Origin of the sequence: Flavobacterium sp. CSZ (genome assembly GCF_015350725.1) — a bacterium.
Classification (GTDB): Bacteria; Bacteroidota; Bacteroidia; order Flavobacteriales; family Flavobacteriaceae; genus Flavobacterium.
Genome location: NZ_JADKPQ010000007.1, coordinates 1 through 57,671 on the forward strand (window position 1 = coordinate 1; position 57,671 = coordinate 57,671).

A 57,671-nucleotide genomic window follows, 5' to 3' on the forward strand; every position below is an offset into this window, starting at 1 on the left:
ATTGATCCTTACGGAGTTACTGTTAGGGCCAATAAAGAGATTACAATTTTAAGCTATATACCATTACAAGGGAAAATTATTGCCTCAATAGAAAAACCAACTACGTTAGATACTATCAGCTTTTCATTTGAACCGTTAACAACTAGTTTTACAGCAAGAAAGATATCTTCTCAATTGGCTGTTTCTGAGAAAATTAATGTATCATCAGCATTGGTAAATAACCTAACCTATAAGTGGGTTTTCAACGAATTGGATAATGTTACATTAAAGGAAACTATCACAGATCCTATTGCATTGCAAAGATTTCCTATTGCGGGTAACTACCGTTTAATTCTTATAATTAAAGATCAAAATGGTTTTGAAACTACATTTTACAGAGATGTTATTGTAACTCAAACCTGCGATCCGATTATAGGTAAAATAAAAATTTTGAATTAGTCTAAAAGACGAATTATTACTGGCTGAAATTGTAGTAGTGGTAAAACTACTTATAACTTATCTTGCTCTATTGTGAAATAAAGTAAGCAAAAAATATAAAATTAACATATTAGAAAATATGACAAATTGTTTTAAAAAGCATTGGTTTCTTATTATCGGGATATTATTGTTATCTAATTATTCTATTGGGCAGACTTTTATTAGTTTTTCTCCTTTGGAGCCATCGCCAATTAAGGAAAATGGAAGACCTTTTAGAGTTCGAATAAACTCCACTAGTGAAGTTGCAGCCGCATGTACAGCTAAAATTATAACATTAGAAATAGGAGATTTAACCTATACTCCAGGTTCCAATTTTAATCTTCCACCTGGAATTGTTATAACTGAAGCAGTAAATAATGGTAAAACTGTTTTAACAATTTCTGGATTTGTAAATGATGGTAAACAAGGAGAAAGTTTAACAATGGATATTGCTATGCAATTTAAGCCGGGTATTTGTGATGATGTTACGCAGGAAATTGTAGCAACTACTACTAATATTGGATGTACTGTTGTTTCAGAGCAAAAAGGCAGTATTGAAGTTACTGCACGCACTGCAAATCCAGTTAGAGTAAGTCTTAGTCTATTAACAAGCGTAAGCCAACCAGTATGTCCTAGACAAGTACTTCGTTATCAAGTTCAAGTTTATAATGATGGAAATAAAGGGTTTAATATTAATAATGCAAAAGTAAATATAGAATTAGATAAATGTGCAACTGTCTTAGGAGTGTACAAAAATAATACTTATATACCAGTAGATAATGTAAGTATATCAACAGCGGGGAATATACAAAAAATACTTTTTGATACTCCTGATATTGTATTGTCTCCTGCAACATCTAATGTTGTTTATGATTTTTTTATAACTTATCCTTGTCTTGATGGAGAAAATGATTGTGTCAGTGGACAAAAAGTGATTACGGCTTATGTGACAGGAAAGAAGAAAGATTGTCAATTACAATATACAGAAACAGCAAAAAGCAGTTCATATTTACAAACTTCAGTAAATCCGGCAACTTGTTCAAATGTAAATTGTGCTACTGGTGAAACAGGGGGAGAAGGTCAATTAGAAGCTATTACTATCTCAAGTACTGGTAATCTTCCTTGCCCATCTTGTCCGCAAAATGATCCAATATTTCTGATCTATTTCAATATGCCTCCTTTTCATCCGGCTTATGATAATAGAGTATTTGTTATTGATATTCCAATTGGAGTAAAAGTTTCAAGTGCTAGTCGATATCAAACAGCTTGTGGAACTCTATATGAAGTTAATTATATTGATGCAGCAGGTAATAAACAGTCGACACCTTTTCCTGGTTCTCTAACACGAAAAGTAGAGTTTAAAACTTCATGTACGATTTCTGCACCACAGACATCATTTTGGTTAAATTTAAAATATGATGAATTAGCTATTCAGCCAGCACCATGGAACTTAACATTTAAGTTAAATTTCAGTTCATCTGGAAAGACAATTTTCGAAGGTAATACTAGTAGGACAGTCGATTCTTGTAATCCAAACCTATCAATTTATAACCAGGTTAGAAAAGCAACTCAAAATTATGAAAACAATTTCAATGCATCAGCTGTTCCGGGCGAGTTAATGATATATAGACAAAGAATCAATAATAATGGAACAGGAGATACTAATAACTCAGTTACTGTAAAGTTAGATAATAGATTAGTCTACGAAGGAGGATTTAGATACATTTACGATAATTATAATAATTATGAATCTGATCAATTTAAACGATTAGAAGGAAATCCTAGTTTTTACATACCAGAATTAGGAACGGTTAATGTATCAACTCCTGTATATGGAGAACCTGGAACAGTTACAATGTCAGGATTTAACTTTCCTTGTTCAAAAAAATATTTATTTATTGAATTTAATGTTAGAGTTAAAAATAATGTAATTGCAGATGCTCAAATACCAATTGTCACAAGGGTTTATGGATCAAGACCTTACGGCCAGCCTCAGGATAATATTATCACAATATCTTCATTCACTTATGTGAAGAGTAAAATGTTTGTAAAGTGTGGATTAGCAAATGAATGGAATGATACTGGCATTAATGTAAAAAATGGAGAGGTCGTGGATTTTAAAATGCAGTTTTCTAATGCTGGTTCCACACCTGTAGTTCTTTCTGAATTAATTAACTTAAGACCACAGATTGGTGATTTTTTTGAGTTTGGGTCTAATCCAAGAAATAGTACTCTTAATATAAATTATAATTGTGATCTTCCTAAAGCTTTTTTAAATTCAGCTACAGCACTTTCTGCAAATTTTACATATGCTAATAACGATGTGAGTATGGATAGGGATATGTTTTGTCCTCCTAAATCATCAGGTAATTTACCAAATTGGACTTCTTCTTGTGACAATTCTAATTGGTTTAGAGCCACATTTTTAAATAATCTAACCTTACTTCCAGGAGACTATGTAGATGTAATTTTTAAGGGAAGAGTTACCGGCACAGAAGGAAAAGCATTTAATAGTTTCTCTTTTAGAGTAGGTGGCTGTAATATACTTTCGGCAAATTCTAATAAGTTAACATTGGAAAATAACAATACAGGTGTGGGTTGTAATTCATGTACTTTGACCAATCCACACGCAGCAGAAATGAAAACGCTTTTTGAGAATCTAATGAAAAATATACTTACCAGAAAAATAAATGGTGAAAGTGATGCTCAAATTAATGGAAGCGCTCCAGCAGAATTGCTTGTTCTAAGACCATATATAAGTAGCGGAGGGGGTAATAAGATCTATAATTTTGTTTCAACCAAAAATGCTCAAAACAAGATAACTAGTGTGAAATTCTCTTTTACAGCTGATAGTCAAAATGATGTTTGGTTTGTTGAAGAAAATGGACTGATTTATAATCCAGAAGTAGGATTTATTGATCCTTCTTACCTAAAAATTGATACTACTTTATATATTTCTTCAGAACAATATTTGACAACTTGTAGAAAAACACTTGACAACAACGGGGGTATAACAGCAGATTGTAATAGTAAGACACAAGTTAGACATATAGATTTTTGTCCTTCAAGATTTTGTTCTCCAATTAATAGTGAAATTAAAATAGGAGATTGATATAGGGACTACCATAATATTATTTTGGTTGCGATATAAAAAAGAACAGGACAAACCTGTGAATGTAAAAAAAAATAACTACTCATAAAGAGAATTAATTATGCTACAAGCTTTTACAATAAGAAAATACTGGCTCCTTACTTTATGTCTGGTAGTATGTTCCATTACTTCAATGTATTCGCAAGATATTCCAGATAACTATCTAGGTATAGACGTTCCGACACTAACAGCGCAGTACAGAGCTAACGGAGTTGGTGATGATATTATTGAATTTTATATTAATCAATTAAGGGAAAAAGAAACTAAAAGATTTTTAGAAGTTCTTGAAAAAGAGAAAGCTTTACAAGAGCAGTTAAAGTTGAAAAATAGTGAAACATCAAAAAGCAGCTTAATCTCGGCAAATAATGGTTCGAATATATTAATTAATGCTAAAGTTTCTGCTAAAGCATTAAGTGCCGTTATGGAAGAAAATCAGATAGTTAATAGTGGTGTTAATACTAAATTTTCTATTGAGCCCGCTTCTCCTGGTGCAACCTATGAATGGGTTTTTTATGATCTGGACAATGTAACGGTAAAAGATTCTGCGACTACGGCAATTGCTTATCAAAAATACACCCTTCCAGGTATTTATAGAATTACTCTTGAAGTTAAAGATGCAAGTGGCTGTATATCATATTCTACAAAGAATATTGAAGTTAAAGATTCTGGACTTTGTGTTAGAAAACCAATAAATTTTGCTTTCGAAACCACATCAACTAATTTAAAATATACCTGGACAGCCACAAATACTGCAGGAGTTTTGGTCAATGAGGTAATAAATAAAACAGGCTTGTATACTTATACACCAACTCTTCCCGGAGATTTTGTTATAAAATTAGTGGCAACCGGAGAAGGCAAATGTGAGACCGTATTTCAGGAAAAGATAACTGTTGGTTTGTGTGAAGAAGAAGATGGTGGAGGAGAAAATTGTAAAAACCATATTGCGATTGTGGTTGATGAATCTGGATCTATAGATGAAACGGAGGCAAAGAGAATTAGAGCACAATTAAAATCTTTTATATATGAGCAGGCAGTAGTTAATGAAACTGGTAATAAAATGTGGATCTCTTTAATTGGTCTTTCTGATACTGACGGCAATTTACGTAATGATCATATTCTTGAACGTGCTGTTTCTAAGGGAGATCTTTTAAAGGATGGAGTTGTTTACAATTGGATTGAAAATTATGGCAGAAGATATGGAACACCTGGTAATGGGATAAGCGAAGGATCTGATTACTGGAAAAGTGGTCTTGACTTAGTAACCACATCAAATTTTAATCTAAAACCAAAATTAGTGTTTTTAATTACAGACGGATGTCAGACAACAAATCCGGAGGCATTAAAAACAACTATGCAAAAATTTGATAATTATCAAAATTCGCCTGATAAAAGTGAAGATAAGCCTCACTTATATGTTGTAGGTATCAATAATGGTTTTTATGTAGATAATGTTCTTGCAGATCCAGGTACGCCACGCAACCAAGATCCTAATTTTGTGCCATCACTTCGAAAAGGGAGTTACGATTCAACCAGCTCATTGTATTTAGGTAAGTCATTGCAGTATTTGTTTGATTATCAAGACAATGCTTTTCCATTAGAGAGAATTAATGGTTTTGATAGTGCCTCTTATTTTGCACACAATGACTTTACAATGCTAAACGATGAACCGTATTATTTTTCAGATAATATTATAAAAGCTGGAGTTGGCTGTGGAAAATTATCTGTAAAAGATTATTGTAGCAATTGTTTCTCATTTCAGCCAAAAGCTAATGGAGAATATTTATTAAGTGCATGGGTAAAGGAAGAAACAAATATTCAGGTTAAAAATTATGAAAATACCGAAATAAATATTGTGTTTTATGATGATGCAGAGGCAGTCGATCCCGATCCAAGCGATCCTGCAGCACCATCTCAAGTGATTAATACCGTTACCCTAAAGCCATCAGGGGCTATTATTGATGGCTGGCAGAGGATTTCAGGAAAGTTTACTGTACCTGAAAATACGATTACTGCGGGAGTAGTCTTAATTAATAATAACACAGGTATACCGGTTTATTTTGATGATTTAAGAATTCATCCCATGGAAGGAAGTCTTAAGACATTTGTCTATGATTCAGAAACTTTCAAATTAATGTCTGAGTTAGATGAGAATAACTACAGTACTTTCTATGAGTATGACAATGAAGGAGGATTGGTTCGTGTCAAAAAAGAAACAAGTCAAGGAATCAAAACTATTCAGGAAACGCGTTCTGGAAATTTTATCAACCCACAATAATTAAAAAATGTTCTTAAAAAAAATAATAAGTGTTTTGGGTCTGCTTTATTGCACTTTGGGATATTCACAAGATGCTAAAGAAATATTCAAAAAAGTAGGAGAACATTATGCAGCAGCAAAACCTCTTCAATATAAAATGAATTACGTTCTCTTTAAGGATTTTGATTCAAAAAAAGTAGAGGAAAGCTATAGTGGCGTGTTTTATAAAAACGCACAAAATGAAATGTACACCAAAATTGGTAACACCGAGATTTTGAATACTAAAAAAGTCAATTTAAAAATCAGTCATCCTGAAAAAATGATTGAAATCAATAAACCGATTCCCGATTATAAGGGAGGTTTTGACATAAAGCCATTGCTTGAGATATGCAAAATTGAAAAATGTATTGATCTTAAAACACATTGGGAAATTACATTAACTACAAAATCATTTACAGGTATACCGTATTCAAAGATTGTTGTTAGTGTATCCAAAACTTATTTTATACAAAAACAGGTTTTTTATTATAATACGCCATCTGATTTTTCTAAGGATTATCGCAAAGCAGATGTGCATTATCCCAGGCTGGAAATAACTAATAGCAGTTTTAACAGGAATCCGGTAAATGTTTCATTATTTAAAAGTGAAACCTATTTTAATTCCTCTGGAGGAAAAATTGTTTTATCTCAACAATTAAAAAAGTATGAGATAATAGACCAAAGAAATGTTGCCAATAATAATTAAGATAAATTATAGATATATGTATATCAACAAAAATTTTATAGTAGTAATATTTTTATTTTTTAGTTTGTTTTCTTTTGGACAGCAAGAGGAGGGAAAAACAGATTATAAGCAGGGCGATGAATTATTAAAAAATCCATTATTAAGTGTAGAAGATCCTAGATTTTCAGATTTAAATGACAAGAAATTATTTGTTTCGGTAAATGATGCCGTATCAATTCATTTTGGATTCAATGATGATATTTCCAATGCTAATGCTTATAAAGAAATATACGATTGTACTATTAAGCTTTCGATAATTCCTTATAATAATTTGGGACTAAAAGATTTAAGTTATATAGAGAATGGAAAATTAAAACAACATGATGATCCCTTTATAATTACATTAAAAATAACTCATGATAATGTAACCAAAGGAGCTAAACTAAATGACTATTTGGTCTATAAACTTCCAGGTATTCATAAAGCAACAGTACAAGTTACTTCAATAACATATTCGTCTCCTGGAATTCACAACGCTCCATATCTGGCATTAAAGTTTAATACAGACCGATATTATAATTTACAAAATACTATCGCTTTACCTAGCGCAGAATTTATTAAGTATACAGGAACGACTGCTTCAAAAGCATCGGCTGCCAGCAATGCAGATGAACTAATAATTAAGTGGGAGAAAAATCTAAACGCACCGGCTCTGGAATATGAATTAGAGTGGACCTGGATTGATAATTTTGGAGCTAACGGCATTGCCAAGAAGGATAGTAAAGACATTGCTTTGAGCGAGAAAGATTTTATGCTAAATAGCACAAGGATCCAGACAAAAGAAACTTCTTATAGAATTCCTATTGTCTACTCTAGTGGTTATGTAATTTACAGGGTTAGGGCAGTTGGAAGATTTTTGGATGATCTAACAAAAGTATATAATGGAAGATGGTCTGTTTCTGAAATTAATAAAAGATTAAATTTTGTTAGTGATTGGACGTATGTTGAAATAGACCAATCTCATGAATTAGGGGCAAAAAACTGGCAATATCAAGCTTCATTTGCTGAAGATGGAAAGAAAAAAGAAGTTGTCAGTTATTTTGACGGATCATTACGTAATCGTCAAACTGTAACTAAAATAAATTCAAATAATAAAGCAATAGTTGGTGAGGTAATTTATGATAATCAAGGTCGAGCAGCTATCGAAGTACTGCCAAGTCCTTTAGAATCTTCAGCAATTCATTTTTACAATGATCTAAATAAAAACACAAAAGGATCAATATTTTCTCATAAAGATTTTGATTGGGATTTAAAAGATAGTATTAAAAATTGTCAACCGATTCTAGTTCCTACAATTGCAAATGGAGATGGATCTGGTAAATATTATTCGACAAATAATACAATCAGTAATACTTTTCAGGATTTAGTTCCCGATGCTCAGGGATATCCTTTTTCTCAAATAGAATATACTGCAGATAATACTGGCCGAATTAAAAGTAAAGGAGGCGTAGGTCCAGATCATCAAATAGGAAAAGGGCATGAAATGCGCTACTTTTATTCTCAACCTTCACAAGAGGAATTAAATAGGCTTTTTGGATATAAAGTTGGTGATTATTCCCATTATAAAAAAAATACCATAATTGATCCCAACGGCCAAATAAGCGTTAGCTATTTAGACCCGCAGGGAAGAACTGTAGCAACAGCTATGGCAGGAGATAGACAAGGAAGTTTAGAAGCATTAGATGATGAAAAAGATACAAGTTTGCATCTTACCACTACATCCAATCTTTTGTCAAACAATGATCCTTATGCTTCTGGAGAAAATAGTGTATTAAAAGACGGAATAAAATTAAATTCTGTTATTTCAGTAATTAATAGTAAGGCCGTTACTTTTGAATATTCTTTTGATAAAACAAAAAATGCATTTACAGATGCTTGTCTAAACGGTAAATTTTATCCATTTGTTTATGATTGGTCTATTAGTCTTAAAAACGATTGTGCAGATGAATTATTGACAGGTGCAGATGCTTTATCAGCAAAAATTGGATTATATAGTTTAAGTGCAAATAGTTCATCTGCTTTGAGTTTTCCTGCAAGAACATTTAATGCATTAGATCAGGGTAAGTTTTTAAGTGTAGGAGCTTATTCTTTAAGTAAAGATCTTAGTATTGATAATACTATCTTAAATCTTTACGCAGATGATTATATAAAACAACTAAAAGATAATAAAATTTGTCTTCCGGATCTAACAGCTTTAGAAGCTGATGTTACAGCAGCAGATTGTACTATAACTTGTAGAAGTTGTGAAGAAGGTTTAGTACGCAGTCATCTTACAGATGCAGAGTATACATCATTTCAGGCAACACTTTCTAATGATAATAAGTTAGGAGACGTCTCTCGTAGAGAATCTTATATAGTTATTGCAGAAAATAACTATGTAAAAAAGAATATGTTGACCGTTCTGGAACTTAATGAGAACGATCGTGACAATTATGAAAAAAGCTTCAAGTTTGAATTTAGAGGTTTGCTAAAAGGTTGTAGAGAATTGTGTGAGCAGCCGGTAAATGTATGTAATCTTAATCTTGATATGCTGCTAAGAGATGTTAGCCCTCACGGACAATACGGTTCTGTCCAAGGACTTGAAGCAGAGTCTGATGTTAGTGATGAAGATGTTAAAAATAATCCATCCATTGATGCCCCTCTTGATCCGGTAAGTGTATTTAATATAAACAATGATTTATCATATGGTGGGTTTTCTACAGAAACGTATAAAGATGAAGATACAGGTCTTGATGTTACTGTAAAGATCAGTAATAATTCATGGAAAAATCCTGAGGGAGGATTTTATAAAGAAGAAGATGGATCTATTTCATATGTTAAAGTAAAATTAATAAGTAAAGTAGCAGGACATCCGGAAGCAGCCGTTTTTGAACCAGCTTTAGAAGGAGTTAGTCTGACTGCATTAAAGCACGATCCTCAAAGTGAAGATCCAAATGACTATTTAGCAGAACCAAAGTACCTAAAAGAGGTTGCTTATTTTGTAAGTAACTGGAGAAACAGTTGGGCAAATGCTCTTGTAAAGTTTCATCCCGAATACCAATATTATGCATATAATTTAGGAATTTGTGATAAACTAAATAGTGCGGGATTAAATTCAAATTCATTTGATGCAGAGCTTTTCCAGAAAGAATCTTATAATGCCCAAACAAAAAAGATAGACGAATCTGTTTATGCATCAAACGGAATTTTAGAAAAATTATTAAATATTGATACTACAGAGGATCCTTTTTACAATTCCCCTAACTCATACAATGGTGAGAATGGTGAGAATGGTGAAGATTTTGCAGTGCGTAAAGATATAATGCGTGAGGCCCTTACATCAAATTTTGATGGAATGAAAACTGGTACAAAAAAAATGAATATGCTTCAAACAGCGTATTACTTTGCTGTTTTTTCAAATGGTATTGCGCCTGAATCTGCCTACAATTCTTTTATGAATCTTTCACAAGCTGATTTATTAAATACAATCAGGGCTCTTGGAATTAATAATAATATTGCAGAATTGACTACAAAAGAAAGAATTTGGGCCAATTTTAAAGCTAACTATGTTGGACTAAAAGACAAAACACGAACTGTTTTAGCACACATTAGTGCCATAAAAAACAATAATTATAACGAGTGTATCGGGAATCCTGAAAGTTCTGATAATTTTGTGACCTTATTAAAGAAATATACTGGAGTTGCATCTGGTAAAACAAAAACAAATTATCAAAGAATTCTGGATTTAATTGCCCGTACACCAAATCCAGACGCTGTTCCGGTACCTATAACTAATCCATCAAGTACAAAAGTTGAATTAGCTTGTTCTGATGCCCTTTCTGCACTTTTTGCATTAAAAGAAAAACGTTTTATTGGTGCAGATTATGGTTATGATTCTAGTATGGACGACATGGATCTTCTAGGAGTTGCAACAGCAGAGGCAGATTCAAGAGTTTATTTAGAAACAGGAAAAAGCCCAAATTATCTTGCCTTAGAGAATTTCTTAAAAGGGATGGTAGACAGAACAATTCAAAGTCAGGGATTAGTTGTGCCTCAGGGAATTCCAACAACTAGTATGCCTTATTTGACACGTAGTCTTTTTGATGCACAGGTAAATAGCGGTTTTAATTTAAGTACTTCTCTTGAAACACCAAAAATTGTCAGTACAAAAGATACGTCAAATAAGTTGGCAATAGGTTTTACAAGTGGTGATTTGCCAATTTCTACTCCTATTATTTTAGAATTTATAAATACAAGTAATCATGTAAATCCATGTGGTATAACAACTGCACTGGATTGGAAAGATATTGTAGATTTTAAAAATCTATATTATCTGCCAAATTCTTATGACAGGAATTTTGGAACCTATAAATTTCAAATTATTGCTACAATAAAAAGAGAAGGAACTTCACCCGATTGTTATACGCCGGAAGAGGTTTTAGTAGAAGGAACAACAAAAATAAATATAGCCGACTATTCCCCTGCAAATGCATTATCTGCCAGTTGTGGAAAACAAGAACGATTTAGCAATGCTTTTAATGAGTTAATACTTGATTTACAAAATAGTAGAACTTTAATGGGGAGTAATGTAAATCTTGTAAATAATTCAAACTTTACTAATGGATATTTATATGAGTATTTGGGAATTCAGCCTGGCGATATGGTTACATGGAATAATCCAGGATATAGTGCAGGGTACAATGCTGATATTACGGTAAACTATCAAAAACGTATTACTTTACAATTGGGTAATACCCATTTGGGAACAAAAGCGATCTCAAGAGTATCAATTGGAAGTTTATTGGCAAGTAGTTCTTCTAATTTAGTAAAAATTAAACTCAAAGGACTTATAGGAATACGTCAAATTAATGCAAAAATTTCTACCGGTAATTTAAAAGCCCCATTATATTTTACCTGTTGTGCTCCTTGTGGAGAAGATGATCATGATGGAAATGGAATTGGAGATAATTGTGATAACGGTACATCTGTAAGCTATTGTACAAAACCAGAACCAGAACGTATTTTCGAGAACAATCTTCTTAATGTCTTGAATGATTGTATTGATCAATATGGTTCTCAGTTTCCTGCAACAGGAAGTTACAGTACACCAAATACTTTATCAGTTAATAATGCAGCTATGTCTAAGTTTATTGAGGCATCTAGATTAATTGAATTTTTTCAGTCTGGACGCAATGATCAAACAACAGACCCTACTTACAAATTACCTGTTACTCTTACAAATTATAATATATCTATTATGCCATCTTTCAGTAACATGGTATCAATAGGATGGTCAGACCTTAATGTGGGAGCTGATGTAGGAAGGAATTTTATTGATATTAGAGACCTTCCTCTTTTTAATGTTGCAACTATTAATTCTCTTGACATAATTAATGAAAATAGACTTAAAATTGTTTATACAGATAAAATAGGTAACACTGTTACAGTATATCCACAATTTGCATGTTTAACAAGTTTTACACCAAGATCGACTACATCAAAATCATTCGATTTTTGTAGATCCCTCCAAGATTATATACCTGTTGTAGTTCCATCAATGATTACTACATGCGAAAATTCTAAATCTGAAGAGTCTAATTATGAAGAAAATTTAAGAGATGTTATAAGTGAAGCTATAGAAAAAAATACATTTGGGATTTCACAAAATTCGGCTGCTAATTTAAAGATGAGTCATTTTATTGGTGAGTCAGGTTTGATTGAGAAATTTCAGGTAGCAAGAAATACTCGTTATGCGCAAAGACCAGTTGGATACAACACGCCCATTGAGCTTACATCATTTACGGTTTCTAAGAGCATTCCTGAGGGGGGTGATACACCTTTTTATCGAATAGTATTTAAGAATTCAACCAATAAAACCGATGCCAGTATCAGCTTACAGATTGAAGATGCCAATGCAATTAAAAAAATTGGTTATTTGGATATTACTGATGAAGTATCTGCAAAAGTTTATTATACAGATATTAATAATAAAGCAGTAAATGAAGAAGTGAATATTTATAATAATGTTCATTCAAGTGAATCTGCTGGTTATTCCTACCAGATATGTAATTTCTTTAGTTTTAAATTAGCATCGCTTAGAGCATCAAAGTCTGCATTAAGAGACTTTGCATTAAGTGACCAGCCTTATTATGAAACAATAGAAAATGAAGATGGTACAATTAGAATAACAGGTTATAATTTACCGTCTGTTACTTCGAGATCTGCCAGAAGTTTAAGTAAAGCAGTTGCTGCTTGTCCGGCAATCTGTGTTCCGGCAATTCCAGAACCAGTAATTTGCACAGAGAAATGGAGTGCATTTAAAGCAGAATTGAACACAATAATTCCTGGGTATGTCCTGGATGAAAATTTAAATATAAATGGAACTTATTTCTGTGAAGCTAATTTCGGATATATCAGTGATGACTACCTTTATTATTTAACCAAGCTAAAAGAATTTAAAAAAGGATCAATTAAAAGTTCTAACGCTTTGTTTTTAGATATCGATAAATTTGGGGCGACAAGATTACATTATGGCAACAAAGATACTCATGGTGTAATTAATGAATATTTTAACTATTTAGTTAGAATTGATGTGCCAAATCCTACAGAGGAAGCAATCACATGGAATCAGTTTGCAGATAAATATGTGGCAGATTACCAAAAATGTGTACCTGCGGTAATGATTCCAAGATTTAGTCTGGAAGATCAAAACGCAAGTATAAAAACTCCTTGCGAATTGTATGCCGCAACTGTAAAAGCATCTAATAAACAACAGCTAGAAGACACATTTTTTAGCGCTAAAAGAGAAGAATTCATTAGAAACTATACAAAGGAAGCATTAGAAGGAATTACTGAAAAGCTTACTAAAACAGCTTCGGACAAGGAATATCAATATACGCTGTACTATTACGATCAGGCAGGAAATTTAATTCAGACAGTACCGCCGGAAGGAGTTAAGAGATTAGCCCCTGCGTCAGATCTTACTATTGATAGCGTAAGAGCAAATGATACAGAAAAAGTTGACTTGGCAGATGTAAATGGAATAAAAGTAGTTCCTCTAAATGACATGCAAACGCAATATCGTTACAACTCATTAAATCAACTGGTGTGGCAACAAACTCCGGATGCAGGAGTAACTGTGTTTGCTTATGATCAATTGGGTCGAATTATAGCGTCACAAAATGAAAAACAAAAAACATTATCTCAGCTTAGCTACACGCGCTATGATAAGCTGGGACGTATAATGGAAGCAGGACAATTAACATTAAAAACTCCAGCAGTAATTAATGAATTAGGAAGATTAGCAGTAAGTCATGAACCAAAAGCAGATTTAATTAAAGTGGATGCTGTAGAAGATCATTATCCATATAATGTCACTTTAAAAACCGAACAAGTAACAAAAACTTTGTACGATCTTCCAATGCAGAATTCAGAAACCTGGTTCACAGACTATGGTGTAAATAACAGCCATAAAAGAGTTACTGCCATATTGTATTATGATCAATTAATGCAAGAGCTTACTTCTGTTGAGGCTTCAAGTGCTTACAATAATGCTATTTTGTACGATTATGATGTGCACGGAAATGTAAAAGAAATGCTGCATCATACCAATAATAATGGCGATTTAACTGCATTAAATCAGCAAGTTAAAAAGATTGTTTATGATTATGATCTAATAAGCGGAAATGTAAATAAAGTAACCTATCAGCCTGAAAAAGTGGATCAGTTTATTCATAAATATGATTATGATGCAGATAATAGAATACAGCAAGTTTATACCAGTAAAGACAATACAATCTGGGAGAAAGAAGCAAATTACCTCTATTATGATCATGGTCCGTTGGCACGTGTAGAAATAGGAGACAAAAAAGTGCAAGGTTTAGATTATATCTACACACTTCAAGGATGGCTAAAAGGAGTTAACTCCGAAGAGTTAAAGATTAACTCAGACGCAGGTAAAGATGGATTAAATGTAGCGAAAGATGCATTTGGATTTGCTTTGAATTACTATAAAGGTGATTATCTTTCGAGATCAAATACGACCGATGCAACCGTTTTTAGTTTGACTAAAACCGGAAATAACGAGAGTGCCGCTAATTTATATAATGGAAATATCAAGGATATGGTAACCACATTAGCGGATCTTAACGGAAATCCATTAGCATCTCAATTCAATCATTATACCTACGATCAGCTTAATCGTATTAAGAGCATGAGTAGCCAGTCAATACTTGCCGGGGTTTCAACGCCTTCATACAAATCAAATTACTGGTACGATCGAAACGGAAATTTACAAAAGTTAAATCGTTTTGCACCTAAGGAAGATGGCTCTATTGTCGAGATGGATCATTTAACATACAATTATTTAAATAAAACTCATCTGGATAGAGATCCATCAGCTTATAATTATAAAACAAGGACAAATCAATTACAAAATGTAAAAGATGCTGTTGGAGCTGGTATTTTTACAAATAGCAAAAACTTAAATGACACTTCATTAGACATAGACAATCAATCTGATGATAATTATACTTATGATGCAATTGGGCAATTAACTTCAGATAAACTGGAAGGAATTGATATTGACTGGAGAGTTGATGGTAAAGTAAATAAAGTAACTAAAAAGAATGGTACGGTAATAAGTTTTGAATATGATGGTTTAGGAAATAGAACTTCTAAAAAAGTTGTTACATCTACGTCAACAACAATTACATATTACGAGCGTGATGCCCAAGGAAATCCTATGAGTACCTATGAAATGGTTACAGCAGCAGGTGTGTCTAATTACTACCTTGTTGAACAATCTATATATGGAAGCAGTCGTTTAGGTATAGAACAATACGAGCATAATAAAGAAATATCCAAAGATGATTTTGCAGCATTTGCAGAAAAATCGAACTTAATGAGTGCCAGATCTGCCTTTGCGATGGTGAGTCAAGAAAGTGTACCGCCAACTTTTGGTCTGGGATTTGATACTACAGCAGGGTTTACAACATGGTCAGATTCAAATAGTAAACTTAATTTGTTTAACAATAAATCACTTAAAACAAAAGCGGTTACATTAAGCTCTCATTTTAAAATAGGTTCCACTAATAGTGCTAATGTAGATTTATCAGTAGCAGCCTTAAATGGTATTTCCAAAGAAGGTAGTTTTCCAAAATCGAATTCATTTTCTTATAGAAGTACTATATTATTAACAGTTAGAAAAGAAAGTGCGGGTTACGTACCAACAGTATCATTGATAAAATACCGTCGTGTACATCATGATTATAATAGAAAAGGAAAAAAGAAATATTCTTTTAGAAGTTATCTCGAGCAGGTTGATTATACAATCGATACCAAAACTAAAGCGATTCCTGAAGGAGAATGGGACTTTAATGCAGAAGTTAAATTAAATACAAAGACTGCTGCATATGAAGTTGTAATTACATTAAATGGAAACATTTATTCTACTGTTTCAAAAACAGAATTGCTTTTGACTGGAGAGAATGATGAAAACTTAAAAAGAAATGACAGACGTTTAGAAATTAATATGCCAGATAACACTTTGGGAGCTGCAAAAATTGAAGATCGTCCAAATGAATATAAAGTAAATAAACTTTCATTAAAAAATGAAATGTGTGATTTTACCTACAGCATTAGTAACGGAAAAGGAACAGATCCAATAAAGATAAATGCATTTAGTTTTGATGAAGGACCTGGTATTACAAATAATGTAAACAATCATCCAATATCATCTACTAATATTCCTATGGCATTAAATAGTATTGGTTATAGTACTACATTTTGTGGATTGGCAGATAAAGATCGCGATGGAGATGGTGTAATAGATAAAGATGACATTTGTCCGGATGTATTTAATCCTAAGCAGGAAGATACCACTGAGGTCGCTTTAGGTTTTGCTCCTGATAAAGTAGGAGATGTGTGCGACAACTGCGCTTATCCCAACCCATTTCAAACAGATACCGATGGAGATGGAAGAGGAGATGATGTAATCATAGAGGGAATAGTTAGACCGTGTGATAATTGTAAATTAATTCCAAATTATGATCAGGCAGATTACGATAAAGATGGAGTAGGAGATGTTTGTGATAATTGTAAAACAATAAACAACCCTCTTCAGGAAGATGCCAATAATAATGGTATTGGTGATGCTTGCGAAGGATTAGATCAAGGTGTTGGTAAAACAACTGTGGTCGCTATTCCTGAGACTACAATTCGTTTGGTAGGAGACAAGCGTTATGAACTTTCTAATCATTTAGGAAATGTACTAAGTGTAATTAGTGACAGAAAACTTATTAAAGTTGCTAATGAACCAAGTCAGGAAACACTTGATAATTTTAGTTTTACAGGTTGGACAAGTATCACAGATGGCGCTAATTGGAATCGTCTTGGAGCTTCAAATACAGTGAGTGTGACTACAAATACTAATAAATTAGTAGCGAGCGTAAGCGATGTTGGTTCTGGAATTTCATACTCTATGAGTACTATTGCCGGTAAAAAATATACAATAACATATGATTTAGATTTGATTTCATCGTCGGGTATCAATTTGAAAGTAATGAATTTTTCAAATACGATAGCTCAAAAAACAGATAATATTTCAGGCAGACAAAGTATAACATTTACTGCGCAGGGAGTTGTAAGTAATCTGCAGTGGTACAGAACTAAAATTAAAGATGGCGCTTTTGAGTTGTTTGCTATGGATAATGTAACAACAAGTGTAGAATCGACAGAAAATACAGTCGCTTTTACTACCTTTAGTCCTGATATATTTAGTTACTCAGATTACTATCCTTTTGGAATGCTCGTGCCGAACAGACATAAATCTGTCAACGATTACCGTTATGGGTTTAATGGAATGGAGAAAGATAATGAGTTAAAAGGTGGCGAAGGGAATAGTTATGATTTTGGAGCTAGAATGTTAGATCCGAGAATTGGTAGGTGGTTTGCAAGAGATCCTAAAGATAAAAAGAATCCTTTTTTAAGTCCGTATTCTTATGTAGAGAATAATCCTATGTTTTTTGTTGATCCAGATGGAAAAGATGCTATTGGCACAGTCAAAGGAAACACAATAACAATTTCTACTGTTATTTATGTTACAGGTAAAAATGGAGCTAAAAATTTTATTAAAAATGCTCAAGCAGCTGTTAATCAATACTATCAAGGAAAGAACGATTTTAAAGCAACCGTTGGAGGTAAAAAGTATAACGTTAAATTTGATATAGTTGTAAAAGAAGCTCCTAGCAATTATGCAAGTGGAACACCTTCTTGTAATAAAAAATCTGACGTATTAACTGGAACTAGTCATGTCCGGTTAATGCCTTCAGTTGATAGTGAAGGTAAAGAAACCAGATCACATGTAGCAAATTATGAAATGGGTGAAATTAATGTAAATGAAATAATATCTGGTATTGCCCATGAATTTGGGCACCTTTTAGGGCTTGCTGATCAATACGCCGATATATCAGTAAAAGAAGGAAACAAAAAAGATATTATATATATGAACGGGGGAAAAGATGATATAATTGCCGAAAATTATAAAAATACTGCCACAAGTGAACTAATGGGTAAGGCCGCAAATGATAATATAGATGGTAATGAAAAACTTTCTCAGAAAGATATTGATGCATTAGCAAGTTTTGTTTTATCAAATCAAAAAAATGGAAAAGCCATTATTGAAGCTGGAAGTATAGGCAAAGGTTTAGCTCCTCCACTTGAAACAGATAAAGCTCTTTTGGATAAGAAATATGAAGGTACAGATAAACAAGTTGACCACCATGATTAAAAATAATGTCAAGAATATTTTCGTTTTTTTTTCATTTTTATATGTTTTCTCTATTTTGACTTCTTGTAAAAATACTAATAAGGATATTGATTTTAGAGATATAGAGTCTAAGGCTTCTTACACTATTGATTACATTAAAAATGAAAAAAGCTTAATATTAAACATTCACGATGATATAGACACTGTTTATGGTTTAATTTTTTATAAAAATGTTTTTAATAAGGAGTTTAAAATTGCATTAGATCCAAAAACTAAATTTCAGATGAGAAATATTGTAAAAGATCAAATAGATTTAAAAGCTGTGTTAAGAAAGCCCAAAATCAAAAGTAAATTTTGCAATGAAAAGGTTAAATTTAAATTGAGTTATTCTCAATATCATCTTGAATCAGAATTTACTAATATCCACAAAATGGAGAACATATCTATTGATTTTAAAGAATTTATCGAGAATTTAGAGAAGAAAGACAAAGTAGTCAGAAAGTTTTTTAATTAATAACTAAAAATGATAAAACAATGAAGTGGTATTTAATTTTTGTTTTTTTAGGATTTGTTTCTTGCGTACAGCACTCATTGAGCAATGAGGAGCACAATATAAATTATTCTATAAAATATAAAAAATATCATTCTTCATTTAATATTTACTTAAAAAGTAACAATGATACACTTTATATTGAAAAGTATAAAAAAAGTAATTTTAAAAAAGTAAAAATATGTGTAGATCATAAAACGAATCTAGAAATAAAAAAATATATTGAGGATAATTTAAACACTAAATATTTGGCTTTTAATCAAATAAAGATAACTCATGGCAATTCTATATCATTTGATATCGATAATGGAACTAATTCTTTAAAAGCTACTTATTCAGATATTGGCAACTATTGGTCTATATCTAATGAATTCGGTAATCTAATCGAAAATTTAAAAAAAGATTACATTGAATTTAAAGATTTCTAAAATTTTGCTATTGTTGTATATAGTTCTTTGTAATATTTATATATTGACTAATTTAATTGAAAAATGATCAAAAAATAATATAACCCAACTCTGCGAAGAGTACTTCTAGAGGATTAGATTTGTTTGATATACTGTGCAAAGTCTCCTGACTTTGCACAGCAACAATAAGACATAAAATAATAAAAACTACAACTCTAAAAAAGTTATAATTTTTAATTTAAAACCACAGAAATGAAAAAAACGAGTCCTATTGTCCCTTTATTTAAACAATTCATTAGAGAAACGGAAACAGGAAAAAGACTCAAAAAAAATGGTGAAAAGATAAAACCAGATTCAATACAAAATTATAAGTATGTATTAAATAATTTGATTCAGTTTTCTAGTGACGCTAAATTCGAATTACGTATATGTGATGCTTCAAAACTAGATAAAAGGGAACAAGCTTCAGAAAAAAGTTATTGGAAAAAATTCTATCAAAAATTTACTGAGTTTTTATATAAAAAAGGCTGTCACGATAATTATGTGGGGGCTAATATCAAGGTGATTCGTGTTTTTTTTAATTACCTGAAAAATGATAAAGACATAAATACCGGTGATTTTCAACGTTTGTTTTACGTTCGTAAAGAAGAAATTGAAATCTTTGTACTTTCTCCTGATCAACTAAAATTTTTAATTCACGACAAAGAATTTGAACTAACCTTAATACCAAGTTATAAACGTATCAAAGATATCTTTGTTTTTGGTTGCTCTACAGGTTTACGCTACTCTGATATCTTTTTATTAACTAACAAAAATTTTGAAAAAATAGACGGTGAATGGTACTTAAAGCTTAAATCTAAAAAAACTAAAACCTTTAGTTTTATTAAGCTTTCTTCTTATGCTGTAATTATTTTTCAGCGATATACTACAGCAAACAATAGAGCTACTCTTTTTGGGAATACTAGCTTGTTTAATTTTAATAAAAGTCTAAAACACATAGGAGAACTTGCTGGATTTACCACTCCCATAGAAGTTTCTAGAGAAAAACAAGGTAAAACTCAAAAATTAACTAAGAAAACCGATACCTCAAAAAATCGTTTTTGTGATAAAATGAGTTCACATATGATGCGAAGAACCGCAATTACAACGCTACTCATTTTAGGAATGCCGGAACATTTAGTTCGAAAAATTAGTGGTCATAGTCATGCTAGTACTTCCTTTAATCGATATGTGCATTATGCTCAGGCATATATGGATAAAGAAATTGAGAAGGTACATAGTAAATTGGAAAACTATTAAAATAAAAACATACTAGATTTGATTATATTTTGAATACAAAAAACCTCGCACCAAATGCAAGGTTTCTCATCCTTATTTTTTTTTGTCCATTTACGTTTACAAGAACGTGTATCCCAGCTAAAACTTATAGATCATTTCAACTTATTCAGTCTTCGAATATATATTAATTATATGCTTAAGTAATTAAATTTCGCTTAATAAAGTTTTAAACCATGATAACTCTTCCGCTGAATATTTGTTTTTATATAAATGATATTCATTCACATATTTATCATCTTTGATCTTCTCTAAGCATATTAATTCAAATCCTTTGTTCATATGATTTATGCCAAATTTACTTTTGGATTTTTCAACATAATTTAATGCCTCACTAATTTTTTCTGTTCTTATGTAAAATAATGTAATCTGATTGTATGCATTAATTTCTTCATTGTTACTGATTATTTCTTTAAATAAAGCTTCGGAAGCTTCATATTTTTCCATATCATAAAGCAACCAAGCTTTTTCCATTAAAGCATCAATAAACTTACTGTTTATCGAAATAGACTTGTCATAATAAAGCATTGCTTTTTCATAGTCATTAAGATGATAATGGTTGATGTAGCCAATAAAATAATACGCTTCTTCAGTTATTGCCATCTCTAACGAACCGTTAAAAATTTTTAATGCATTTTCAATCTCGCCACAGTTTAAATATGTATTTCCTAAAAAGTTAAGTACATCTGAATTAACAAAAGTTTGCGGAAGTTGTAATATTTGATAAATAATATCAGAACAATTTGTAATTAAATCTAATCTGTAAGCTCTTAATAAAATTGCTTCATAGAAATTCTCATCGATCAATATTGCATCTTCAAGGTATCCCCAAGCTAAATAATCAATTTCCTTTTTTTCATAAAGTTTGAAAAGCTCCAGCCTTAACCATTTGTTTTTTTTTAGATTATCAATTGTTAAACATTCCTCTAATGAAGCAATCAATAAATCTATTTCATTCTCTTGATTTATTTGAACCAAACTTTCTACCATTAAAAAAAAAGAGTTTTTTTGAATCGCTTTTGATTGGTACAAAGCGATTAATTCTCCAATCTCTTCACTTGCAAATTCTATTTGATTGGTTTTATATAAAGCATAAACATAATAAGTCCTTAATTCTAAAATATTAACATGCTTATTTGAGAATTCTTTCAAGTAATCTACATCTAAGTCTATATTATCTGTTAAATATTTTTCTATTTCGTAAATTTCTTTTTCAATCATATACTTAATTTCCTTGGTTGATAACAGGCTGCTCTTTAACTTCTATTCTTATTACTTCTGAGTTCTTTAGTAAATAATGTTGATTTGATTGAATCAAGTCATGAGCCGGCAACGGCTCATATTTTAAAATACACTCTTAATGAAATTGTAAACTTGTATGATATTTTACCTCAATTGTCGTTTGACGTTGAAGATATTTTGAAAATCATTTCTGGTCTTGATAACTCCAACGTAAAAATGGCTGAACTTGTGGATTATTTCAATAGACAGAATACTCAACAAAAGTATAATGATTATGATGGAGTGCCGATAACAACAACCACAATTACAAAATTAAACGGTTTAATAAAACCTTAAATAGTAAAATATGCGTTAATCCTGCTCCGCAGGATCGACGCATATTATTATTAGATTTCATTTTAAAAGTATAATTAATACTTGCTGATGCCAGTAAATTAAACCATCGTATAAGTACTAAAACCATGCTTAAGGAGTGCTAAAAATACATGATAAGCAGAATCCAGATGCGTGTTGTTTATCTGAAAGCTTTATAAAGAGTGCATAAAAAAAAACTAATACCAGAATCATATCCAGTATTAGGTTTTCTTGTTTTTAATTGATGCAAATTTTAGCTAATCATTACGATTGCGAACTCAGAAGAGACTCCTACTGCGTGGATGAAAATTAATTGATTCACTAGAACTCTTCGAAGAGCTTATCTGTTTCGCTAAACCTTATAATTAAGCTGTCAAATGTGTATTTCGTCTCTGAAAGATATTTAACTTCAATTTTTTTTGAATTCTCAAAACTAATTTGGATTCCATTTTCCAATAACTCAACTGAACTAATTTTTATTTTTAGAAGTTGTCTCCAAAAACTATTATTTGAAACATCTTTTAAATCTTGATTATTATTTATATAGTTAATATCTCTTTTTTGTATATCAATAGAGAAATTTTCTGAAATTGGTTTAATCTCTATAACTGTATTGTCAGAAAACAGTAAACATAACGAACCATCAGTTTCTTGGTCTCTTAATTCTTCAGGCATCTCATCTAAAAAACTTTCATAAAAAAACCTATAACTTTTTATTATTTTTAAATCAGTAAGACCATCTATATTAATATTGTTATTTTTCATTTTTAGTATCAATTTGGTTTGTAATTAATAAAAGTATCGAATTCTCCTGATTCTTTAATTATCCTGACTCCTTGACTTGTAGTTGGGTTATAGTAATCTATTACCTCGATACCTTGCTGATTTCTTGTTGGAACTGTTATCCTACTTTCAGAAGCCATGACGTCATTAATAATTACATCTGCTGTACCTTGATTAGCTTTTAAACCTCGATATGCTTCATCTCCTCTACCTATTTTTTTTGCTAATGCCTGAACTCCTCTAGTAGTATTTTTCGAGATAACTCTTCGAGCACTTTCCACAATATTATCTATTGTGGAAACTTTAGGCACACTCATTTGAAGAGGTGCTTCTATCATTCTAATTCCATCATCAATAAACTCCGCTCCTTGATAAGCCGCATTTTCAGTTTTAGACGCAGCTTTTACTGCTTGCAAAGCCATTTTTGATTGTTTAGCAATTTTATAACCTTCGTATGCCTTAAGAGCTTTTGCAAAAGCCATTTCTGGAAGTATAACCCCTGGAGCTTGTTGAAAGCCATCAATTACTCCCCTTGAAACAGCTAAACCTGGATTTACACCTCTATACTTATTTACTTGGTCTTCTAAATTATCAGACCTTATTTCAGCTTGAGGTTTTGCTACTTTAGGCAGTCTCGCTGTAAATTCTAAATAACGATTATTTGCTGCTTGTTCACTGGTATAAGCCCCAACATACGGTCCTACCTTCTTAACAATCTTTGCTCCATCAGCAACCCAAACATCTTCAAGACCTTCAAATTCAATACTTGCTATAACTTTATTCCCACTAAACGAATATGGTGAGTAATGTGGATATTCTTTAGCTAACGGGTCAGTTGTAAAAAATCTACCGACTCTCGGGTCATGCATACGATAAGTATAATTCAACGAATTTCCTTCACCGCCTCTAATTTCATCGTCTTTTTCCTGTCCCTGGAACCCATAACGGTAATCATCCGCAGATTTATGTCTATTTGGTACCAGCATTCCAAAAGGATAGTAATCTAATTGCTTTTTAACCCTTTAAATATAAGAACTTTTTACTATTTTAATTATTGTAAAAATACGCTTTTAGGCATTTTTTTGCATTTTCAAAGTTAAGAAAATGATTGAATAAATAGTAATTGAAACGCGATAAATGCAGGGCATTTTTTTAAGAAAAACATTTCTTTTTTGAAGTTTTTTTTTTGTTAAAATATTTTATATTTGATATCAAATTAACAAAACAAATTGTATGAAAAAAATACTTTTATGTATGCTCTTAGCAACTTTCAATTTATCAGCCCAAACTGTTTTATTGGATGAAAAAATAGATAAAGAAAATTCGCCTGGATTTTTTCAATACCTGCCAATTTCAAAAAAAATAGTTTTTTGTATCACTTCTAAGTCCACTGGGAATTCGGCTTTTACTTTAGATAAGAATGGTAAAAAAACATTTTTGTATGAAAATAACACAAGAAGATATTGTAATTTTTCTAGAACTGAAAAATCTTATGTGACTAGTGATCCTAAAGATGAGAGTTGGACACCAGATTATAATCTTATAATAGATGGTCAGCAACAACTGATCACAAAAGAAAAATTTAAAGATATCAACTTTAAGTATTTTGGAAGCTATAATCGAAACAATGTTTATGATGCTTCAGCCAGCGTAAATGATTTTGAAGGTTCTTTCAATGATCTATATATTTTAGGATTCACAAATGCTGAAAATAGTTGGCGTATTAAAAGCTTGGAAAAAGAAGATATCTATTTAGAGGTTATCGAAATTAAAAGCAATTCTAAGACAAGAGTAAAATTAGAAAAACCGGATTTTACATTAGTAAAAGGAGATCAATTTGCTAAAACCGATTTCGAACCAACTTTTGTATGTAGATTAAATAATAATGAAAACTTTGATTTGATTACCAAATCACTATCGGCAGATTCGCAGACTGTTATTTTATACAAAACAGCCTATAATTTTGAAGGTAAAAAAATAAAAACGCAACCCTTTACCATTCACTTAAACAATAATTATTTTATTACCTCTTCAAATGGTGGAGGCTTAAAGACTGATACATCTACTCAAAGTATGCAGAGTGCCCGTTTTATAAACGACTCGTATGCTTTGGATGTTTTATCAATTAATAATTATTATGAAGATCAAGAAAACGGAGAGATGTATATTTATGGGCTTTTTAGTGATCAGGCTCCAAAACAAATAGGAGGTAAAGCTTTCCCGAAAGGATTTTACGTTTTTAAATTTGACAAAAACGGAAACAAATTGTGGGAATCTGTTAACCACATGGACAGCAAGGATTATTTTGAGAAGGTTCGCAATAGTTCTGCCTTTCAAGTAAATTTATCAAATTACAATAAAAATCTTATTTTTTCATGTTCAATTAATTCTTTTACAGAATTTACAAATGCAGCAATTATAGATAAAACCTCAGGTTCTGTGCTTAAAAACAGTTTTATTGAATACAACAACAACTTAAGCCATGGTAAATACAAGTACTTTCTTAGCCAAACTTATGACTGCAAAGAATTGAAAAATAAAACCTTTTCTCAAATAGGTTTTGCAGCTGTAAGTATAAATTCAAAAGTAATGGATTACCTAAAAAGTATCCCAGAAAAGGGAGATAGATTGTATTTTGAAACACTTTATTCTGACGAGGGAATCTGGATGGTAGAAACAGATAACAAGAAATATTATAAAGTACTATTATTTAAAGACTAAGATTTGCTTTCGTTATCGATGATAAATATCAGGATAAGTTTTATAGATTGTTAGCTAAAACAAAACAAAATATACATCGTTTATGATTCGATAAAATTTGGGTTCTGTCGCATCTGGGAATAACTTTTATCTTTAGAATTTTAAACCGATCAAAAGATGAATACTAAAGGTCATTGTTATCCAAAATGCATAATTCTTCAGGCAGTATATTTCAAACTAAGATTTACACTTAGTTATCGGGATGTTGAAGAGATCATGAAAATGCGCGGAGTTCATGTTGATCATGCTACTATTCAACGCTGGGTCTATAAGTTTACACCTTTCATCGAGTTAGAAATGAAGAAGAGAAAAGACAGAGTGGGGACGAGCTGGAGATTGGATGAGACCTATATCAAAGTAAAAGGTATATGGTGTTATTTATATCGAGCGGTAGATAAATTAGGTAATACGGTTGACTTTCTTTTGACCAGAAAAAGATAAAGAATGAGCGCTCAGTTGTTTCTAATTAAAGCAATTAATAATAATTGCCGGCCAAGAGTAATAAACATTGATAAAAGTAGTTCTAATACTGCAGCGATCAAAGTCTATAACAAACGTTCATTCTCAAAGATTAAAATCCGGCAGTGTAAATATGGCAACAATATTGTCGAACAGGACCATCGATTTATAAAATGGAGGATACAAAACGGGTTAGGCTTTAAAAGTTTTGAATCGGCAATACAAACATTGAGTGGAATTGAGTCCATATGCTGAGAAAGAATCAGATCATTGAACCAGGGATAACTATGTTTAGATCATTCTGTAAATTGGCGGGCTAACTTTTAAATTACTTAAAGTGTTATATTTGATTCTGACAGATGCGACAGAACCATTGTTTTTACTATCTCTTAGATTTTCATTTTGCCTTATCATTAATTCCTTTTTCTTATTTTCTAATAATCGATATGCCACGATTTTTCTACAAAACTTGAAATACTTATACGATGATATGTCTATGTTTATAATTTTAATTTGAGTCTTAACTTGTCGTCTTAAATATGTATAAACTCTGTTTGTTAACAAATATTACCGCTAAGGCAGTAATATCTTCTGATTGATGGATTAACCTTGGATTAATTTGAATATTTTCAACTATTTACTGTTAAAGCGGTAAAATATATCAAAAATTATAATTTTTAAATTTTTTAAGATAAAAAATAACTATATTTACTGCTTAGACAGTAATTATGAATGATTTTGATTTAGGGCAGTTAATTAAAGGACATCGCAAAGCTGCCGGACTGACGCAACTTCAATTAGCAGATCTGGCAGGTATCGGCAAAACAACTGTGTTTGATATTGAAAAGAATAAAACATCAGTAAGATGGGACAGTCTAATCGCAGTCTTGAATATTTTGAATATTGATATTCAATTTATAAGTCCATTAAAAAAATAAGAGATGAGAAAAGCAATAGTTTATGTTCACGGTACCAGGGCGGGTGAGCTTATGGAAGAAAAAAGCGGAAGATATTTATTTATCTATGATGATGATTATTCTTCAGAGCCCGTGTCATTAACTATGCCATCTTCCCACAAAAATTATTCATTTCTGGATTTTCCGCCGTTTTTTGAAGGGCTGTTACCAGAGGGTATAATGCTTGAAGGTCTTTTAAAAATAAATAAAATAGATAAGAAAGATTATTTTTCACAGCTTATGGCTGTAGGAAATGATCTGGTGGGGGCAGTAACGGTTAAAGCTGAAAGCGATGAATAGATGCCCAATTACTTATAAACCTTGCGGAGGAGATCTGTATAGCATAGAAGGCTTGAAATTATTATCTTCTAAATTACTCTCATTAGAAACGCTTCCTTTTTCTGCATCAGAACTACGTCAGGAAGCAGTAAATAGAGCAACTAAGTTATCAATTCAGGGCGTTCAGCCTAAATTAAGCGCCGTATTATCGATTAAAAAACAGCAATTTGAAATTGTAGATCAGTACGGTAATTTTATTATCAAACCGCAGAGCGATATATTTCCTGAATTACCCGAAAATGAAGATCTTACTATGCGAATGGCTAAGGTTTATGGAATTGAAGTACCGCTTCACGGACTGATATATTCTAAAGATAATTCGAAATCTTATTTCATAAAAAGGTTTGACCGGTATGGTAAAGGCAGGAAATATGCCACTGAAGATTTTGCACAGCTGACAGGGAGTTCCAGAGATACTAAATATAATTTTACGATGGAGAAAATTGTAAAAGTAATAGAGGACTTTTGTACATTTCCTTCAATTGAAAAAGCAGAGTTTTTTAAGAGAATCCTATTCTGTTTTATCACTGGTAATGAAGACATGCATCTCAAAAACTTTTCCTTGATAACAAAATCAGGAAAAACAACTCTAACGCCTGCTTATGATTTCCTGAATTCGTCTATTGCTATTAAAAATCCACAGGAAGAAATGGCTCTTAAATTAAAAGGAAAAAAAAGCAATTTTAAAGCGGGTGATTTTATTGATTATTTTGGAAAAGAAAGATTAGGGTTAAATGATAAAATTATCCATAGCGTTTTAAAATCAATGTTTGAGAAGACAACGAAATGGAATGAATTAATTGAGATTTCATTTTTGTCTGAAGTAATGAAAGAAAAGTATCTTAAATTGATGAAAGAACGATTGGCGAGGTTTTAGTTATTGATATTTTTGAATTTTGTATTGATTTAATTGTTAGTCCAATTTCTCATATTAGCTTAGTTATTAGTTTTGCAAAAAAAATAGTAAAATCAAACGTGTTTTAATTAGTATATCTGGTATTGTTAAAATTAGTAAACATAAATGGGACTTGTTATTATTTCCGAGCTGTCTTTTTTTTTAACTGCTTTGGGAAGGCAGTTTTTATAATTTAAAAGGAAGGTCAAATTATGATTATTATGGACTAAAATTGTAATAGAGGTTGTGAATTCATAATTTGTTCGTACAAAAAATGCTATAATAAAATGTCTATTCAATGGTCGCTTATTTAACTTTCTGATTCAATATTTTAAGTCTATTATTGTTGCTTTTTTATGCTATAATCGGAAAAAATCCGATTATCTGTGAAATTTTTAGCAACAAATAAACTAGTCTTAATCTAAAATTGAAAAAAAAGTGACACGCTCTATTGTGACCTGGTTCATTTTTATGCCCCAGATCATTAGCTTTTAGTGCTGTATGTTAATTAGCTTTTAATGTTGTTCGAATATCAGCTTTTAGTGTTGTAAGAAATAAATCAATTTTCAGCTTAAGTAAAACAACAAATAGTGACTACGGATACGCAATGTGTTTTCAAAAAAATAAAAGAATGAGCTTAGAAGAAATTTGAAGAGCATCTAAAGGTGATTTTTCATTTTGTGCAGTTTGCCAATGCACTTTCTTGATCATTGCTCCTTAGAAGCCTTTCAGATAAACTGCTGTATCTGTAGTTACATCTGGTGTGATGTCGAATTCTTTTTTTTGTTTTCGGCAATATGGAACTCTCTTTTTTATTTATTATCAATAGATAGCAGGAGCTTCTATTGTGTCCAGCTAAATTGTGTCCGTACTGCCGACACAATTGGAAATGTTCTGTAAAATTTTCGATACCAATTTAATTAGCAGTATGAAATCTGGTTCCGTATTGATGCTGCTCTTCTTTTGCAAGATATTTAATCAAGTAAACACCGCGTCATCGGCTTTATCTTTTCTCTGCCGTTCAATTGGGAAATAAAAACATGTTTAAATTAGTAAACTGGATAAGTTTTAAAAACTAAAAAGAATATGTGTCCATGCCAATTGCGTCCGCAGTGCGGACGCAATTGGAAATATACTGCAAAACTTTTGATATCTTTCAACTTGTTTTTTTGCTCTAAATGCATTGAAGTTCTTCAGGACTCTTCAAATTCAGAAGTCTTGTGGTAAGCAAATGTCACCTAAACTTAGATTTCAGTTTCTCCATATCTTCCTTTTTGTAGGTAGTGGCGATGAAATTCAAAAGGAAGACCTTTTGCTCTTTTGTACTTTTGCAGTGAAGCCGTTGCGCGCTCTCCAGTATTTACTCTTTTGGTGAAGAATTCATTGTATGTATTCATAATCTGAATTATGGAATGTCCTTCAGACTAGTCGATTTTGACTTTTCCTGTGAGTTCAGCTTTTAATAATTGAAGGTTGACCTCAGGATCAATTCTGAAGAGTTCAGTAAATTTTTTGGCAGCATTGAGTTGGAAAAGATCAAGTAGATTTTTGATTATTATTTCCTTTTCAATTTTAAGCTGGTTTCTAAGGTTATTAGTGCTGGCCCATCTTTCTTTTGAAATGGCTTGTCCGGTTGACATTGAAATCTGTTTGTCATTGTAGCTCAAACGGGCATAGATTGGAGATTCGCCGTTCTTGTTTACTCTGTCGGATTTCTGGCAAAAAATTACTTTTAACATATTATCTAGTTTTAAAATTAATAATCAAATTGAATTAAAAATTTTAAGAGAGCCCATTGGTAGCAGAGAATTTCCAGGGAATTCTATTGCTTTAGTTGCCGATTTTTGAGAAAAAAGATGGATCAATTTTGTGGCACAATTTTAAAATCTAACGCTGTGCCACGAATGTGCCACAAAGATTTTGTGCGATTTTATAAATATTGAAAAGTGGTATAAAAGAAAAAAACCTGCAAATCGTTAGATTTGCGGGGTTTACCGCTTTTTTTGGCCTTTTTTGAAAACTTTGAAAATCCTATTTTTCCTTTGTTTTCCGGCCTTCGCGGAGAAAGAGGGATTCGAACTGTAAATCCAACCCCTCCTTTATATACTGCAATTCTTAATATTTATACCAGGTTCAAAATCTACTGCGCCACGATTCTGTCATGAAACTTAAAACATCAATTTATAACTATTACAATTTTTTTTAAATGAGTACTATAGTTCTATTGTGAAGTCAAATTTATTTATTTGATAAAAATATAATATAAATTGCCTTAATTTTTTTGTGGTAAAAAAGGTGTTCACTCCATAAATTAATAGATTTTCTTAACATATTGGACACTGTTTTAAAAATAAAATAAATCAATTAAGTAGTTGTTTTACTATTTCACTAAATTTACTCACGAAGTTACTTTTAGCTAACATCAATCAAGTAGATAAAAATATGAAACCTGAGGTAACCAACTTAAGAAAGTTTAGAGATATGATTGCATATATGAACTTACCCGTCTTCTCTTACATTGATAACGATGATTTTGCTATTATAAAAATTCATGAGATGGGATTAAAAATGCCCTACATTACACCTACCTTCAGACCGGATTTTTATACTTTAATAATTGTAAGTGAAGGAAAAGGTATCTTTATGGCTGGTGACCATGTATTTGAACTTGGTGCTCGGCATGTCTTTATGAAATATCCGGATAGTTATATATCGAGTGGCTGGACAGAATCGCCAGTCGGATATAACATTTCTTTTAATGAAGAGTTTATAGCTAAACGCTTTCCTTATGGAATTGCTGAAATTCCTGTAAAAGACATTACAAACGCATTTAATTACAGACTCAGCGATGAAGATTATAAACCATTTGATGAGATTTGCGCGGAGATGTATAATGAAGCTATTTCTTCTTCAAATACTAGATATGAAATGATCGCAAATCTTCTTATTCATTTTTTATTACTAGTCCAACAACATCAAAATAAGATTAAATTAGAGATTCAGAGTGAAAAATACGCCCTTATCCTGGCATCCTTCTGCAAAAATGTTGATCAGAATTTCAACATGCTTTTATCTGGTGAGAGTGCAACAGTATTTCGTACTAAAGAACATGCTAAATTGTTAAATGTTAGTGAAACTTTTCTCTCTAAAGTAATTAGTAAAACCTCAGGCAGAACAATCAATCAATGGATAAACGACAGACTCATTGATGAAATCAGCTACTTACTAAAAAATACCAATACACCAATTCCCGAAATTGCACAAAGGTTTGCTTTTACCGATCTTGCCTATTTTTACACATTTTTTAAAAGGAATACAAAAACTACCCCAAGTTCATTAAGAAATGATTTTAACGCTTCTGATTCTGATCGTGCGCATATGTATCGTGGTGAGGTTGTAAAAATAAGGCCAAATTGGTAATCCAAAGGCATAGCAATTAATTGCCGTTTTCAAAGCGTTACTTTGATATCTTTTTGAAACAGCATTCTATAGAAATGTAATTATAACAATTATATTTATTTCCCTAAATTTGACTGAGTAACCAATGCAGTAATTAAGAATTTAAGTGTATCTGAAATGAAACCAGAGCTAACCTCGTTAAAAAAGTTTAGGGATATATTGGTCTTTATGAATTTACCGGTCTTTTCCTATATTGACAACGATGATTTTGCCATAATAAAATTACACGATATGGGATTAAAAATGCCCTATCTTACCCCAATCTATCGACCTGATTATTATACTTTAACGTTAATACAAGGTGGGAAAGGCACTTTTGTTGTTGGTGATCATATTTACGAACTTGGTCCTCAACATGTATTTATGAAACAGCCGGATGTCTATTTTTCAAGTGGGTGGACAGAATCGCCCGTTGGATATAGTATTTCATTAACCCAGGTTTTCTTTGAGAAATACTTTCCCGATGGTATTGGTGATCTTCCATTTAAAGACAATTCAAATGCACTTAATTATTTTTTAAATAAAAGTGATTTTAGCGAATTTGAAGAAATTTGCGCGGAAATCTATGACGCAGCCACTTCTGTCTCTAATTGTAAATACGAGATAATCTCTAACCTTCTTATATATCTATTGTTACTTATTCAACAACATCAGAATAAAATAAAATTAGAAATTCCGGACGAAAAAAATGCCGCGATTGTAACATCATTCCTCAAAAATATAGATCAGAATTTTAACATGTTAATTTCAGGTGAAACTACCACGTTGCTTCGTACCAGAGAACATGCAAAACTTTTAGGTCTCACAGAAACAAATTTTTCTAAAGTGATTAGTAAAACCTCAGGTAAAACAATTAATCAATGGATTAACGACAGGCTGATTGATGAAATTAACTATTTGCTTAAAAATACAGATAAACCAATTTCTGAAATTTCAGAAATGTTTGCTTTTAGTGATCTTAAATATTTTTATAAATTTTTTAAAAAGAACACTAAGAATACTCCAAGTTCGGTAAGAAAAGATTTTAATGCATCCGACAGTGATCGGGCTCATGTGTACCGCGGAGATGTTGTAAACATTAGAGCGACGTGGTAAATTCAGGCTGTTTGTTTTTAGGCTCTTTAATTCAGATATTTTTTACGGTAATTGCCTGGTGATTGGCCCGTATGTTTCTTAAAGAAAATATTAAAATAAGACAGATAGGAAAAACCTAATATGTAAGCAATTTCTTTTATAGAAAGCCGGGAATCTTTCATAAGGCTTTTTGCCACACTTAGTGTTTTCTCGGCGATCATCTGGCTGCCGGTTTTTCCTGTTTTTTCCTTGAGAACACTTGAAAGATAATTTTTATGAAGCTGTTGCATTTCGGCATAATCTTTTATAGTCATAACAATATTAATCTTTCCTTTTAGTAATTGATCATAATGAAATTCCAGATTTTGCATAAAATCCTGTATAATATCCGGATTTCGATTTAGTGGCGTTTGAAGTTTGTATCCTTCCCAATATTCTTTTTTAATCTTCAGTAAGAATCGGGTTAGTAAATTGGCACACATTTTCTTTTGCAAAGGGCAATCTCTTTGCAGCTCCTTCACAATATGGAAAATTGTTTTTTTTAATTCCTGTTGAAATTCTTCTGAAATATTTAGTGGAAGATGTCTTTCAAATAGTAAAAAAGGGAATGTTTCATAAATAGATATTCCTGCATATTTATTTATAAAGCTCTCTGTAAACCATATGCCGTATGATTCATTAACACTGTCCCAGGTCAATTGCTGAAGTTCATGGGGTTTATTAACAAATAACATTTTTGGCTTAATAGTACATGGTTCTTTATCAACAATAATTATTCCTTGCGCATCCACTACAAATCCAATTGAAAAAAATTCAGTGTAAAAAAGTGGAGTAGACCATGGAAGCGTATGCTCGGGATGCAATATTTTTGAGTCGACAAAACAGAATTCGGAATCTCCAATGAGTCCATGCGAGAGATCGCTGTCTATTAGATTTACAGATTTAAGAAAATCACTGAATTGAATGTTTTGAATGTCTTTCATTTTTAAATAATTGCTATAATTGAAGACTTTTTTTGCGATAGTTAATCGGTGAGAGGCCTGTATGTTTTTTAAAAAAGATACTAAAGTAAGACAAATATGAGAATCCCAGCATATAGGCAATTTCTTTGAGTGATAGTCGGGGATCTTCGATAAGAATTTTTGCAGCGCTCAGTGTCTTTTCCGCTATCAGTTGGCCGCCGGTTTTCCCTGTTTTTTCCTTTAAAATACTGGAGAGATAATTTTCATGTAATTGCTGCATTTCAGCGTAATCTTTTATATACAAAGTTCTATGTACTTTACCTTTTAGCAATTGGTCATAATGGAATTCAAGATTTTGGAAAAAGTCGGTCACAATATCCGGATGTTTCGTTTCTGGATTATGAATCGTATAACCTTCCCAGTATTCCTGCTTTATTTTTAGCAAAAACCGGGTCAATAGATTCGCGCAAATCTGGTTTTTCATAGGCGAATCATTTAAAAGTTCGTCAACAATCAGCAAAACAATTGTTTTAAGTTCCTGTTGAAATACTTCTGAGGTTTTTAATGGAATTTGTCTTTCAAAAAGCAAAAACGGAAACGTTTTATAGATAGATATTCCGGCGTACTTCGAGATAAAATTCTCAGTAAAAATTAATCCGTACGACTCATTTATTACATCCCATGTTAACTGCTGAAGCTCGCCGGGTTTATTAACAAATAACATTCCAGGTTTGATATTGAAGGGAAGCTTGTCAACTATAATTTTTCCGTAAGCATCCAGAACAAAACCTACTGAGAAAAATGTCGTAAAAAATGGAGGTGTTACAAATGGAAGCTGTTCATCAGGATGAAGTACTTTTGAGTTAACGAATGAGAATTCAGCATCTCCCAAATGTCCATGAGACATATCGACACGATCTAAATCAACATATGACAAATTCTGACCCATTATTTTGACGGTATCAAAAAAATCTGTGAATTTAATTTTTTTACTATTTTCCATTTTCCAAATATTTACAGGTGCGGTGTTCTTTATTCTTTTCTTAATGTCTGATGCATTGTAACTGAGGATTATAAATAACAGTCTTATTTTTTTTAGCTTTATCAAATTCTTTCCTCAATGCGTTAGGTGCATTTAAAGTCTGGGATTTAAAATAGCTGCAAAAATAATTTAGATCGCTAAAAGCCAATAATGCAGCAATCTCTTTCATTGATTTATCTGAATGTTTCAGCAGGTATTTAATTTCATCAATAAGTTTTTCATTAATCCATTCATTGATTGTTTTTCCTGTACAATTACTTATTACTTTTGAAAGATAATTTTCGTTGATATTCAGTAATCTGGAATGTTCTTTCGTTCGCATTAGTGAAGTGTCCTCGCCACGAATAAGCCTGCTAAAATTATTTTCCATATTTTGACGAAATGCGCTGACAATAGTGGTCTGTTTTTCACCTTCCAGTTTCAATTTTGAATCGCTGTTATGATGTAATTGCGTTAAAAATAAAAGATTAAGAATAAGGTTTGCAATAAGTTCATCTTTATATGCCATTGTTGAAACCGATATTTCGTGTATCTCCTGGCAAGTCTGCTCAAAATATTTCATATGTTTTTCAGTCAGGACGCAGGAAATTCCATTTTCTCCACCTAATTCCAGAACAGTATCAATACCTGCTGGAAAATACTGAAGGAGAAAATTTTTGCGAAAACTAATAGTGTATACTTTGTGAATTTTTGTCCAATAGCTAGATGCAAACGATTCAGGGCGGGAAATTACGATTTGATTTGAATGAAATTGATATTCTTTACTTCCAATAGTATAACTGCCACATGCATCTACTATTACGAACAAATTAAAAAAGTCAGGTCGGAATGTTGGTGACTGCAAAGGTAATTTTATACCAATTTCATGTAGTTTTATAAAACTAAAATCTTCACTATTGTAAGTGGAGATTGGTAGATTCATAAAAGCCAGACATTCAGTAATTTTACTTAAAGTGGTCAATACGGGTTTCATCTTAAGTTTCTTATTTATAGTGTGTTGGCTTGTGTGAATGTAGATTTGATTTTTCAAAATTGCATAAAATTGTAATGATACAAGTTTCAAATCCTGATTAAAAATTATAATATTTAAAGATTTTGATTTTTATGTCAGTTTATTCTTTTTTTATTGAAGAATTCCCGACTCTATTTTGTAGCTACTATTAATTGATTTGTAAGCAATCGAGGTTCATTATTATTTTTAGTTGACTTGTTTTATACTTGTTGCTTCTTTTTTATAAGTATTTGCATGAGAATAGAATTCTCGTTTTTTTTGCTATTAACTAATTATGTTTCTTATAGTTACTACATGTTTAGATCAGACACTAGTATAATAAATCTGTATTACATCTCTAAATCTTTAATATTTATAATTTTTGATAACTTTTCTATAGAAACTGCTTTTATGTTTAGAAGTAGTTTTGCTCTAACGAAAAAGAAATCTATTGAATATGATTTTCATATCGGTTTTCGATATATAGTCATTTGCAGAAAAATTGGAATTTAAAACGGTACATAACTATCTACCAGTCCATCTAACAGATTAAATAAAATAGAGCACTAATTAATAATAAGAATCTATCTGAAAATATAGATTTTATAAAACCGAAACAAAATGACAAATTACGATACACTTACAGAGGCAATAAATATAAAGCAAGCCGAAGGGTATACTTTTGATTTTAATCTTAGCGGCTCTACATTACAATGTAAAAAGTTGAATAAAACATTTGATTCGAGCGAATTCACTGTTGATTCATTTTATCGATTTGAAGGGGATTCTAACCCGGATGATTCATCAATACTCTATGCAATAAGTACAGAATATGGATTAAAAGGATTATTGGTAGATGCTTACGGAGCTTATAGTGATAGTTTGAATGCAGAAATGATCCAGAAATTGAAAATTAGATAAATAATTAGATGCATAATCAGAACTGAAATGAATTAGAAATAAAAAATTTATGAAATATGGATTTTAAAATAAAAATAATACAGTCAGAAAATAAAGTACGGAAACATTTTGGAAGTACCCGTACTGAACTAAAAGATAAAACGGAAATAGGATTTGTACCAAATCGGCTGGGGGCAGATAATTCCATTTTCAGAAAAGTCATTGTGAATTATGACTATAATTTACAAGTTTCGCCAGAAGGATACTATGTGGTAGTCCTTGACCGTGAAATAGAAACTTCATCTGGAGTGGAAAACGATTTTTTTTCTGGTGGCACATTTCTAATAGGGGAAACGCTTAGAGAAGTTAAGAAAACTAAAAAAATAAAAGCTCAGGTTAGTTCTTCGTTTTTGAGCTATAAAACTTTAAAATCATACGCCATGCCATTTTTAAACTGGAAGCGTTTTGTAGTTGACTCAAGATTATTAGATATATAATTTATTCATAACATTTTAAAAATAAAACAATGAACGATTTAAACGCCATAGGATTGAATGCTGCAAAAAGTAAAGAGTTAGCATATCAATTGAATGATTTACTATCTAATTATTCCATATTTTATCAAAATGTGAGAGGATATCATTGGAATATTAAAGGCGATGATTTCTTTGTATTACATCAAAAATTTGAAGACTTATATAACAATCTCTTTTTAAAAATCGATGAAGTTGCCGAAAGAATACTAACATTAGGATTCAAACCAAATCACAATTTTACCGAATATTTTAAAACAGCAGCAATTTTGGAAACAAATGAAGTGATCGATGGACAGCATTCTGTTGATAAAGTTTTAGAGTCACTGGGAATACTTTTAGCTAAACAAAGACTAATTCTTGAAATCTCTGAAGAAATAGAGGATACGGGAACCAACAGTTTAATGAGTGATTACATTCGGGAACAGGAAAAGATGGTCTGGATGTATTCAGCATATATAAAAAGTTAAAACATAAGTTTACAGCCATTCTTAATGTTTATCTGAAAGATATCCTGAGGGAGCAGTTTGAAATGGAGGGTCTGATAAAATATTAATTATATATATAAAACATTATGAAAAATAAATTATTTGAAACAAGCGAATCGTACGCGCCGCTAATTTTAAGAGTTATTCTGGGTTTTGTTGTGCTTATGCACGGTTTGCAAAAATTGCTGGGCTGTTTTGGTGGCCTTGGTTTTTCCAGAACTATGTTATTCTTTACTGACGCGGTAGGGCTACCCTGGATAATGGGCTTTTTGGTAATCATGTTGGAAACGGTGGGGGCGGTCGCACTAATTACCGGAACAGGAACCAGAGTTATTGCCTTTACCTATATAATTCTTCCATTGGGAATGATATTCACCACACATCTTAAGAATGGATTTTTTATGAATTGGTTTGGAACACTAAAGGGCGAAGGCTACGAATACTTTATTCTCTGGATAGGAATGGCTATTGCCCTGTTTATTTTAGGTGGAGGTAAATACGCAATGGACAAAATTTTTACTGAAAAGAATAATTAAAAAATAAAACAATAAATATGGGAAATATTGATGATAATAAGAGAAGATCATTTTTGAAAAAACTTGGTATGGCTTCCGTTGGTTTTGCAGGCTTACCATTGGTTTCTTCATCGCTAATTGGGTGTAAAGACGACAAAATAAAGCCAGACAATGGGAGTTATGAGAAGAAAGCATATTCAAATATCGTGGTAAGAAAGAATATTGCTGATATTCCTGTTGATCATCCAGAAATAAAGTTGTTTAAGGATGCTGTAGGAATCTTAAAAAAACGTTCACAAATATCACCTTTAGATCCAATGGGTTGGCAGGCAAATGCGTTGCTGCATACTACTTTTTGCGCTACAAGTATGTATTCTAATCAGGTGCACTACAATTGGTATGTATGGCCCTGGCATAGATTATATTTGTGGTCGTTAGAGCAAAAACTTCAAAAAGCAGTATCTGAACCCAAATTAGCATTGCATTACTGGGATTGGACGAAAACTAATTTTATACCAGAACATTATTGGGGAGATGCAAGTAATCCATTATTCAATGCTTCAAGGTTTGTGGGGCCGAATGACAAAATACCAAATGACTTCATCAATGTAGGCGCAGGCTTTAGAACAAAAGATTATAAAACATTCGGAGGATATCCTGCTATTAAAAAATATGGTGATGCACAGCTTGATGGTATGGCGGAACAGTCTTTTCATAACAATATACACAATTGGATTGGAGGACAGATGGCGACTTTTGTGGAATCTGGTTTTGAACCGATTTTTTATGGTCATCATGGAAATTGCGATCGTATTTGGGATTCCTGGCTTGCGTATAGTCCAGACAATAAATTACCTGATAGTGAAGAGTGGTTAGAAAAAAAATTATACGTAACAGATGGTAATGGACGTCCGGTAGATTTTAAAATAAAAGAACTATTAAACACAGAAGAGCTAGGTTATCGTTTTGCCGATTTAGACCTTAATCCTAATTTTTGTAATCCCTATATTGAAGGAGATAAACCAAAGAGAGATGAGTCGAAAAAGGATTGCATTGCAATCTTAAATTTAAAAACTTCAGATACAAATGCTATAATTAAGGACTTCGCTGACAAGGAAAGGTCTCACGTTATACTACACTTTGAAAGAGCCCAACTTCCATATCAGCCTTATTGTGCAAGAGTATTTTTTGAATATATGATGGACGGAAAGAAGCAAAGTAAATACACAGGTACTTTTACTATTCTACCAATTTTGGATATAGATTCAGTATTGCTACAAAACGGAGTTTTTCTTCAGATTGAAATTGAAAAGGAAATTGCTCAGGCCATAGATCAGAAGATAAAGATTGATGTGATTTTTCAACCTGTGCCATTACCCAATAGAAATATTCCGGATGAAATTTTAAAGTTAGAAAATATTTCAATTTATAAGGATTATGAAAATAGAACTAACATTTAGAGTTTTACTTTTTGCTTTGATTTTCGCTGGATGCACAAGGAATGATCAACTTCCCATTTTAGGCGAATTAGCCATTGACCCCTCAACCGGAAAAAACAAATATTATCAAACACCAGAATTTCTATTAAAAAATCAATTTAATCAAGAAGTAACCCACTTGGACTTTGAAAACAAAATACAGGTTGTTGATTTCTTTTTTACCAGTTGTCCTACAATTTGTCCTAAAATGACAAAGCATTTAAAATTAATAGAAAAGGCTTTTAAAGAAGTTGAAGAAGTATCTATAGTGTCATTTAGTATAGATTATAAGAATGATAGTCCTGAAACGTTAAAAAAATATTCAGAAAAATATAAAATAAATAACACTAAATGGACCTTCTTAACTAGTGAAAATAATGACGTTTTTGAACTTTCTAAAAATTATAAAGTACGAGCCTTTGACGATGGTAATGCTAATCAAAGAAACATAATTCATGATGGCACATTTGTATTAGTTGATTGTAAAAGGAGAATTAGAGGTTATTACGATGGTTTAAGCGTAAAAGATACAAAGAGGTTGATTTTTGATATTAATAAACTTATAGAAGAGGGGAATTAAAAATAATTTTTAAACAGATGAAAAAATATTACCTGATTTTTATAATTGTATTTAGTTCAACTGTTTATTCACAGCAAATAAATGAATTTAGTTTTTTAAGGTATAATGATGTTATTTCAATTGATAGTACAAATCAAAATTTTTATTATAAAATCAAACAAATCGCAATATCTAAAAAGTCTAAGACCTTTCTTTTTTTAGGAGCTGAAAACAGAACGCAATACCAATATTTCGAAAATGAAAATTGGGATGAAGCGATCAAGGACGATAATGGTTTTATACTTAACAGGGCGCTTTTTTATGTTGATTTAAAAATAGGAGATTCATTTCGTTTATTCAGTCAAGTACAAAGCAGTACCTCAATCAGTAGATTAGATCCGAATCCATTAGAGGAAAATCCTTTAGATCTTCATCAATTGTTTTTTGATGTAAGGGTAAGGAATTTTAATCTTAGAATGGGAAGACAAGAACTATATTATGGATCGCAAAGATTGATTTCAGTTCGGGAAGGACCAAACAGCAGACTAGCATTTGATGCTATGAAAATCATGTATCAAAGAAACAATTTATCGGCAGATGCTTTTTATGGTTATAATGTCAAAAATAGATTTGGAAATTTTAATGATAGGATTGATTCAAATACAAAACTTTTTGGATTGTATACCAGCATAAAAGGAATTAAACATTTCAATAATATAGAAGTATATTTTTTTAACATAAGAAAATCAGAAAGCACGTTCAATACTTTTTCGGGACTGGAAAACAGAAATACAGTGGGTTCAAGAATTTGGGGCTCACATTCTAATTGGAACTATGATATAGAAACTGCATATCAATTTGGAAAATTTGACAGGAAAACCATTCACGCATGGACATTTTCAATTAATAATTCTTTTAATTATATGATAAATAAAAGAATTCAGAAAATAGGTTTTAAAACGGAATATATTTCGGGGGATAAAATTAAAAATGATGGTTCTATAGAAACATTTAATCCTCTTTTTCCACGAGGGGCATACTTTGGTTTAGCTGCTTTGATAGGGCCTTCAAACCTGATTGACATACATCCTTTTCTGGAGTTTCAGTTAACACAAAAATTAAACTTTTGTGTCGATTATGATATGTTCTGGCGGGCTTCAGAGAACGATGCTATATATCAGCCAAATGGTGCAATATTATTCAATAGTTCCAATTCGACTTCAAAAAAAATAGGAAATCAATTAGGAGCGTCATTTGAATATGCTTTTAATAGATACCTGAGTTTTACTTTGGAAGGCACTTGGTTTAACAGTGGGGATTTTATTAAAGATGTTAGTAATGGCAAAGACATACTGTTTACAGCCAGTACATTGACTTTAATTTTATAAAATGATTTCAGTAAGTAGAGAATTGAAAACAAAATTGAGTAACACAATAAATATAACTATAAATTTTTTAAAGATGAAAAAATCAATTACAACAGCGGCGGTAATTTTAATGACCGCTTTCGGAACTCCAACTCAGGCTAAAACAGTTAGCACAAACACAATTGTTATAGTACATGGAGCATGGTCTTCAGCAGCTGATTTTAAGAATGTTGAAGCAGAACTTAAAAAGAGTGGTAATGAAGTAATAACAGTAAATTTGCCGGGACATGGAGCAGACAATACACCAGTTGCATCATTGACGCTGCAAGGCTACGTAGATGTTGTTAAAAAAGCAATTGGAACAAGGAAAAATATTACTCTTGTGGGGCATAGTTTTGGAGGAATGGTTATCAGCGCGACCGCTGAGCAAATTCCCGGACAAATCAAAAAACTGATTTACCTTTGCGCATATGTACCAAATAATGGGGAAAGCCTTTTTTCAATTTCGGCGTCAGATAAAGAAACTCATATCGGGCAATACATTCAGCCTGATGAAAAATCAGGTGTGGTAGGAATTGCTAAAGAAGGCATTTTAGATTTTTTTGCAGCAGACGCGCCTAAAAAAATAGCCGATGGTCTGGTTGCTAATTTTAAGCCAGAGCCAATGGGACCACTTGCGACTCCAGTTGCACTTACAGCTGCTAATTTTGGTAAAATAGATAAGGTATATATTTTTACTGAATATGATCATGCTATAGGACTGACCTTGCAAAAAAGTATGGCAAAAATTGCCAATATAACAAAAACATATTCTTTACCTACGAGCCATACACCATTTTTCTCACAACCGACCGTAGTCTCAGCTATTTTAAGTCAGGAAGCAAAATAAAATTGCCGTAATGTAGATTAATATTACAATAAAATCTAAACATATTATCGAAACTTCTGTTCGTCATATTTAATATGATTAACGGAAGTTTTTTTTGTATATGATTTTTAATCTTCTGTTTTTCAATGTGATTACACTATTCAATCTTAAATGTAGTTACAAAACAAAATATTCTTTATCGATGTAAAGTGGCAAAACTTTTCAAATCTTAGTTTATTATAATTTTTAGTGAATTATTCACAGAAAAGCACGCTTTCATTAGGTGTAATTTTGTTTCAACAAGTAAAGGAACTCGTTTTTAGTTTCATCAGACTTCAAATTTGATAAGAAATATTCTGCGTTTTAATCTCTAAAAAAATAATAAAAGCATGAAAAAAATTAAAAATATAGTGCTTATGCATGGTGCATTTGCAGATGGCTCAGGATGGAGAGGTATATATGACATACTTACTAATAAGGGTTATAATGTTACGGTGGTACACAACCCGCTAACATCACTGGAAGACGGTGTTCAGGCTGTAAAAATAGCTTTAGACAAACTAGATGAAAGCGCTGTTCTTGTAGGGCATTCATATGGTGGAGCTATAATTACTGAGGCTGGTAATCATCCTAATGTAGCAGCATTAGTTTATGTAGCAGCATTTCAGCCAGGAGATGGAGAAACAGCTTTACAATGGATACAGACTGCTCCACCAGCAACAGAAAATGGTGTTCTGCCTCCAGATGAAAATGGTATTATTTATTATGAAAAGGATAAATACCACATGGGAATATGTGCTGATCTAAGTGCAGAAGATGCCAATTTTATGTATGCTTCGCAAGGTGCATTTTATGCTAAAGGATTTGTAACACCAATTAAAAATGCGGCTTGGAAATCAAAACCTGCATACGGCGTAATTGCAACTGAAGACAAGAGTATTCCACCAGAAATTCAGGAAGCAATGTACAAACGTTCCAAAACCATTTTCACATATGTGAAAGGAAGTCATGCAGTTTATATATCACAGCCTCAGCTTGTTGCAGATGTCATTATTTCAGCTTCTAAAATGGATTAATTTCAAAGAAGCAATCTTCTAAATAAACCTTAAACGGTTAAGGTAATATTCCAATTAGTAATATATAAAAACAGTCACAATGAGAAATTCTATATACTTAGTATTAATAATTATATTCTTCCTTTCTTGTCAAAAAGATAAAAAGGAAATTGACACTGTAACAGCGGATTTAATTGTTACCAATGGTAAAATTGCCATTATGGATCAAAACAACACCATTAGTGAAGCGATAGCAATAAAAAAAGGAAAAGTTTTAGCATTTGGAACTAATGAAGAGATTCTAAAATTAAAAGGGGACCAAACTAAAGTTATTGATTCTAATGGGCGTACCATTATTCCTGGATTGAATGATTCTCATTTGCATTTAACCAGAGGAGGGCGTTTTTATAACGCTGAATTAAGATGGGATGGCGTAACTTCTTTAAAAACAGCGCTAAGAATGTTAAAAGAACAAGCTGCCAGAACTCCAAAAGGTCAGTGGGTGAGAGTGGTAGGAGGCTGGAGTCCTTTTCAGTTTGAAGAAAAAAGATTTCCAACAACCCAGGAAATTAATGAAGCAACAGGAGATGTTCCGGCATTCGTATTATTTCTATATAGTCGAGGATGGATGAATAAAAGTGGTTTAAAAGTGCTTAAAATTGATGAAAACACTAAACCACCTGAGGGAAGCTCATATGAAAAAGGTCCGGATGGTAAATTGACCGGAGTATTATTAGCAGAACCAAACCCGACAATCCTTTATGCGGCAATTGGAGCATTGCCACCTATGACTGAAGAGCAAATGTTGAATTCTACAAAACAGTTTTACAGAGAATTGAACCGATATGGTATAACAAGCGGTATCGATGCGGGAGGTGGCGGGCATGCGTTTCCTAAAGACTATGGCGCGACAAAATTACTCGCAAATCAGGGAGAAATGCCTATACGATTGTCTTATTATTTATTTCCTCAAAATAAAGGAAAAGAGTTTGCCGAATTTCAAAATTGGATTTCAACGAATAAAGTAGGTAATAACGGAGAAATTCATTTGGACCATGGATATGAATTAGAAGGAGGCGGAGAATTTTTGACATGGAGTGCCGGTGATTTTGAAAATTTTTTAGCACCTCAACCTATACTAGAAGATAGACCATCTTGGAGAAGTGATATCAAAAAAGTGATTCGTTTGCATGTTGATAGTCATTGGCCGTTTAGAATTCACGCGACCTATGGAGAAACTATTGCTAATTTGCTGGATGTTCTTGAAGAAGTTAATAAAGAAACGAACGGGAAGTTAGCAAAAGAAAGATGGTTGTTTGATCACGCAGAAACCGTTACGGAGCAACAATTAAAAAGAGTTAAAGCGCTGAACGGAGGTATTGCGATTCAAGCCAGAATGGCTTATGCAGGAGAATATTTTGTTGAAAGATATGGAGTAGCTAAAGCACAATATGCACCGCCTTTAAAATTAATGATCAAAATTGGAGTTCCTATTGGGGCAGGTACTGACGGAACAAGAGTTGCGAGTTATAATCCCTGGCCTGCATTATACTGGATGGTTTCTGGCAAAACAGTGGGAGGATTACAATTAAGTGCTCCCGACAATTTACTTACCCGTGAAGAAGCACTTTTATTATACACAAAAGGTAGTGCCTGGGTATCAAAAGAAGAAGCTGTAAAAGGTACTTTAGAGAAAGGAATGTTTGCCGATTTTACACTATTATCGGATGATTATTTCAGCATACCAGAAAATAAAATCAAAGATTTATCAGCTGTTTTAACAGTAGTAGGGGGCAATGTTGTCTTTGGTGACAAAGAGTTTGCAAAACTAAGCCCTGCAATAGAAAAAGCAATTCCAGAATGGTCACCGGTCAATTTTTATGGAGGATATCAAAAAAAATAATTTACGCTTAGCTGCTTTAAACATTCAATCTGATAATTTCTCGATCGGGGAAAACATTCTGTAGACCATTTATTAAAAAACTAAAACAAATAAAATGAAGACAAAACTTATTATGTCCATCTTAACGATTATGTTTTTAACATGCTTTAAATCGTATGCAAAACATTCTGTAGAGAAAAAGGTGGCTTTACAGAGTACCCTTTACAAAGCTGTCGAATACAAAACAATTCTCGTTGATAGTTTAAAAATTTTCTACCGTGAAGCGGGCGAAAGAACTAAACAGACCATTATTTTATTACATGGATTTCCGTCATCGTCACATATGTACCGAAATCTGATAAATGAACTTGCTTCTAATTATCATGTAATTGCTCCTGATTATCCTGGTTTTGGGCAAAGCAGTGCCCCAACTCCTGGGCAGTATCAATACACATTTGATAACTTGTCCATTACAATGGAACATTTTATTGATAAATTAAAAATCAAAAAAACGAGTCTTTATATTCAGGACTATGGAGGACCCGTGGGAATGAGAATAGCAACAAGAAGACCTGAACTGATTCAGTCACTTATAATCCAAAATGCAAATGCCTACGTTGAGGGATTAGGTGAAATTCTAAAACCTTTGACTGCATATATTGAAAATCAAAATACCGAAACTGAAAAGGCAGCACGTTTTTTTCTGACCGTTGATGCCACGAAATGGCAATATACAGCTGGCGCGGAATCCCCTGAAAAAATAGCACCCGACAGCTATAGCATCGATCAATATTATTTGAACAGAGAAGGAAATGATGTTATCCAACTTGCCCTGTTTCGAGACTATGGATCTAACATAGCGCTATATGAAAAATGGCATCAGTATTTTGCCAAATACAAGCCACCAATGCTAATTATTTGGGGTAAAAACGATCAGTTTTTTATCGCCGCAGGGGCTAATGCATATAAAAATGATAACCCAAATGCTGAAATTCATTTATTAAACGGAGGTCACTTTGCATTAGAAGAACACCATTTAGAAATTTCTAAACTCATTCTAAACTTTTTGAGTAAAAAAGTTAGATAGAAAAAATCAGTACTAGATCATCAATTTAAAAATTGATCTAAAGTTTAATTAAAAAGAAGTTATAAAAATCAAACAGTTAAAAAAATTAACCATTAAATCTGAATCATTATGAAAAATTTAATTTTAGCAGCAGCAGTTGCATTGTCTTCACTAAATGCATTTGCACAAAAACCAAGTCCACAATTGTTAAACCCAAAAAATCATACTTTGATTTTAGTAGATCATGAAAGCCAGATGGCATTTGCAGTGGGTAATATGCCGGTGGATCAGCTAAGGACTAATACTGCCCTGGTTGCAGGCGCATCTAAGATTTTTAAAGTGTCAACTGTTATTACAACGGTAGCTGAAGAGTCTTTTAGCGGGCCGGTTTTTCCTGAAGTTTTGGAGTTTTATCCTAAATCAAGTACTAAGTATTTTGACAGAACCACTATGAATTTCTGGGAAGATGTTAATGCTTACAAAGAGGTTGTAGGGAAAGGAAATAAAACAATAGTAATGGGCGGCTTATGGACTTCGGTTTGTATTGTAGGACCTGCATTATCAGCCATAAATGATGGATACACTGTTTACGTGATCACGGATGCAAGTGGAGATGTGACTGATGAAGCTCATAATCAGGCAGTGACTCGTATGGTTCAGGCCGGAGCAAGACCAATTACCTCTATGCAATATTTATTAGAGTTGCAACGTGATTGGTCAAGATCAGAAACCTATACAGCCGTAACAGATTTAGTTCAAAAATATGGTGGATCATATGGAATTGGTGTTCAGTATGGCAGAGCAATGCTTAAACACTAATTAGCATAAAATAGAAATAATGATAAATATATATTCTTTATTACGTTCAAATTTGGGTACCAAATTGAATAACATTGTTTTGCTCTTTTTTAGGATTACCATTTCATGCGAACTAATTTATGCTCATGGGTTAAAAAAAATAGGCATTGGGACAGCACTAGCGGAAGTTGTCCCTAATCCTTTAGGACTACCCGAGGCATTAAATCAAGCTTTTGCAACAACTGCAAATCTTGTCATGCCTATTTTTATCATACTTGGCTTAATGACTCGTATAGCCACTTTACCAATTTTAGCGGTTACCCTGACAGGTTATTTTGTATTACATTTTAATGATCCGGCTCTGGTAAAAGATGTTCCCTTAATTTATAGTCTTTGTTTTTTACTAATATGCTTTATTGGCCCAGGTAGATATTCGTTAGATTATTATATCAGCAAGGAAAAATAAATAAAAATTTAAAACCAACAGTGTTAATAAATTAATTCGCTTTTTAAGATGGCAGCATTCTATTGGATGCTGCTTTTTATTTTAGGCTATGTATAAGAGTTAAAATTCTAAATAAAGCTCAAATCCAGATGGTTTTTAGTAGGCAAGATACCTTCTTTTAAATCAGTTTTTCTGGATGATTCGACTCCTTAGTTCTTTTTTATTTCAAGAATAAGAAAGGGAACTCTAATATCTTTATTTATTATAATTTTTGGTAAGAATATAACAGAAATGCAATTGTGTATAATGGCTAAGTTTGTGGTATAGAAATACTTAAAAATATAAATCATGGTAAAGAGATATCCAATTCCGCCCTTTACATTGGAGACGGCAATTGAGAAAATTCAATTGGCAGAAGATTCCTGGAACAGTAAAGATCCCTATAGAGTTTCGCAGGCATATACAGCTGACAGTGAATGGAGAAACCGTCATCTATTTATAAACGGCACCGAAGAAATTGTAGCATTCTTAACGGGAAAATGGTCAAGAGAACTTAATTATAAGCTTAAAAAAGAATATTGGGCACATACAGATAATCGAATAGCTGTTCGATTTGAATATGAATATCATAATGAAGAAGGGCAGTGGTTTAGGGCGTATGGAAATGAAAATTGGGAATTTAATGAAAATGGATTAATGCAAAGAAGATTCGCTTGTATCAACGATCTGCCCATAAAAGAAAGTGACAGAAAATTTATTTAATCAATTTAAAAATAGAGTTTAAAAAGTAAAAGTTTAATTAAAAAAAACAGTATTATGAAAACAAGTTACCATACAAGAAAAATTAATGGAGTAGAAATTTTTTACAGAGAAGCCGGTGATAAAAACAAGCCAACGCTAGTTTTGCTTCATGGATATCCAACATCATCCCATATGTTTCGAAATTTAATAAACGATCTGTCAGATGATTTTCATTTAATAGCACCAGATTATCCAGGATATGGCAGAAGTGAGCAGCCTCCAATTGCAGAGTTTGATTATACATTTGAAAACATGTCGAATATTGTTAAAACTTTATTAGACGAATTGGATATAAAGAAATTCAGCCTTTATTTGATGGACTATGGTGCGCCGATAGGTTTTAGAATTGCCAGTAGAAATCCGGATCAAATAGACACATTAATCATTCAGAATGGTTGTGCTTATGAGGAAGGTCTTGAAACTTTCTGGGATCCAATCAAAGTATATTGGGGTGATATAAATAACAAAGAAGCAGAAAATACATTACGCGGTTTTCACTCTCCAGATGGATTAAAATGGCAGTATACTCACGCTGTGCCAGATGCTTCTGTAATTTCGCCAGACAATTGGGAGATTGATTTGAGACATTTAGAGCGTCCGGAAAATGGCGCCATTCAATTGGCCATGTTCTACGATTACCAGACCAATGTGGTATTGTATCCTGAATGGCAGGAATATTTTAGAAAGTACCAGCCTGATACCATTGTTGTTTACGGAAAAGATGATTATATTTTTCCAGGAGTAGGAGCTGAGGCTTTCAAAAAAGACCTGAAAAATCTAGAGTTTCATTTGTTCAGCACAGGACATTTTGCACTTGAAAGTTTTGGGAGTGAAATGGGGGCACTTATCAAAGATTTCCTTTTGAGAAAAACAGGGAAATAATTAAGTGTAAAAGATGGGGCAGTTGAATGCCCCATCTTTTTTTATGCAATTAAACGAATTAAGAATAAGTTTATGTTTATGTTTTTTTGGTATTGGCTACTATAATCTTTTCTATTTCTGTTACCGAAAGATTAATACCTATGATAATACCTTTATCATCAATAAGATAATTATAGGGGATATTTTCTATTCCAATAATGCTTTTTAATTTTTGATCCTGATCTAATAGATTTACCCAATCTAATTTATCTTTTGTAATAGCTGCGCTCCATTGTTCTTTATTCTTATCTAAAGAAATTCCAGCTATTTCAAAATTAGCTGCTACAAATTGCTGTTTTAATGAAATAAGCTCATGGCTTTTTTTCTGCTGGGGCCACACCACGAAGCCCAAAAATCAATAAGCCCAAATTTTCCTTTAAAGGTATTTAAAATGAACAAAAGAACCATTTTGGTCTGGTAATTATTGGTTTTTCAGGTTTTCTTTTTTTTGCATTCTGCCTAAAGAATAACTTAAGGCAGATTTCATTATACATGTGATGATAAATAAAGTATAGCTGTAGAACGTAATGAATGAGGCTATATTGCTATGCTGAAAATTGCCTGAAGTTTAGCTTACCTGAATTTCAAAAGGTAGTATGTTGATCATAAAGCTCAATTTTTCTGCCGTCAGGATCAGCGATAATTGCCATAAATCCGAAATCTGTTATAGTGGGTTCGGATATAAAACGTAAATAGTTGTTCTTTAACTTCTCAGTAATTTCGGTAGAGTTGACAACTTCAAAACCTAAACGTAAATTTATATCTGGTTGCGATTGTTCCTTTGCTAAGGGATAAATCTCCAGAATTGTTTGCCCCATTATGGCGGCATAATGAAAAGGAGAATTTCCATGTTTATGATATTCAAATTTTAATCCAAATAAACCATAAAAATCAGCCAGTCTCTCAGGATTCCCTGTTCATAAAACTAATAGTCGAATGTGCATAAAGATAATTTTACATAGTCATTGGTACTTCCATCAGAAGTATTTCAGAAGCATCCGCCTGAGAAATTACTTCAAGAGAATCTAAATCCCAAGTACCCATACCATCTTTTTCGTTGAGCAAGGTACCGTTTACCAGAAAGCTTCCTTTTGTAATAAAGACATAAACACCATTACCTCTCTTTTTAATATGGTATGTACTGTTAAATTTATTATCGAAAATCCCCAGATGAAACCAAGCAGCCTGATGGATCCAAACACCCTGATCTTTAGCATTTGGAGATAAAATTTGCTGGAATTTATTATGACGGTCTTTTGATTTGAGTGTGATCTGATCGTATCTCGGCATTACGCTTTTTTTATTTGGGTAAAGCCATATTTGAAGAAACTTAACAGGTTTATCTTTTCTATTATTAAATTCACTGTGGTAAATTCCCGTACCTGCGCTCATCACCTGAATGTCACCTTTTTTGATAATGGCCACATTGTTCATACTGTCTTTATGTTCCAGATCACCATCCAGAGGAATGGATATGATTTCCATATTATCATGAGGGTGAGTACCAAATCCTTTTGATGGTTCTACAATATCATCATTGAGAACTCTGAGGACACCAAAATGCATTCTGTCCGGATTGTAATAAGAGGCAAAACTAAAAGTCTGATGTGTATCAAGCCATCCATGATTGGAATGACCTCTTGATTCGGCCTTGTGTAAGACGCTATTTCCTGTTACTGGAGTGTCAAGAGACGGCAAATGATTAAAACCTACAGGGTCTAGTGGTTTTATTTCGTCAATGTCATTCTGCATTATATTAGCAACAGCTGCTGAGGCAACAAACATTCCTGTTCCTAAAAGTCCTTTTTTGATAAAATCTTTTCTGTCCATCGTTTTTGAGTGTTTGGGTTCACAGCAAATTTCTATTATAAATGAAACCCGTGCATTGAACTAGGACAAGATTTCTAAAAATCAGGATTTAAGTTTTCGGGTTCGGATTTTTGATAAAAATTCAGGAGAAATACCCAGATAAGAAGCAATATAATGTTGGGGTACACGCAATGGTATAGTAGGATACGTCTGTAGAAATTCATCATATTTTTGTTCTGCCGTGTCAGTAATATTGTGAAGAAGACGATTTTGAGTAACTGCTAAATGGCGTTGCACCAAAATTCTGAAAGATCTCTCAAACCGTGGCGCGCGCTCAAAAAGCTGCTCTTTGGTTTCTGGAGTAAAGATTAAAAGATCAGAGTTTTCCATAGTTTCTATAAAGACATGGCTACCATCCTTTTCGTAAATGCTAAATGAAATATCGCTGATCCATGAATTTTCGACTGCAAATTGCAAGACTACTTCGAATCCATTTTCATCTATATAATATTTCCGGATACATCCACGAACCACAAATGCATCAAAAGTACATTTTTCACCTTTTTGAAGCATAATAGTCTTTTTTTTGATTTGCTTGAAATACAGTAATGAATTAAATATATCGAGCTCCTCTTGTGTGAAGGTCACGTATCTTGAAATAGCGGTATTAACTTGTGTAAACATTATAGATGCTAAGTTATCGTATTGAGAATAGACATTTATTCCTATAAATTTTTTTTTCGGTAATCTAAAGGAGTGAGTCCTGTATGTTTTTTAAAGAAAATACTAAAATAGGAGGTGTAGGTAAATCCTAACATATAGCCAATTTCTTTCATAGTGTATCGAGAATCCTGAATTAAAATCTTAGCTGCAGAGAGCGTTTTTTCAGAGATTAACTGACCAGCTGTTTTTCCGGTTTTTTCCTTTATGATGGTTGACAGGTAGTTTTCATGAAGCTGCTGCATCTCGGCATAATCTTTTATATGAAGAATATGCTTAACTTTCCCTTTTAGCAGCTGATCGTAGTGGAACTCCAGATTTTGTATAAAATCGTTTAAAATATCTGGATTTCGAGATTGGACATTATGTATACTATAACCTTCCCAGAATTCTTGTTTTATCTTAAGTAAAATTCGGGTAAGGAGATTTGCACATAATTTATTTTTAAGCGATGTATCCTTTTTTAGTTCTTGATAAATCAGTTGAATGATTGTTCTTAGCTCTTGTTGAAATTCTGGAGTGGTATGAAGTGGTAAATGTCTTTCAAACAACAAAAAAGGAAACGTCTTATATATCGAAATTCCTGCATATTTTACAATAAAATCTTCAGAAAATAATAAACCGTAGGTTTCAGTTACCTCATTAAATGTTAACTCTTGCAGGGTTCCGGGTTTATGTATAAATAGCATATTGGGTTCAATTTTTGCCGTTAAATCTTCGTATTGTATTGAACCATAGGAATCGATAACGATTCCCATTATAAAATGAGCTGCACGATGCGGCGGATAGGTCCATGGAAGTCTTTCTTTTGGGTGTACTATTTTTGAGATTATTAATGAAAAATCGTCGTCACCTATATGTCCCTCAGAGAAATTGCTTCCCATGATTTTTACATTATCGTAAAAATCATATGTTTCCTTATTTTTTATTTTAGCCATCTTTTTTAAAATGTAAGACTCTGTTGATAATTTAATATTAACCTGGATTTATATCCTTTGAATATGACAAGTAATCGTCTATAATCATTATTCAGCATTATATTTATGTACATTTTTTTGCTTTAGGAAAAACGTTACTCTGAAGATGAGTTCTGATAATGTTTTCTGTAGGCCCCTGGAGCATAGGAGGTTTGAGTTTTGAAAAAACTGTAAAAATAATTGAGGTCACTAAAATCAAAAAGAAAGGCGATATCTTTCATCGATTTTTCGGAATGTTTTAAAAGGTACTTGATTTCATCTATAAGTTTTTCGTTTATCCATTCGTTTACAGTTTTTTTAGTACAGCTCGTTACTATTTTACATAAATAGTTTTCATCCAAATTTAGTAATTGTGCGTGTTCCTTAATACGCATAAGTACTGAACAATTATTATTAATCAATTCGTTAAAATTAGTTTCCATATTATGACGAAAATCAATGATAATTTTATTGTTTTTTTCGTTATTTTTTTTAAAATTTATTTCATTTTGCTGTTCTAGCTGGACTAAAAATAAGAGGTTAAGTACCATGTTTGCCATGAGCTCTTCTTTATAACATGCATCTGACGTTGCTACCTGATATATTTCTAGACAGGTTTGCTCAAAATAATTCATTGTATCATCCGGAAGGCAGCAGCAATAACCATTTCTGGCATCAAAGTCTAAAATGTTATTAATTCCGCCAGGAAAGTATTTTAAGATAAAAGATTTAAGGAATGTTATATTGTAAACTTTTTCCATATCGTTCCAGTCAATTTTAAAAAAGGAATAGGGACAGGTTACTACCACATGATTAGGACGTAATTCAAACTTATTGTCGCCAACAGTAAAACTGCCATTTGCCTTAGTAACAATAGTGAAACTATAATAATCAGATCTAAAAGTTGGCGATTGAAAGGGGAATTTTAAATCCCATTCGTGAACTTTTACTATTGAAAACTCATCGTTGTCTATGTAATCATGAAAAGGAAGATTTAAAAAATCAAGCTGGTCTTTGTATTTGCTAATTGTGGTTAGTTGTGGTATCATGATTTTGGAAAATAAAGTTAAACAATTTTTAAATTATGAATTGGGAACTTTTATTTTTCAAAGATATCAGATATGAAAATTTCAGTAATACTCTTAAAGTGGCATTTACTTATAAAATTTAAAGATTCTATCTTCTATGTAGACTTTTCCTGTAAAAAGCGGGAGTTAGTGTAGTCTGGTTTTTAAAATAGGAATTAAAATAACGACTGTTGGTGAATTGAAACAGGTTAGCAATTTCTGCTATCGGCACAGATGTTTCGGTTAATAACATTTTAACTTCACTTAGAAGTCTGCTGTTTATCCATGCAGTTGGGGTTCTTCCTGTTTTTGTTTTAATTACTACTGAGAAGTAATCTTCGTTTAAAAATTGTAAAGCTGCAAAATCTTTGGCTCCTAATTGTTTTGGCTTTTTTCTTTCCAATATTTCATTAAAGTAGAGTTCTAAATCTCTGTGAAAGGTATTGACTACTGAATTATTATTATTATCAGTAAAATTGTGTAATTGATTTTGAAAAAGCTCTTTAATCTTGATAAGTAGAAATTCTACCATATTGCCAATTAGTACCATTTTCTGATCGGGACTACGGTGGATTTCTTTTTTAATCTGGTTTGTATTATACTTTATTATCTGGTAGTTTTCTGGATCTGCTTTTGTATAAATAAACGATTCGGAAAGTAAAAATGGAAACTCCTGATAGATATCAGAAAAGCACTGGTCAGCAAGAAATTTTTCGGTAAAACAGATAAAACAGGCTTCAGCTAAGTGATCGAATTTATAATTACGATGATGACCAGGATTTGTTATAAATATACCGGATGATTCTAAATTTATGACTTCATCATTATAAAGGTGTGTTGCACTGCCTTCATTGATTATAAAAATAGTAAAAAAGTTGGCTTTGTAATTATCGGGGGCATTAAGTAGTTTATTTTTATTCCATTGGTCAATTTCCTGAAGCATAAAATCTTCGCCTATTAATTCAGTTGAAGGCAGTCCGAACCAATCACAAATCTCTTTTAACGTATTAAATATGGGTATTTGCTTTTCCATTGATTTTTTTAATATAAAACTACTTAAAACAGATAAAATATTACTGTATCTATTTTAAAAAGTTGATTTTTTGTTAATTTTTATTCAGAATATGTTTATCTAGCTTGTTAATTATTTTTTTATTTATATAAAATCCTACATTTCAGTTTCTTACAGAGTGCATAATTACTAAAGAAAAATAAGGTTTGCTAATCTAACAGGGAAATAAAAATCAAATCTTAGTTTTTTATAATCATTAGTAAATTATTCACAGAGAATGAATTTTACATTCGGTATAATTTTGCTTCAGTAAGTAAAGAAGTTGATTTTAATCTTCTACTTAGATCTCTTCATCAGCTTTATAAGGAATGATTTTTATTCTTAAAAGAACAGGCAGTAATAATATTCATTATTTCTATTATCTGAAAAATCACAAAAAGGGATTGGGTTTATAAGTCAAAATAAAATCATGAATTAACCCTGTTTTTGGTTTAATCATTTCTTCACGGGAAATTACACAAATAAAAGGGAAAGCTGAAGCCCTGATAAAGTAAGCAAAATAAAAACTATTGTTATGAAAACCGTATTAAAAAAATTAAAATTAATGTCACTATGTTTAGGACTGACATTTATAATTCAAAGTTGTGGTCAAAAGGAAAAAGGATCTGCAGATGAAAGTAAAAAGGAATCCATTACTGTAAATGAAAAACCGGAATATTTCTTACTTCGTCCTGAGGCTGAAAAGGCATATGGTTATTCACATGCAGTAAAAATAGGCAATACGATTAAGATTTCGGGAGCTGTGAGTTTTGACGATCAAGGAAAGCCTGCAGCAAAAGGAGACTTAGCACAACAAATGAAAAATTGCTATTCGGACTTGGATAAAATATTAAAACATTATAACTGCACATTTGATGATGTCATTATGGAAAATATTTTCACAACCAACATGCCGTTATTTCTTGAAGTCTCAGGATACAGAAAAGAAATTTACAAGAAAAATTTTCCAACAGGGTCTTGGCTTGGTGTAAAAGCACTAGCATTTCCAGAATTAATGATAGAAATAGAATTGGAAGTTTATAAACCACAATAATTAGAAGAGTAGTAGTTAGTTATTCCTGCTTTATTTCTTTGTGAATTCCAGAATAAAGAACCGGACTCCAATATCTTTATTTTTTATAATTTTTGGCAAGAATATAACAGAAATGCAATTGGAGCCAATGTTTAAGTTTGTGGGATAAAAAAGCTTAAAAAGAGATTTAGTATTTCGCTGTTTAGATTAGGAAATTCAGTAAGAGAATCGGAAAATGAAATAATTTCATGTACTACATTATGAACCTTTTTATAATTTAAAATGTTATGGATTTTGAGAGTATGCATGCAGCTAAAATAAGTCATAAGGTTATAAGTATAGATTCGATAAAAATCGCTTATCGAGAAGCCGGAGAGTATGGAAATCCTATTTTGTTATTACTTCATGGATTTCCTTCTTCTTCGCATATGTTTCGAAATGTGATCCCTAAATTATCAAAACATTTTCATGTTATTGCTCCCGATCTGCCTGCATTCGGTTTCAGCGATGTTCCGAGTTTGGAAACGTTTAGTTATACTTTCGAAAATTACGCTACTATTGTTACCCATTTTATGGAAAAGTTAAAGATAAATAAAGCGAGCTTTTATCTTTTTGACTACGGTGCACCCATTTTAATGCGTTTACTAATTAAACGCCCCGAAATAATAGAGATGCTTATTTTTCAAAATGGAAATATTTATACTGAAGGGGTTGGTAATGTGTTAAAAGAAGTTAGTGAATTATATAAAAAGGATGATTTTGAAAACTATAGTAAACTAAAAAGCTTTTTTGAATTCGATTATACCAAATGGGAATACACAAATGGAACGCAGGATATTTCTAATATAGCTCCAGAAGCTTATTTTTTAGATCAGTTTTTAATGGAGCGGGAGGGAGTTAAAACGATTCAGATGGAAATAAAGAGAGATTATAGTAGTAATGTAGCGCTTTATCCTGTCTGGCAGGATTTTTTAAAAAATCTGCAACCCGTTACATTGATTGTGTGGGGAGAAAATGATCAAGTATTCAAAAAGGAAGGTGCGGAAATGCTCGGGAAAAACCTTGTTGATTCAAAACTTTTATTTTATCCTACAGGTCATTTTGCACTTGAGGAATTTGGAAATGATATAGCAGATGAAATAATAACATATTGGTATTTAAACTTTTAATAATTATGAGCAATTATTTTGAACTTTTCTTTTTATTTTTAATGGCCATCATAGGAGGTGCTGTGAATGTAACTATAGGAGGAGGCTGGTTTGTTATATTTCCAAGTTTGATTTTTAGAGGTATACAGCCTGTAACAGGAACTGCAACTACGACCATCATTCTTTTGTCCGGTTCTCTTGTCTCATCAAAA

At 32.0% G+C, this 57,671-nt stretch carries 46 protein-coding genes and 3 pseudogenes (1 of these 49 running past the window's edge); 34 read left to right on the forward strand and 15 right to left on the reverse strand.

The features are described from left to right. The 8 genes from IRZ78_RS09390 to IRZ78_RS09425 form a co-directional block, all read left to right on the forward strand. A partial coding sequence (locus IRZ78_RS09390; RefSeq protein WP_194616287.1) for a hypothetical protein occupies window positions 1-438 on the forward strand: 438 nt, incomplete at its 5' end. Between the two features lie 118 nt (window positions 439-556). Then, a complete protein-coding gene (locus tag IRZ78_RS09395) occupies window positions 557-3,568 on the forward strand; it encodes a hypothetical protein (protein ID WP_194616288.1) in 3,012 nt (1,003 codons plus the stop codon). Window positions 3,569-3,668: 100 nt separating this feature from the next. Then, complete coding sequence (locus IRZ78_RS09400) at window positions 3,669-5,882, forward strand: PKD domain-containing protein (protein ID WP_194616289.1); 2,214 nt, start codon at window positions 3,669-3,671, stop codon at window positions 5,880-5,882. 7 nt (window positions 5,883-5,889) lie between these two features. Further along, a complete protein-coding gene (locus IRZ78_RS09405) occupies window positions 5,890-6,606 on the forward strand; it encodes a hypothetical protein (RefSeq protein WP_194616290.1) in 717 nt (238 codons plus the stop codon). 16 nt (window positions 6,607-6,622) lie between these two features. Then, window positions 6,623-18,412 (forward strand): RHS repeat-associated core domain-containing protein, encoded by an 11,790-nt coding sequence (locus IRZ78_RS09410; protein ID WP_194616291.1) that lies wholly within the window; start codon window positions 6,623-6,625, stop codon window positions 18,410-18,412. Beyond that, the gene (locus tag IRZ78_RS09415) at window positions 18,405-18,905 is read left to right on the forward strand and encodes a hypothetical protein (protein WP_194616292.1); all 501 of its coding nucleotides are present in this window, start codon (window positions 18,405-18,407) and stop codon (window positions 18,903-18,905) included. Before IRZ78_RS09410 ends, IRZ78_RS09415 begins: the two co-directional genes overlap by 8 nt. A 20-nt stretch (window positions 18,906-18,925) precedes the next feature. Beyond that, the gene (locus IRZ78_RS09420) at window positions 18,926-19,369 is read left to right on the forward strand and encodes a hypothetical protein (RefSeq protein WP_194616293.1); all 444 of its coding nucleotides are present in this window, start codon (window positions 18,926-18,928) and stop codon (window positions 19,367-19,369) included. Window positions 19,370-19,600: 231 nt separating this feature from the next. Continuing rightward, window positions 19,601-20,647, forward strand: coding sequence for a tyrosine-type recombinase/integrase (locus IRZ78_RS09425; RefSeq protein ID WP_194616294.1), 1,047 nt, complete (start codon window positions 19,601-19,603; stop codon window positions 20,645-20,647). Window positions 20,648-20,830: 183 nt separating this feature from the next. Here the strand turns inward: IRZ78_RS09425 and IRZ78_RS09430 are convergent, their stop codons facing one another. Beyond that, on the reverse strand, window positions 20,831-21,904 hold the full coding sequence (locus tag IRZ78_RS09430) for a hypothetical protein (protein WP_194616295.1): 1,074 nt from the start codon (window positions 21,902-21,904) through the stop codon (window positions 20,831-20,833). Between the two features lie 84 nt (window positions 21,905-21,988). Here IRZ78_RS09430 and IRZ78_RS09435 point away from each other — a divergent pair, with 84 nt between their 5' ends. Beyond that, window positions 21,989-22,261, forward strand: a complete 273-nt coding sequence (locus IRZ78_RS09435) for a hypothetical protein (RefSeq protein WP_194616296.1) — start codon at window positions 21,989-21,991, stop codon at window positions 22,259-22,261. A gap of 339 nt (window positions 22,262-22,600) precedes the next feature. On the opposite strand, the gene IRZ78_RS09440 is transcribed toward IRZ78_RS09435, so the two are convergent. Together IRZ78_RS09440 and IRZ78_RS09445 are read right to left on the reverse strand one after the other, a co-directional pair. Continuing rightward, window positions 22,601-23,044, reverse strand: coding sequence for a hypothetical protein (locus IRZ78_RS09440; protein WP_194616297.1), 444 nt, complete (start codon window positions 23,042-23,044; stop codon window positions 22,601-22,603). Window positions 23,045-23,052: 8 nt separating this feature from the next. Next, window positions 23,053-24,051 (reverse strand): annotated as a pseudogene (locus IRZ78_RS09445) (RHS repeat-associated core domain-containing protein); the annotation flags it as partial. 244 nt (window positions 24,052-24,295) lie between these two features. Here IRZ78_RS09445 and IRZ78_RS09450 point away from each other — a divergent pair. From IRZ78_RS09450 to IRZ78_RS09470, 5 genes and pseudogenes are all read left to right on the forward strand, one after another. Then, on the forward strand, window positions 24,296-25,783 hold the full coding sequence (locus IRZ78_RS09450) for a hypothetical protein (protein WP_194616299.1): 1,488 nt from the start codon (window positions 24,296-24,298) through the stop codon (window positions 25,781-25,783). Between the two features lie 156 nt (window positions 25,784-25,939). Then, window positions 25,940-26,601: pseudogene (locus IRZ78_RS09455) on the forward strand (IS6 family transposase). A 408-nt stretch (window positions 26,602-27,009) separates the two neighbouring features. Then, window positions 27,010-27,219, forward strand: a complete 210-nt coding sequence (locus IRZ78_RS09460; protein ID WP_194616300.1) for a helix-turn-helix domain-containing protein — start codon at window positions 27,010-27,012, stop codon at window positions 27,217-27,219. Window positions 27,220-27,222: 3 nt separating this feature from the next. Then, window positions 27,223-27,537, forward strand: a complete 315-nt coding sequence (locus tag IRZ78_RS09465; protein WP_194616301.1) for a HipA N-terminal domain-containing protein — start codon at window positions 27,223-27,225, stop codon at window positions 27,535-27,537. Further along, entirely contained in the window at window positions 27,530-28,453 is a 924-nt protein-coding gene (locus tag IRZ78_RS09470) for a HipA domain-containing protein (protein WP_194616302.1), read from the forward strand. The genes IRZ78_RS09465 and IRZ78_RS09470 overlap by 8 nt, the downstream gene beginning before the upstream one ends. 1,262 nt (window positions 28,454-29,715) lie before the next feature. Here IRZ78_RS09470 and IRZ78_RS09475 read toward each other — a convergent pair. Together IRZ78_RS09475 and IRZ78_RS09480 are read right to left on the reverse strand one after the other, a co-directional pair. Further along, on the reverse strand, window positions 29,716-29,868 hold the full coding sequence (locus tag IRZ78_RS09475) for a hypothetical protein (protein ID WP_194616303.1): 153 nt from the start codon (window positions 29,866-29,868) through the stop codon (window positions 29,716-29,718). A gap of 27 nt (window positions 29,869-29,895) precedes the next feature. Further along, a complete protein-coding gene (locus IRZ78_RS09480; RefSeq protein WP_194616304.1) occupies window positions 29,896-30,210 on the reverse strand; it encodes a hypothetical protein in 315 nt (104 codons plus the stop codon). A gap of 703 nt (window positions 30,211-30,913) precedes the next feature. On the opposite strand from IRZ78_RS09480, the gene IRZ78_RS09485 reads away from it, so the two are divergent. Further along, window positions 30,914-31,891 carry an AraC family transcriptional regulator gene (locus IRZ78_RS09485; protein WP_194616305.1) on the forward strand — a complete coding sequence of 326 codons (978 nt, stop codon included), beginning with the start codon at window positions 30,914-30,916 and terminating at the stop codon, window positions 31,889-31,891. Window positions 31,892-32,047: 156 nt separating this feature from the next. Beyond that, window positions 32,048-33,025, forward strand: coding sequence for an AraC family transcriptional regulator (locus tag IRZ78_RS09490; RefSeq protein ID WP_194616306.1), 978 nt, complete (start codon window positions 32,048-32,050; stop codon window positions 33,023-33,025). Window positions 33,026-33,051: 26 nt separating this feature from the next. Here the strand turns inward: IRZ78_RS09490 and IRZ78_RS09495 are convergent, their stop codons facing one another. Genes IRZ78_RS09495 through IRZ78_RS09505 form a run of 3 tightly spaced genes read right to left on the reverse strand, consistent with a single transcriptional unit; the run spans window position 33,052 to window position 35,981 of the window. After that, window positions 33,052-33,987, reverse strand: a complete 936-nt coding sequence (locus IRZ78_RS09495) for an AraC family transcriptional regulator (RefSeq protein ID WP_194616307.1) — start codon at window positions 33,985-33,987, stop codon at window positions 33,052-33,054. A gap of 13 nt (window positions 33,988-34,000) precedes the next feature. Beyond that, complete coding sequence (locus tag IRZ78_RS09500; RefSeq protein WP_194616308.1) at window positions 34,001-34,969, reverse strand: AraC family transcriptional regulator; 969 nt, start codon at window positions 34,967-34,969, stop codon at window positions 34,001-34,003. Between the two features lie 40 nt (window positions 34,970-35,009). After that, window positions 35,010-35,981, reverse strand: coding sequence for an AraC family transcriptional regulator (locus IRZ78_RS09505; RefSeq protein WP_194616309.1), 972 nt, complete (start codon window positions 35,979-35,981; stop codon window positions 35,010-35,012). A 639-nt stretch (window positions 35,982-36,620) separates the two neighbouring features. Between IRZ78_RS09505 and IRZ78_RS09510 the strand changes: the two genes are divergently transcribed. The 15 genes from IRZ78_RS09510 to IRZ78_RS09580 all read left to right on the forward strand — a co-directional run bounded on the left by IRZ78_RS09510 (window position 36,621) and on the right by IRZ78_RS09580 (window position 49,636). Then, a complete protein-coding gene (locus tag IRZ78_RS09510) occupies window positions 36,621-36,920 on the forward strand; it encodes a phosphoribosylpyrophosphate synthetase (RefSeq protein WP_194616310.1) in 300 nt (99 codons plus the stop codon). A gap of 56 nt (window positions 36,921-36,976) precedes the next feature. Beyond that, entirely contained in the window at window positions 36,977-37,396 is a 420-nt protein-coding gene (locus IRZ78_RS09515) for a hypothetical protein (protein WP_194616311.1), read from the forward strand. 29 nt (window positions 37,397-37,425) lie between these two features. Beyond that, window positions 37,426-37,902, forward strand: coding sequence for a Dps family protein (locus IRZ78_RS09520; protein WP_194616312.1), 477 nt, complete (start codon window positions 37,426-37,428; stop codon window positions 37,900-37,902). Between the two features lie 104 nt (window positions 37,903-38,006). Then, the gene (locus IRZ78_RS09525) at window positions 38,007-38,456 is read left to right on the forward strand and encodes a DoxX family protein (protein WP_194616313.1); all 450 of its coding nucleotides are present in this window, start codon (window positions 38,007-38,009) and stop codon (window positions 38,454-38,456) included. 17 nt (window positions 38,457-38,473) lie between these two features. Further along, a complete protein-coding gene (locus IRZ78_RS09530; RefSeq protein WP_194616314.1) occupies window positions 38,474-39,895 on the forward strand; it encodes a tyrosinase family protein in 1,422 nt (473 codons plus the stop codon). Further along, the gene (locus tag IRZ78_RS09535) at window positions 39,873-40,493 is read left to right on the forward strand and encodes an SCO family protein (RefSeq protein ID WP_194616315.1); all 621 of its coding nucleotides are present in this window, start codon (window positions 39,873-39,875) and stop codon (window positions 40,491-40,493) included. Before IRZ78_RS09530 ends, IRZ78_RS09535 begins: the two co-directional genes overlap by 23 nt. 17 nt (window positions 40,494-40,510) lie before the next feature. Then, window positions 40,511-41,860, forward strand: a complete 1,350-nt coding sequence (locus IRZ78_RS09540) for an alginate export family protein (protein ID WP_194616316.1) — start codon at window positions 40,511-40,513, stop codon at window positions 41,858-41,860. A 73-nt stretch (window positions 41,861-41,933) separates the two neighbouring features. Then, window positions 41,934-42,728 carry an alpha/beta hydrolase gene (locus IRZ78_RS09545; protein ID WP_194616317.1) on the forward strand — a complete coding sequence of 265 codons (795 nt, stop codon included), beginning with the start codon at window positions 41,934-41,936 and terminating at the stop codon, window positions 42,726-42,728. A gap of 395 nt (window positions 42,729-43,123) precedes the next feature. Continuing rightward, the gene (locus tag IRZ78_RS09550) at window positions 43,124-43,783 is read left to right on the forward strand and encodes an alpha/beta hydrolase (RefSeq protein WP_228520422.1); all 660 of its coding nucleotides are present in this window, start codon (window positions 43,124-43,126) and stop codon (window positions 43,781-43,783) included. A 79-nt stretch (window positions 43,784-43,862) separates the two neighbouring features. Continuing rightward, window positions 43,863-45,665 carry an amidohydrolase gene (locus IRZ78_RS09555; RefSeq protein ID WP_194616319.1) on the forward strand — a complete coding sequence of 601 codons (1,803 nt, stop codon included), beginning with the start codon at window positions 43,863-43,865 and terminating at the stop codon, window positions 45,663-45,665. Between the two features lie 94 nt (window positions 45,666-45,759). Continuing rightward, the gene (locus IRZ78_RS09560; protein ID WP_228520423.1) at window positions 45,760-46,731 is read left to right on the forward strand and encodes an alpha/beta hydrolase; all 972 of its coding nucleotides are present in this window, start codon (window positions 45,760-45,762) and stop codon (window positions 46,729-46,731) included. A gap of 108 nt (window positions 46,732-46,839) precedes the next feature. Next, on the forward strand, window positions 46,840-47,529 hold the full coding sequence (locus tag IRZ78_RS09565) for an isochorismatase family protein (protein WP_194616320.1): 690 nt from the start codon (window positions 46,840-46,842) through the stop codon (window positions 47,527-47,529). A 19-nt stretch (window positions 47,530-47,548) separates the two neighbouring features. Then, a complete protein-coding gene (locus IRZ78_RS09570; protein ID WP_194616321.1) occupies window positions 47,549-47,974 on the forward strand; it encodes a DoxX family protein in 426 nt (141 codons plus the stop codon). Window positions 47,975-48,301: 327 nt separating this feature from the next. Beyond that, window positions 48,302-48,715: a nuclear transport factor 2 family protein gene (locus tag IRZ78_RS09575; RefSeq protein ID WP_194616322.1), complete on the forward strand. Its 414-nt coding sequence runs from the start codon at window positions 48,302-48,304 to the stop codon at window positions 48,713-48,715. A gap of 54 nt (window positions 48,716-48,769) precedes the next feature. Next, window positions 48,770-49,636, forward strand: coding sequence for an alpha/beta hydrolase (locus IRZ78_RS09580; RefSeq protein WP_194616323.1), 867 nt, complete (start codon window positions 48,770-48,772; stop codon window positions 49,634-49,636). A gap of 76 nt (window positions 49,637-49,712) precedes the next feature. Here the strand turns inward: IRZ78_RS09580 and IRZ78_RS09585 are convergent, their stop codons facing one another. The 7 genes and pseudogenes from IRZ78_RS09585 to IRZ78_RS09615 form a co-directional block, all read right to left on the reverse strand. Next, on the reverse strand, window positions 49,713-50,018 hold the full coding sequence (locus IRZ78_RS09585) for a thioredoxin-like domain-containing protein (protein WP_194616324.1): 306 nt from the start codon (window positions 50,016-50,018) through the stop codon (window positions 49,713-49,715). A gap of 241 nt (window positions 50,019-50,259) precedes the next feature. Then, a pseudogene (locus IRZ78_RS09590) lies at window positions 50,260-50,577 on the reverse strand (VOC family protein); the annotation flags it as partial. Between the two features lie 52 nt (window positions 50,578-50,629). Next, complete coding sequence (locus tag IRZ78_RS09595) at window positions 50,630-51,505, reverse strand: pirin family protein (RefSeq protein WP_194616325.1); 876 nt, start codon at window positions 51,503-51,505, stop codon at window positions 50,630-50,632. An 81-nt stretch (window positions 51,506-51,586) separates the two neighbouring features. Continuing rightward, complete coding sequence (locus IRZ78_RS09600; RefSeq protein WP_194616326.1) at window positions 51,587-52,168, reverse strand: Crp/Fnr family transcriptional regulator; 582 nt, start codon at window positions 52,166-52,168, stop codon at window positions 51,587-51,589. 41 nt (window positions 52,169-52,209) lie between these two features. Next, complete coding sequence (locus IRZ78_RS09605; RefSeq protein ID WP_194616327.1) at window positions 52,210-53,142, reverse strand: AraC family transcriptional regulator; 933 nt, start codon at window positions 53,140-53,142, stop codon at window positions 52,210-52,212. 134 nt (window positions 53,143-53,276) lie between these two features. Next, window positions 53,277-54,209 (reverse strand): AraC family transcriptional regulator, encoded by a 933-nt coding sequence (locus IRZ78_RS09610; protein ID WP_194616328.1) that lies wholly within the window; start codon window positions 54,207-54,209, stop codon window positions 53,277-53,279. Window positions 54,210-54,336: 127 nt separating this feature from the next. Further along, complete coding sequence (locus tag IRZ78_RS09615) at window positions 54,337-55,260, reverse strand: AraC family transcriptional regulator (RefSeq protein ID WP_194616329.1); 924 nt, start codon at window positions 55,258-55,260, stop codon at window positions 54,337-54,339. Window positions 55,261-55,813: 553 nt separating this feature from the next. Here IRZ78_RS09615 and IRZ78_RS09620 point away from each other — a divergent pair. From IRZ78_RS09620 to IRZ78_RS09630, 3 genes are all read left to right on the forward strand, one after another. Beyond that, window positions 55,814-56,332 carry a RidA family protein gene (locus tag IRZ78_RS09620; RefSeq protein ID WP_194616330.1) on the forward strand — a complete coding sequence of 173 codons (519 nt, stop codon included), beginning with the start codon at window positions 55,814-55,816 and terminating at the stop codon, window positions 56,330-56,332. 266 nt (window positions 56,333-56,598) lie between these two features. Then, window positions 56,599-57,480, forward strand: a complete 882-nt coding sequence (locus tag IRZ78_RS09625) for an alpha/beta hydrolase (RefSeq protein ID WP_194616331.1) — start codon at window positions 56,599-56,601, stop codon at window positions 57,478-57,480. A 5-nt stretch (window positions 57,481-57,485) separates the two neighbouring features. Further along, window positions 57,486-57,671, forward strand: partial view of a sulfite exporter TauE/SafE family protein gene (locus IRZ78_RS09630; RefSeq protein WP_194616332.1) — the 5' portion only. Its footprint extends 573 nt past the window's final position; 186 of the gene's 759 nt are visible here — the first part of the coding sequence; the start codon lies at window positions 57,486-57,488; its stop codon lies beyond the right edge, outside the window.

Bases quoted from the DNA above. Each gene is read 5' to 3' on its own strand.
- IRZ78_RS09395 (WP_194616288.1), top strand. From the start codon at position 557: ATGACAAATTGTTTTAAAAAGCATTGGTTTCTTATTATCGGGATATTA.
- IRZ78_RS09400 (WP_194616289.1), top strand. From the start codon at position 3,669: ATGCTACAAGCTTTTACAATAAGAAAATACTGGCTCCTTACTTTATGT.
- IRZ78_RS09405 (WP_194616290.1), top strand. From the start codon at position 5,890: ATGTTCTTAAAAAAAATAATAAGTGTTTTGGGTCTGCTTTATTGCACT.
- IRZ78_RS09410 (WP_194616291.1), top strand. From the start codon at position 6,623: ATGTATATCAACAAAAATTTTATAGTAGTAATATTTTTATTTTTTAGT.
- IRZ78_RS09415 (WP_194616292.1), top strand. From the start codon at position 18,405: ATGATTAAAAATAATGTCAAGAATATTTTCGTTTTTTTTTCATTTTTA.
- IRZ78_RS09420 (WP_194616293.1), top strand. From the start codon at position 18,926: ATGAAGTGGTATTTAATTTTTGTTTTTTTAGGATTTGTTTCTTGCGTA.
- IRZ78_RS09425 (WP_194616294.1), top strand. From the start codon at position 19,601: ATGAAAAAAACGAGTCCTATTGTCCCTTTATTTAAACAATTCATTAGA.
- IRZ78_RS09430 (WP_194616295.1), bottom strand. From the start codon at position 21,904: ATGATTGAAAAAGAAATTTACGAAATAGAAAAATATTTAACAGATAAT.
- IRZ78_RS09440 (WP_194616297.1), bottom strand. From the start codon at position 23,044: ATGAAAAATAACAATATTAATATAGATGGTCTTACTGATTTAAAAATA.
- IRZ78_RS09450 (WP_194616299.1), top strand. From the start codon at position 24,296: ATGAAAAAAATACTTTTATGTATGCTCTTAGCAACTTTCAATTTATCA.
- IRZ78_RS09460 (WP_194616300.1), top strand. From the start codon at position 27,010: ATGAATGATTTTGATTTAGGGCAGTTAATTAAAGGACATCGCAAAGCT.
- IRZ78_RS09465 (WP_194616301.1), top strand. From the start codon at position 27,223: ATGAGAAAAGCAATAGTTTATGTTCACGGTACCAGGGCGGGTGAGCTT.
- IRZ78_RS09470 (WP_194616302.1), top strand. From the start codon at position 27,530: ATGAATAGATGCCCAATTACTTATAAACCTTGCGGAGGAGATCTGTAT.
- IRZ78_RS09475 (WP_194616303.1), bottom strand. From the start codon at position 29,868: ATGAATACATACAATGAATTCTTCACCAAAAGAGTAAATACTGGAGAG.
- IRZ78_RS09480 (WP_194616304.1), bottom strand. From the start codon at position 30,210: ATGTTAAAAGTAATTTTTTGCCAGAAATCCGACAGAGTAAACAAGAAC.
- IRZ78_RS09485 (WP_194616305.1), top strand. From the start codon at position 30,914: ATGAAACCTGAGGTAACCAACTTAAGAAAGTTTAGAGATATGATTGCA.
- IRZ78_RS09490 (WP_194616306.1), top strand. From the start codon at position 32,048: ATGAAACCAGAGCTAACCTCGTTAAAAAAGTTTAGGGATATATTGGTC.
- IRZ78_RS09495 (WP_194616307.1), bottom strand. From the start codon at position 33,987: ATGAAAGACATTCAAAACATTCAATTCAGTGATTTTCTTAAATCTGTA.
- IRZ78_RS09500 (WP_194616308.1), bottom strand. From the start codon at position 34,969: ATGGAAAATAGTAAAAAAATTAAATTCACAGATTTTTTTGATACCGTC.
- IRZ78_RS09505 (WP_194616309.1), bottom strand. From the start codon at position 35,981: ATGAAACCCGTATTGACCACTTTAAGTAAAATTACTGAATGTCTGGCT.
- IRZ78_RS09510 (WP_194616310.1), top strand. From the start codon at position 36,621: ATGACAAATTACGATACACTTACAGAGGCAATAAATATAAAGCAAGCC.
- IRZ78_RS09515 (WP_194616311.1), top strand. From the start codon at position 36,977: ATGGATTTTAAAATAAAAATAATACAGTCAGAAAATAAAGTACGGAAA.
- IRZ78_RS09520 (WP_194616312.1), top strand. From the start codon at position 37,426: ATGAACGATTTAAACGCCATAGGATTGAATGCTGCAAAAAGTAAAGAG.
- IRZ78_RS09525 (WP_194616313.1), top strand. From the start codon at position 38,007: ATGAAAAATAAATTATTTGAAACAAGCGAATCGTACGCGCCGCTAATT.
- IRZ78_RS09530 (WP_194616314.1), top strand. From the start codon at position 38,474: ATGGGAAATATTGATGATAATAAGAGAAGATCATTTTTGAAAAAACTT.
- IRZ78_RS09535 (WP_194616315.1), top strand. From the start codon at position 39,873: ATGAAAATAGAACTAACATTTAGAGTTTTACTTTTTGCTTTGATTTTC.
- IRZ78_RS09540 (WP_194616316.1), top strand. From the start codon at position 40,511: ATGAAAAAATATTACCTGATTTTTATAATTGTATTTAGTTCAACTGTT.
- IRZ78_RS09545 (WP_194616317.1), top strand. From the start codon at position 41,934: ATGAAAAAATCAATTACAACAGCGGCGGTAATTTTAATGACCGCTTTC.
- IRZ78_RS09550 (WP_228520422.1), top strand. From the start codon at position 43,124: ATGCATGGTGCATTTGCAGATGGCTCAGGATGGAGAGGTATATATGAC.
- IRZ78_RS09555 (WP_194616319.1), top strand. From the start codon at position 43,863: ATGAGAAATTCTATATACTTAGTATTAATAATTATATTCTTCCTTTCT.
- IRZ78_RS09560 (WP_228520423.1), top strand. From the start codon at position 45,760: ATGAAGACAAAACTTATTATGTCCATCTTAACGATTATGTTTTTAACA.
- IRZ78_RS09565 (WP_194616320.1), top strand. From the start codon at position 46,840: ATGAAAAATTTAATTTTAGCAGCAGCAGTTGCATTGTCTTCACTAAAT.
- IRZ78_RS09570 (WP_194616321.1), top strand. From the start codon at position 47,549: ATGATAAATATATATTCTTTATTACGTTCAAATTTGGGTACCAAATTG.
- IRZ78_RS09575 (WP_194616322.1), top strand. From the start codon at position 48,302: ATGGTAAAGAGATATCCAATTCCGCCCTTTACATTGGAGACGGCAATT.
- IRZ78_RS09580 (WP_194616323.1), top strand. From the start codon at position 48,770: ATGAAAACAAGTTACCATACAAGAAAAATTAATGGAGTAGAAATTTTT.
- IRZ78_RS09595 (WP_194616325.1), bottom strand. From the start codon at position 51,505: ATGGACAGAAAAGATTTTATCAAAAAAGGACTTTTAGGAACAGGAATG.
- IRZ78_RS09600 (WP_194616326.1), bottom strand. From the start codon at position 52,168: ATGTTTACACAAGTTAATACCGCTATTTCAAGATACGTGACCTTCACA.
- IRZ78_RS09605 (WP_194616327.1), bottom strand. From the start codon at position 53,142: ATGGCTAAAATAAAAAATAAGGAAACATATGATTTTTACGATAATGTA.
- IRZ78_RS09610 (WP_194616328.1), bottom strand. From the start codon at position 54,209: ATGATACCACAACTAACCACAATTAGCAAATACAAAGACCAGCTTGAT.
- IRZ78_RS09615 (WP_194616329.1), bottom strand. From the start codon at position 55,260: ATGGAAAAGCAAATACCCATATTTAATACGTTAAAAGAGATTTGTGAT.
- IRZ78_RS09620 (WP_194616330.1), top strand. From the start codon at position 55,814: ATGAAAACCGTATTAAAAAAATTAAAATTAATGTCACTATGTTTAGGA.
- IRZ78_RS09625 (WP_194616331.1), top strand. From the start codon at position 56,599: ATGGATTTTGAGAGTATGCATGCAGCTAAAATAAGTCATAAGGTTATA.